The following is a 57,671-nucleotide window of genomic DNA, read 5'->3' on the forward strand; positions in this document are numbered from 1 at the left end:
TTTGGTAACCCTGACGGTTTAATTTATACAGATAGAGGACCTTTTAGATCAGATACAAGTGCGTTCTCAAATGAAGCAGCATCACTTTTAAGTGCACAAGACCCTTCATTAAGTGTATATGCTGTATGGTTTTAAATCTTAATTGTATTTATAATAAACTATTGATTCCCCAGCAATAGCCTTACTAACTCAACTTTCTAAAACCCAGAACTTAAAGTTCTGGGTTTTTTCATTTTCGAAAACCTCAGTATTCAACAGAGACTACCCAATATCTTATTAACATTTACTTAAGAATAACTTCGTTTTTTCAATGTATTTTAGAAAATAAAAATAATGGGTAAGTCTATTTTCATAATTCTTCTAGTCTTTATTACTCCAAATGTATTTTCGCAAAGCAGTACAGAAGTGTTTATACTCGATATTTCAAAAAAGGGAAACAATTTTGAATTAAAAAATCAAAGAAATATTTCTAACAATGAGGGATATGATAATCAACCATCTTTTTTAAATAACGATATCCTATTATTTTCATCAACCAGAAATAAACAAACCGACATAAAAACCTATAATGATAAAACTTCTGAGATAAATTGGATTACAAATACCAAAGAGGGGAGTGAATATTCTCCTATCAAAATACCCAATCAGAATGCAATTTCTTCTATACGCCTAGACACAAACGGAACTCAATTACTTTACCGTTATGATTATAAAACAGGAATACCTAAAATTCTTTTAAAAGATTTAAAAGTTGGCTATCACTGTTGGTACAACGAACATACACTTGCATCTGCTGTTTTAGAAGACAATGGATTGTCTTTAGTAATCTCAGACCTAAAAAATGCTACTAATAAAACGCTTCAAAAGAATATAGGAAGAGCCCTTCATAAGATACCTGACACTAAATTGTTAAGTTATATTAGTAAGGAAAATAAGCAATGGAAAATTAAATCTATAGATCCTATTACTGGCAAGACTTCTACAATAATAAATACAATAGCACAGTCTGAAGATATATGTTGGCTACCAGATGGCACTATCTTAATGGCAAAAGGAAATACTATTTTTAAATATAATTCTAAAACAGATAAAAACTGGAGTATTTTACATGCTTTTTTAGATAAAGAAATTAATACCATCACTCGGATTAGTACTAACCAAAAAGGAGATCGTATAGCGATTGTATCTGATATTTCACCAGAACATATCGTTCAAAAACAGTTAGACGCCTATAATGCCAGAGATATCGATGCTTTTCTAGCTACGTACTCCAATACTATAAAAGTATTTTCCTATCCCAATGAATTAAATTATGAAGGAAAGGAAGCTATGAAAAAATCATATGCTAGTTTTTTTGATTCTACTCCTGATCTTCATTGCGAAATTAAGAACCGAATTGTTATAGGTAATAAAGTAATCGATGAAGAGTTTTTAACCATCAACGGAAAAAATTATGCTGCTGCTGCCATATATGAAGTTAAAAATGGTAAAATCGTAAAAGTTACTTTTATTCAATAACGACATTTTATTTATTATGAAGATACAACTTGTACTTATAGTACTATTAACTTTTGTAATTACTACACCCAATAGAGCTCAATCTATTATAATCGAAAACATTAATATTATTGATGTCGAATCAGGAAAAATAAAAAAGAATCAATACATAGCTATTGAAAACCAAAAAATTTCTATAATTTCTACAAAAAAAATAACTCCATTTGAAAACACTAAGGTGATTAACGGTATAAATAAATTTATCATTCCTGGAATGATAGATTCTCATATACATTTTTTTCAAACAGGAAATATTTATACCAGACCAGATGCAATTGATTTAACGAGTATTGTTCCTTATAAAAAAGAAATTCAATTTGCAAAAGACATCTTAACCGATAATTTCAGAAGATATCTTAGATTGGGTATTACAACAATCATGGATCTTGGAGGGCCCTTTTATAATTTTAAGATACGAGATAGCATTGCTAAACATAATTTATCTCCAAATGTATATGTTACTGGGCCTTTGTTTTCTTCATACCAACCTAAAGCTTTTTCTAAATTAAAAGATACCCCAATTGAAAATATAAAATCAATTTCTGAGGCAACTGCTCTTTTCAACAAAATGCTGGTCTCAAAACCGGATTTTATAAAAATATGGTATATCGCAAGTAAAAATAATCCCGCCGAAAACTACTACCCAATTGTTGAACATGTAGCCGAATTAACACACAAAAATAATCTTAAGTTAGCTGTTCATGCAACACAACTCAAAACCGCCAAACTTGCAATAAAAGCAGGAGCAGATATACTGGTTCATAGTGTTTCGGATACTTTAATTGATCCAGAATTTATAAACCTTCTGAAAAAAAATGAAGTTACCTATATCCCCACATTAATTGTTTCAAAAAATTATGGTAAAGGTTTTTTAACTAAACTAGATAACCATTATCAAGATTTGACTTATGCCAACCCTATGGTTTATCGGTCTTTTACAGATTTAAAACAGTTTTCAAATAAAGAAATCCCTGAAAGAATTGCGACTTTAAGAGAAAATCAAGATGCATATATTAATCGTATTAATGCAAGTGAAAGTATAATGCTCAAAAATCTAAAAACAATTACTAGTTCTGGAGTTAATATCGCTACTGGTACGGATGCAGGAAATATTGGTACCGTACATGCTTCGTCTTATATTCAAGAAATAGAAGCTATGCAAAGATCGGGCATTAGTAACCTTGATATTCTTAAAGCATCTACAATAAATGCAGCAAGAGGATTTGGACTATCAGAAAAACTAGGGACTATACAAAAAGGAAAGATAGCAGATTTGGTTATCCTTAAAAACAATCCCTTAGAAAATATTAAAAATATTAATTCGGTTGATATGGTCATAAAGAATGGAGAGGTTCTGGAAATTGATGAATTAATTAAAGAAACACCAGAGCAGCTTATTCAAAGACAAGTTAATGCTTATAATGCCAGAGATCTTGATGCATTCATAAACACCTATTCTGATGATATCAAAATCTATAATTTTCCAGAGCAGCTAATCATGGATGGAAAAGAACAAGTGAAAGAACGATTTGCCAAAATGTTCCAAAATACACCTAATCTATATTGTGAAATAAAAAATCGGATGGTATTAGGAAACAAAGTAATAGATCAAGAACATGTTAGGTTTGGTAATAAGTATTCTGATGTTATGGCCATCTATGAAATTAAAAATGGAGTAATCTCGAAAGTTACTTTTGTAAGATAAGTTTATTCGACTGTAAAATACTCTTTAATAGAAATAGGTTGATTATCATTTGTAAATCCCTCGATAGAAATTTCATATTGCCCGGCAACATCTGATGTGAAAAAATTTATATCATATTTAGGATTATTTAGTACCACATTTGGTTGCCATAGCAATTGATTTCTGTAATCCGGGATACGAGAATACTCTTCTTGACTATCATAACGCTGATTAAAGTATTTTTTTTCGGTTTTTAAATCGGCTAACTGTATTGGTGCTAGGTTTACTTTTTCTTTAGAGGTTTTTAAAAAAGTTTCATCTATACTTTTTATAATAACTACCCCATCAAAAACTTTCGCTCCTACATAATATTTATCTCTAATAAAACTAATACTCTTTACATTACGCGCATCATACTCTATAACTTTATCTTGTTCTTGAATAAATATACCATCGACTATTAACAATGGAGGCATTTGTTTTGCACCTATTTCAGGATAATTCCCTCGGACTCCAAACACTCGATTACCATTTGCATCTTTCTTAATCCAAACACCTTCTACAACTTCAATTATGGTTTCTTTTACTGTGCTAAACCTTGTATAATCGTCCAAATTATACGTAATGATGTTTTCGCCATAAAAAGAATTCATATTAAATGCTTCTTGTATTGTATCAGGTTTTACTCCATAGAAACTGTTTTCTATTTGATTATGCACACTACGTTTTTCTATTTGATTTTTATACGAAGTAGTGATTTTAAATTGATAAAAATCATTGGTAAAATTCTTTATTTCCGGAAATTCATCAAGTTTGATAACATATTTTCCTTTGTTTTCTCCTAATACTTGAATACGTACTTCATTTTTATTATTTCGGTCATGTAAATTAAATACAAATCTTCCTTTTTCATCTGTTGTCACTATTTTTAAGTCACTTACTTCTCCGGCAATAGATACACCAACATTTTGCAATGCAATTGGTAAAGATGAATCTGAAGTCAAGATTCTTCCGTACATGAGCTCTCCTCGCATTTCTGGTAAGAAAACTAAGGTACCTGGCGAGATATTCTTTTTTTCTAAAGAACCGTCTATACTCGCTTTAGAAAAACCAATTGTATTTTGCGGTATTGATTTTATAAAAGTATCTTTTCTTCTAATTGAAATAGAAACATTAGCTTTATTATTCTGAAACGCATTACACTCTAGCGTAAGTTTTACAGGAGCTCTTCTAGTATAAGTAGTACGATCTAGAGTTACCCCTAATTTTAATTCATTTATCTTTTTAGTGCTCGAAAAATTAGTATTTACTAATGATTGTTCTGAAGAAACTAATAGAGAATCGTTTTCTACCAATACCTTACTTTGATTACCTTGATAAGGATTAAGAATACTTATATCTTCATTAAAATACCCAGAATTTTCATTTAACATCCATTGCGTATATCCCACTAGTTTATAATTACCAGATGGAATAGCTACAGGTACAAAAAAATCCCCTTGTCCTCTACCTTTTACTAATTTGATTTTATGCTGAAAAACAGATTCGTTATTTTCATTAATCAAACTTACATAAGCTACTGTACTTATAGTACTTAGTTGATTATTTTGGGTATTAAAACAGTATAAGCTGTAATAAAGGTATTCTCCCGCAAAAATCAAGGAACTGTTATAATGTATAAATACTTTCTCTTGAGGAATCAGTTTATAGCCTTCGATCTCTTTGTCCGTCTTTAGTGCTGTTTTACGTTGCGCATGCAAACTTGAAACTAAAATAAAGATGATATATAAAAGTGATTTTATCTTCACAAGAATATTTTTAATATTAAACATTAGTAAATTTTTATAGAGATCTAATACTTACTCTATCCAAAAATCTGGTGCCACTCCTCTACCAAAAACACTACAATCCCCACATGATCTTGGCACAAAAACAAAATCTCCTGACATAGGTGGATCTTCTTTAAAAAATTTAAAGCCACCTGATCGTATAAAATCAGTTGCTATCCTTCTTCTAAATGCCTCTGCCGTTTCAAAATCTTCTTGTTCTGGAGCTACAAAAGCACAATTAAGTGTAAATCTTGGTAAATCTCCAATTACCTCATCGCGATTAAAAAATATACGTTTTTCAGAAACTGACGAAACATCAAAAAAGCCTAAGACTTTTTCGTCTGGGTTTTCATTGGAAACTATATTACTACTTATAAAACCAGGTTGAATTTGAGAAAATATACTTTCTGAATCTGAAAAACTATCAAGTGTCTCATAAAACCCATTGGCATCTCTGGATTGCACATACTGTCTAATAAATATACTATATCTGTCTGCTACACGTATATCATCTGATTTTATAAAATGCACTAAAAAACCATCTAATCTATCTTCACTTAAAGCAGTTGTATTTGTAGTAATTATAGTATTTGATTTACCACCGTTATAACACTGACGTTCACTACTAGGTCTATCTACCCTGCTAAATATAGTTTCTCCTGCTTCAACAGTAGATACCAAATCTTGTCCAACCCAAAAAGGTGCAGAAATCCTATAAGTTTCTTCAAATTCATATCTATAATATTTCGAGTTACCGCTTGGATCAAAAGCATCGATTAAAATACCTACACCTCCTACTCCATCACTATTAAACATTTTTACAGGTCGAACATCATCAATTGCCGTCTCCTGAGGTAAAAACAGTTCCTCTGTTGTGTATGATTTACCTTCTAAGGTTTCAATAGATAATCGATATCCCTTATTGGGTAATGCTTTAAATTCTTGAGCAGAACGATATACTCCCGGAGATGGTTCTTCAAAGATGTATTCTACTGTAGAATCTTCTATTATTTTTATAGTAGCGCCTTGTTCAGCCTGCGCTTTATCTTCTTCGAACTTAAAGGTTCTTGATAATAGTATTTGCTGAAATTTCATTTCATTAGTAATTGTAGTATTAATTACTAATATACTCTCAAAATCCTGACTTTCTACCTCAAATGTTTCTACACAACGAGATGAAATCATGCCTATGAAAACTAAAGCTAATACTTTGGTTAACTTCCTATATCTTTCTATTTTTTTAATACATCTCATCATCTAAAATTTAAAGTTATAGGTAATTGAAGGCACTGGAACAGAAAAAACTGAGCTCTTTAATCCTTTAACCTTTCCGTTTTCGGTAACAAAAAACACTGATAGCGGATTATTTCTACCAAGTACATTGTATATTGATATGGTCCAGAAACTATGTGCCAATTTCTTGAGTTTATGAGTTCCTTCAATATTAAATCCAATATCTAATCTATAGTAATCTGGTATTCTAAATTTATTACGATCGCTAAATACTGCAAAATCAGATCCATTAAATGTAAACGTCCCTACCGGAAAAGTAACAGGCCTCCCAGTTTGATAAACAAAATTAGTTGCCAGGCTAAAACGTTTTGTAAATTTATAATTCATGACTACACTTAGATCATGTGGTTTATCAAAATTTGAAGGAAAAAAATCTCCGTTATTGACGCGCTCTTCTCTAAAAGGACTATCCAATTGTACAAAAGAGCGGGAATACGTATATCCTAACCATCCATAAAGTTTTCCCTTTTGCTTTTTAAGCAAAAATTCAACACCATACGCTTTTCCCTTTCCTTGTAACACCTCTATTTCTATATCTTCATTAAGTAAAATTTCGGCCCCTGTTTTGAAATCAAGTGTATTCTTAGATCGTTTATAAAACCCTTCTAAACTCAACTCATACATTCCATTTTTTAAGTTGTTATATATTCCTAAAGCGTACTGTTGTGAACGTTGTGGTTTTATATTTAGATCAGAAAGTTTCCAGGTATCGATAGGGGAAACTGTTGTATTATTAGATAATGTATGAATAAATTGATATGTATTATTATAAGAAGCTTTAATAGAAAGATTATCTCCTATTAAATATCTCCCAGACATTCTAAACTCAGGACCCCCATAAGTTTCGATTACTTCGTTTTTATCAAAAGATAAGGTTTCTCGTATAGTTTCTTCATTTCTTGGTACTCCATCTTGAAACACATTTTGTGTTGCTTCGCCTAAGGCATTGTATACAGAATAGCGAATTCCTGTATCGAAGGTTAAATTTGAAGTTACATCAATCTCTGCAGATAAAAATGCTGCAGATTCTAAGCCTCGTTCTTTATCGAGGGTTAGTGGAGTAACAATGGATTCATCGCCAGTCGGGGTAATATTACCCGGGTTTACCGTGTATAGCTTACTTGAGACTCCGTAATTAAATTTTAAACCGTCATTGTATAAATACTTAAACTTAAGTCGTAATGCTGTTTCATCGATACTATAGCCTAACTCAAAATCTCTATTGGTATCACCATCAAAATCAATATTAAATTTATATTGACTATTTGATACCGCTAATTTTGCCGTATTCTTATCATTAAACCTGTGATCTATTCGAAGTGAGAATGCTCTATTATTATAAATATATAAAGAATCTGATGTAATACTAAAATCATCTCTACTTAGATACGCCATAGCCTCGAGTTTTATATTTTCTGTAATTTGATGATTATATTTAGCTATAACATCATAAAAAGAAGCCTCACTATTTTTAAGAGATTCTTCATCCAGAGAATTTAATACCCAATTGGCATATGCACCCCTACCTCCTATCATTATTGCCGATTTTCCTTTAACAATAGGCGCTTCTAACAAAATATTACCTGTTATGGGGCCTATCGAGCCTTCTCCCTTAAATTTATCCACGCTTGCATCCTTGGTGGTTAAATCAAAGACAGAAGATAATCTACCTCCATATTCTGCAGGTATATTATTTTTATAAATACTAACATCTCCCAATGCAAAAGGATTGAGTGCAGAAAAAATACCAAAAAAATGTTGTGGATTATATACCACCGCATCATCTAATAAAATTAAATTTTGATCCGATTTCCCTCCTCTAACATTATATCCCGATGAGGCTTCTCCTGTTGTCGTAATTCCTGGTAAGGTGGTAGCCACTTTAAGCACATCACGTTCTCCTAGCGCTAATGGAATATTTTTTGATTCTTCAACATCAATTTTAGTTTTAGTAATCACTTCTTCAACAGCATTTCTAGCAGATGTTCGCAAGATTACTTCATCTAAATTTTCGATCTTTTCATTTAGTGATACATTATATTGACCATCATTATAAAGAATAATTTTCTTTTTAAACTTTTCCATCGCAATAGCATCAACTTCGAAAAGGTTAACCCCAATAGGTAATTCAATTTGATAAAAACCAGCAACGTCAGTAATTACCCCTGTATCATTTCCATTTACTATAATATTTCCGTTTGATATAGGTTTACCTGTTTGTACATTTTTAATGTATCCTGACAAAACAAATTTTTGACTGGTAGCATTGTTACTTGCCTTTCCTATCTTAATGGTTTCTACAGTAGTATTTTTGGTAAACTGTTTAGCATCTACAAATACCGAAGATTTGTTATTTTTATTTTGTGAATTGACTTCTAAAATGCTATCCTTGGATCGTCCAAAAAAACCATCAGGTACCGCATCGTAAATACTATTATTTCTTGTTAGTATAACCCTATTTTCTTCAATAAAATGAAAATTTATTACTGTCTCTTTTAAAAGGTCTTCTAAAACAGTAGTAATGGGTATATCTTTAAAATCAACCGAAATAGAGTCATATTCTTGAATCCAGGAATCAATAAAATAGAAACGGTAATCCGTTTGCTCCTCTATATGACTTAAAATCGTGCTTAAATCTGAATTCTCTACTGAAAGTGTAAGTAACACATCTTTTTGTTGTGCCCATACATGTTGTACACAAATTAAAAAAAGTAGCCCCAAATATTTTTTCATAAGTTTACAACTGGTTTTTTGATTCTATTGGTTGAATAATTTTTTCAAATAACCTTTGCATGAATCTATCGGGTTGGGATTTTCTTAACCTCTTATTCTTTACATAAAATTGTTTGATTTCTTTTTTTGCAATAGGATATATATTGAACAAATCATACTTAGATGAAATAACTTCGGATTTGCCTTTTGACAACAATATGTACTTATTTACACTTACAAATTCATAGTATAGTTTATTTCCACCTACATTTTCAATTCTTTCTTTTTTCTTCTTTCGATGACTCTTAATAAGTGAAAATGATGGGTTTTCTAACAAAACTTCAAAAAATTTACTCTGAGGTACATCTTTATAAATGTCTTTATCTATTCTAATGAATCTAGAACCATCAATTGTAAATTCTTGTATATTATGATGAACCAACTGTAAAACCGAAACCATAGCTCCCGGTTTTAATGTTATTAGAAGGTGATCAGAATTTAGATTGTATTTCATCCCTACATCATAATAGGTCTGTCCGCTGTAAGTTACTGATCCCTTGTATACTTTATCTAAATGAAAAAATGGATGTTTGTTTTCATATATTTTATTTATGTATGAATCTATATATTGCCGACCATTATATAATCCTGTATGTTCTTGACCAATAACAGTATCAAACCAATTATAATACGCGCTTTCTTCTTTTAATTGAGCAAAAAAGATAAAAGGTAGCATAAAAAAAACACTAAAACTTTTTATATTATTTATACCATACATAGTAGCCCCTTTTAACATCAATCACTGCTTTAATAAGCGTAATTTTAACATTTATTAAGTAAATTTAGTAGAAAAATTCGATAATAAAAGTATTATCTATTATTTAATATAAGTAGCTCAAAATTTGCTATAACGTTTTCGTGTTGATAAGTTTACTGCTTGATTTTCAAAAATCTTCAAATTTTAAGTCACAAACCTTCTTATAAATTTGTTAACACTTCTTTTTCTTTAACACTTTTATTTAAATTGGCGATAAAAATTATTAAAATGAAAATATTTCTTACCGCTACGTTACTTTTATTATCAAATCTCTTATTAGCGCAAACCGATCAAAAAATTTATGATATTATCGATTCCATCTCTGCAGAACGTCTGGAAAATGATGTAAAAACTTTAGCTGGTTTTGGTACTCGTCATACATTAAGTGATACCGTTTCGCAAACAAGGGGTATTGGAGCCGCTCGTCGTTGGATTAAATCAGAATTCGAAAATATTTCAAAAGACTGTAAAAATTGTCTTGAAGTCTTTTATCAAAAAGATCTCGTTAAAAAAGGGGCCAATCAGCGTATTGTAAAAGATGTTTGGGTAGTCAATGTTGTCGCTATTCAAAGAGGTACAAAATACCCTAATCGTTTTATTATCATGAGTGGCGACATAGACTCTAGAGTAACCGATCCTACAGATTATACTTCAGATTCACCAGGAGCTAATGACAATGCAAGTGGTATGGCTGGTACCATAGAAGCTGCTCGTGTACTTTCTCAATATTCCTTTGAAAGCAGTATCATTTATGTTGGATTGTCTGGTGAAGAACAAGGTCTTTTTGGAGGACAAGGTTTAGCCAAATACGCAACAGATAAAGGTTGGGAGATTATGGGAGTTATGAATAACGATATGATTGGAAATATAAAAGGTGTTGATGGTATAATTGATAATAGAACTTTTAGAATATTTTCTGAACCTGTTCCTCCTACTGAAACAGAACAACAAAGAAGAGCAAGACGTTTTTACGGTGGTGAAGTTGATGGTATTTCGCGTCAGTTAGCAAGATATATTCACAAAACCGTTAAAACATATATGCCAGAGATGAACCCTAAAATGATTTATAGGCTTGATCGTTTTGGACGTGGAGGGCATCATAGACCATTTAATGATGCAGGTTTTGCAGGGATTAGAATTATGGAAGCTCATGAAAATTATACGCAACAACATCAAGATATCAGAGAGGAAAATGGAATTAAATATGGAGATGTTGTCGAACATGTAAATTTTGAATATACCGCCAAATTAACAGCTGTAAATGCTATAAATCTAGCGAGTATCGCATCAGCTCCTCCTGCTCCTCAAGAATTAGAAATTGGAGGGATTGTAGAAGCCGCTGCAAAATTTAAATGGAAAAAAGCTACTGGGACAAATGTAAAAGGATACAAAATCTACTGGAGAGATACTACATCTCCTACCTGGGATCATAGCAGATTTGTAGGAGATATAGATAATTTTGTTCTTGATGGTATTGTAGTAGATAATTTTTTCTTTGGAATTGCTACTGTTGGAAAAAACGGATTTGAAAGCCCTGTGGTTTTTCCTTCAAAAATCTTTAGATAAACTTTACCAGTATATAACCAAATTAATACTACGTTATGAACTTTCTTAAAATAATTGTATTAGCATTTCTAATTGTACTCACCTCATGCAAACAAAAGTCAGGAGGTAACGGTAATTCAAAAGAAATTGCTGAAAAATCAATCATAAAAGAAAGTGAGATCATCATGTATAAAGACTTCGAATCCAAATACGTAATTCCTCGTAATGTCGAAGTCTTTTTACCTGAAGGTTATGATAAAAATTCATCAAAAAAATACAAAGTTTTGTATATGCATGATGGGCAGAATGTTTTTAATCCTAAAACATCCTATACTGGTATTGATTGGGGTGTAGATGAAGCTATTGATAGTCTTGTAAAACTAGGAGTAATTAAAAATACAATTGTTGTTGCTCCTTGGAATACAGTAAAAAAACGTTTTTCTGAGTACATGCCAAAAGCACCTGCTGCGATAAGTGAAACTCCAGAAGCAAAAACTTCATTAAAAGAAAATACTGGATTCGACGCTTTGTATTCTGATGACTATTTAAAATTTCTGGTAGAGGAACTTAAACCATTTATAGATAAAACATATAATGTATCTTTAAAAACCGAAGACACTTCTATCATGGGATCATCTATGGGTGGATTAATTTCATTATATGCCATTTGTAAGTATCCTAAAATATTTGGTGCTGCTGGTTGCGTATCTACGCATTGGCCAGTTCCCGTATTAGGAGATGCATATATCCAAACATTGCCCAAAACATTACCGGATCCAAATACCCATAAAATATACTTTGATTTTGGTACCGAGCAACTAGATGCACAATATGAACCTTATCAAAAACAAGTGGATTCGATTATGATCACTAAAGGATATACCAAAGATTTAAATTGGGTAACCTTAAAATTTGATGGCGCAGGGCATAATGAGAAAAGTTGGAATAACAGGGCTCATATTCCTCTAGAGTTTTTATTAAAGTAGTGATTTGTAGGTTACCATTTAACTATTTGTTCTCTTCACCAAAGAAAGCATCAAACCACTAAAAATAAGTAATATGCCTATAATTTTGTTCTGAGCATGTACTTTATCTCTGTCTTCGAGATATGATTTTAATTTTGAAGCAAATTTAACATACATTAATAAGCAGATACCATCTATCATTAAATATGTAACACCTAGAAGTAATACTTGTGGTAAAAATGCTAAATGTTGATCTATAAACAAGGGGAAAAGTGCAGCAAAAAAAACAATAGCCTTTGGATTTGAAGCTGACATAAAAAAACCTTCACTATACAATTTTAAAAAGCTTTTTTTTGTATTATTACTTCTGAAATCTCCTGTTTTGGGATTACTTAGAATTTTAGTCACTCCCATATATATTAAATAGGCAACACCTATCCATTTGATGATTCCAAAAATTTCTCCAGAAGTAATTACTATAGATGCTAGGCCTAATGATGACAATAATATCTGTATTGCATTAGCCGATAAATCTCCTAAAATTGTTCCTACAGTCTTTTTTGCTCCGTGATTCATACTATTTGCAGATGCTAATAAAACACTAGGTCCTGGAGTTACACCTATTATCAAAACTGTTCCTATAAAAGAAATCCATAATGTTGTATTCATATCCAATGATTTTAAGGAATTAACTCTTATTTAGTTAATTAGACTAAAGTTACCAAAACTTCTTTCGTTTAAACAATGATACGTATTAGATTATCGTTAATCCTCTAAAATTTTCGAAATATAATTTATTACCCATAAAAAACCCTAAATCAACTAGTTGATTTAGGGTTCTACTCTTCAAAACAAATCTAATAAATAGAGGGCTATTCTATTTATTTAATCAACATAATACCAAGTAGTTCCTCTTAATTCTACTTGTCTCCAGCGGTTTTGGCTAGCATTCCAATACCACCAAACATCACTATATCTGTATACCTGTACCCCATAAATAGTATAATAGTTTCCATTTTCATAAATTTCTCCTCCACCATTTCCTGGATACATTTGATTAATACCGGATTTATCTGCTGTAGACAAACCATTTCGTTGTGTAGTATACGTACTTCCGTCTTTTCTTGTAATAGTGGGTCTTCCATTTTTAGAAAAAGCATAAGATCCATACATCATAATTGAACCTAAATCTAAATTACTAGTCAATTCTTCTCCATCTCTACCACGTTGTGCATAAGTTTGAAAATTATGTGATTTTCCGGATTCTATATTATTAAAATTAATAGTAATAAAACGATTTCTATCTGCTCTACTTTGCTCATGCCATAATCCTACAGCATGACCTATTTCATGAATAGTACTTCCAGTCGAGCATCCACTTGCGAGTGTTATGTTTTGTCGACCGCCAACCATACCAACGCTTGATGAACACCCCGAACCACTTCTAAATCGTATGTAATTTGTTTGATTTGTTCTACGAACAAAACGTAATGCAGTATTAGCTTCCCAATGGGCTATTGCATCTGTTATTCTATATTGTTTGGTTAAACCACTTTCTATAGTGTAGTATACAGTATTGTTTGGCCATCTTCCTCCTGTTCTACCAACACTTTTATTTTGCGGAGCAATTTCTCCTTCTTCAAAGACTACTTTCTCTGAAACATCAGATAACATATCTTTTTCGAAAACAATATCTCCTTCATAAATAAACTCTCCGTTTATTTTTCAATAGGAATTTTCATTCCTGCATAATATTTATCCAAAACTTCACCTTTTTTATTTGGATATGCTTTTTCTGCATCTACATATTTATTTTGATTATCTGTAACCGCTGTTGGTTCATCAAATTGTTCTGTCGTACAAGAAGCTATTAAAAGTCCAATAGCATAGATTCCTGTAATTTTAATTCTTGTCATTTTAGTTGAGTTTGTGTTAGTAAAATTTATTTATTTTTTAATTATTCTTCCTGTAAATACTTTCCCATTAACTTTCATTTCATAAAAATATAGCCCCGATTCTAAGATGCTTAAATCATACCTATGCACATTAAAGTCATGAGCATTATTTACTTTGATACGGTCTATTACCTCAGTTCCTAAACTATTATAGATTTTTAAAGTGTACCCTATTTCTTTTTTTGAAGTAAATTGAATATTCAGGTAATTGTCTACGGGATTTGGAAATAATACCGCCTTTACTCCATTAGAATTTATATCCAATGCTTGCATGTCTCCTTCTTTTCCTGAAAGCCCATCCAAATATATTCTTACTGGGTTTGAAAAAGCAAATCCACCAAATTCATCCCAATTAATCGACCAACTCATTACTCCTCTAAGACCGGGATAGGTTTGAGATAATTGATATTGTCCACCAAAAGAATTTCCTTTAACCAAATAATCGAAAGCATCTATTACTCCGTTAGCACCCGTAAATCCACCTCCTGCATTTACCGTAGCTGGTACACCTATTAAAATTTGATCAGGTCGTAACGCAGGAAAAAATTTACTTGAATCTCTAGTTATAGGAAAACCTTTAAGAAGCATATCTACAAGAGCTACATAAAAATCAGAATTTCCCATACTATAAAAACGATCATCTAAGCCCGTAATTGATCCAGAATTATAGTATTGCACTTGTAAAAATGTCAATTTATCTCGTAATGCATGAATTAATGGTAAGTAAGCTCCGGCTCTTCGGTCAGCTCCTTGAGAAATACCACCATAAAATGAATACCCTAGTTGAACAAAGAATGTTTCTGGAGCCATTGTTAACATAAAATCATTACCAAAATGATTACAAACACTTTTTACTGCATTTATTGTATTCACTAATACCGGAGTAGTAGGATTTTTAAAATCGTCATCACCAAGATCAAGAGAAAGTGATTGCCCTTCAAAATCAATATCCATACCATCAAAATCATATTCTTCTATAATAGCAATCATAGAATTCACAAATTTATCCCTTGCCGAAACAGTATTCAATCGAACTTGTCCTTCGGCTCCTCCGATAGAAATAATTACTTTTTTACCTATTCCTTTAAGGTATTGAATATCTGACTTAAAATCATTTTCGGTATAGTTTATAGTACTAAATTCTGGTGCGAGTTCAAAACTAAGTTCTCCATCTGTAGAAGATACTCTTGGCTCTGCAAAAGAAACATTAATCACATCCCAGTTAGACGAAACATCTCGAAGACGTATTAACCCTGAACCGTTTTGAAAATTATGCCAATATCCATTTAGTATTTTTTGAGGAAGTGGACCTCCTCCACCTCCAGAAGTGGTTACTCGAATATTCACTGCTGATGAAGTAGTTGACAAATCTTGATTATCTGTAGCTTTTGCTGTAAGGGCATAATTCCCTACTTGCAACGTATTCCATGTGTAACTATATGGTTCAGTAGTATCTTCTCCTATTTTACTGCCATTACTGAAAAATTCTACTTTAGTAATAGTACCATCTCTATCTGTGGCATTCACATTAATAATCGCATTACTTCCTTCTACAAACGATTGTCCATCATTAGGAGATACTATCGATACCAAAGGCTCTCCATTTCCTCCATCAGGATCACACTCTCCCAATAAAACCCATGCATCTTCCCAATTGGTACCTGTTCCAGGAGCATATGCTGAGGCTATACCATTGCACCAACCCGAAAATGGCCAAGGCTTACATTCATAAATACTTCCTGCATTTTGTACTGTACTTCCTTCTGTATAATCATCACCTTCACTGTATTGCGGAGTATTACAATCTGTACCTCCTCCTGTATCTGATTGAACGGTAATTGTTATTATTCCTGAAGTATTGTTTGCATTATCATTATCAATAGCCTTTGCCGTTATGCTATGATTTCCTTGAACAGCTATCCAGTTTATTGTATAGGGCGCAGTAAGATCTTCACCTATATTATTTCCATTTACGTAAAACTCAACTTTACGAATCTCACCATCTTGATCAGAGGTACTCGCAGTAATACTTATAGAATCTCCTGTAATAAAAGTTTCTCCAGAGATAGGTGTTATTATCGATACCACTGGAGGTATGTTGCTATCTCCACCTCCATCACATGGACCTAATCTTTTCCATTCATCATCTCTACCAGAATAAGTTTCTGGATTTTTGTTTCTGTTCCACCATTTGGCTTCATATACTATACCATTAAAAACGGCTTGGTTTCCCCCAACATATGTCGCACTGGCACTCCATGTGGGAGCATCACAAACAACATAAGGTTTAACATCGATTACCTTTATTAGGTTACTTGCTAATGAATTGTAACTATTTCCCAATAGTATAAAAACGAGCAATACTAAGCTGTATTTAAATGGCAACCATCTAGAATACGGTTTATGTTTTCTTTTCATTTGATTTATTTTTTAATCATTTTAAATGTTTGTTGTTGTCTTCCTATTTGTATTTTACAGAAATACATGCCCGATGGCAACTTGGTTACATCCTTTGTTATGGTATTTGATCCTTTGCTAAAAGGGCTTTCTAATAGTTCTGTAACTTGATTTCCGTTAATGTCAATAATGCTGATTCTAATTTTAGCATCTTGATCTATTTTAAAGCTAAAATGTATCTCGTTATTAAACGGATTAGGAAACAGATCTATGATCGTTTTAAGTCCATCATAATTTGATACTTTTCCTGAAACTTCATCTGATTCTGGTTCTAATCCGGTAAATGGTGTCATTTGAGCGCAGCCGCATTCAGAACAATCATCTGTAGTATCAAGATCATTATTAACTCCTAAAATATCAGAGAAGCGATTATAATGTCCTATCCTATGCAGTACTTTGTTAATTTCTGTTCCTTTACCACATTCTACTCCACCATTAATAATATTTATGGTCATACCAAAACCTGGTGTTCGATTACGTTCTAAATCATAATTAGAAGGTGACCAATTACCAACCATCACATCATGTGCAGATGGTTTTGGGTATTGCGGTGTCATCCAAAACCAAATAGCGGTTTGAAATGCTAATGCTCCGTCTTGTACAATTTGTTCTGGATTGGCAAGGAGTACATTTTTATCCCCAAATAAGAATTCACTTACTTGGCCATAATTGTAGTTATAACTTAACTGAATTGGACCACGACCATGATATGATTTACCCGGTGCAGGGGGATATATTAGATTATTCTCATCACGATACCCTATATTATTGGTTCCCTCATATCCCTGTTCTTCTCTAAAGTACAGTCCCCAAGAATATCGACCACCTGGTGCTGTATCCCATCCTCCGGTTGTTTCTTGAGCGATATTGGCAAGAAAAGCAGCTAACTCACGTTTTCTAACAGTATCGTTGCCTTCTTTTGCAAAAACTCCATAATCTATTACTTGTGTTATAATTGGCTTTGATTGATTCCAACTTGCATCAAAATCTGGATCTGTACGGATTATTGAAGATTGATTTGTTGTTTTATCTTTACGCGTAAGTCGATACAAATTTGTACCCTTTCTTCTTTCAAAAGTTACCTCGATAGTAGCCATTCTTGCTATGGCCTCGTTAAATGCATCGTAGGTATAGAAATCTTTTGCAGGGTCTAGTTCATATGTATTGAGATCTGTACCATATCTATATGGAAAAAACTCATCATATTGTACTTTTGAAAGTACTGTATTATCTCCTGATGAACTCTTTTTTATTGTGATCTCAAACGAAAAATTGGTAGCATTACCTTTATTATCCGTAGCTTGTGCTGTATAAACATATGTTTTGTATTCTGAAAAAGACCAATCTGTTTCATATATATCTTCTCCTTTTTGAGATAAAGGTATTTCCTCTCCCAGAATATTTACGTAAACCGGTGTTTGAATACCGTCTGTATCAATAATACGAGCTCGAAGTGGAACAGTAACAGGTAACGCATCTGTATATATAATGTTTGATGTTAATACAGCCACTTGAGGTGGTAAATTTCCTTCTTGACAAGGTTCTAATTCTTCCCATGCATTTGGCCAAGCCCAATCACTAGATCCTCCAGGAGTATAAGCTCCTCCTAAAGAACACCATCCACCAACTTTACAGCGATACTTATTTCCAAGGTTTTGCACCTCATCACCTGTTTGATATGTTTTTCCGTCTATATACTGTGCCGTACTACAACCATCACTTCCTGTTTGGGATTTTACAGAAATTAAAATTTCTTTGGATTGTGTACTTCCTCCTTCATTGTCTGTAGCAATAGCTTTTAATATGTGATCCCCATCGACAGGAGAAAAACTAAATTCAAATGGACTACTAGAAATCTGACCTATCTCAACCTCATCCATCAAAAAAGTAATATTTACTATACTACCGTCTAAATCCCTAGCATCAATTTTAATACGTACTGTTTCTCCAGATTCAAAAGTATTTCCATTAGTTGGAGAAATAATTGCTATTGTTGGCAATTGGTTTCCTTCACCATCAGAGCATGTTCCTAAATCCTCCCATGCACTTGGCCATGCCCAGGTGTCCGGACCTCCTGGTGTATATACTCCTCCTAAAGAGCACCAGCCACCGACTTTACATTTATATTTTTTACCTAGATTTTGTACCTCATCTCCTGTTGCATAACTATTTCCATTTTGGTACATTACTACGTCACAGTTTGTGGTTACTTTATTACTTTTTTCTCTTAAAGGAGCGATTGTATTGCAATCACCTATTTTTTTCCAAGCACTTGGCCATGCCCAATCATCAGGTCCACCGGGGGTATAAGGACCTCCTAAACTACACCACCCACCAACTAAACATCTAAATTTTCCTCCTAAATTTTGTACTTCATCTCCTGTTTGGTATGTTGCACCGTTACGATATTGTTCAAGGTTACAGTTTCCTGAAATTGCGCCTACGGTAATGTTAATTGTAGAGGAAGTTGTCGAAGAGTTAGCATTGTCCTTTACTACGGCCACAACAGAATGATTACCTGATGTTGCAGTCCAATTTACTTGATATGGATATGAGTTATCTTCAGAAATTTGATTTCCATCTATAAAAAATAATACCTTATCAATTGTTCCATCACTATCATTAGCATTAACTGAAATAGGAACTTCTTGACCAGCTGCATATGATTCTCCTTGTTGTGGAGATACAATACTTATGGATGGGGGCTGATTTGATGATGTTCCAGAATTTTTAAATACCAAATGATTGATGTTAAAATCATCGCTATCCATTACAATACGCAAAATCCTAATCCCCTTATTCAGGGATAAAGTAGTGGTAACTGTCTCCCAGTTTTGCCAACCTCCTGTATTGGGAACTGAGATCTGGTTACTTATATTTTGGCCATCTACCTCTATATGAAACTTTTTACCCGATGAAATTGCCGCAACTCTTGATTCTAAAAGGTATGTTTTTGTTTCAACTATATTCACTGTATACTCAAGCCACTCCCCTGTTTTTGTCCAACCAACATTGTATCCTCCTTCTGTACAAACTTCAATATCTACGGCATCATTGCGATACTCGCCACCTTCATTGTTAATAGAAAGATCATTAAAAGCTATATTTTGCCCTCCAATATCATAATTTTCTACTTCTATTTTACCAGGAATAGGCCATGGTGTCCCGCCAAAAGCGGTTTGCGTATCACCTGTTGGATCTCCACCAGGGAAATCATCTGCAGGAAATTTAATTTTATTTCTTATCCAGCTTCCTGCAGGTTTTAATTGATTTATAGTCCAAGGACCTCCCGAGCATGTTCCTGTTTTCCAAGCTGCTCCAGACCTTGTATCATCAGAATAATTCCAACTCGTCCAACTGATTTTTTTCCTTTGCATCAAATCAATAAACTGCTGTGTCATCGGAAAATCATTAGGGCCATCACCTGTAAATTCCTGACTACCAAATTCAGTAACAAATACAGGTAATCTATTAGAGGCTTCATCTAACCTGTTTAAATATGCTTCTCTATGGCTATTAGCATAAAAATGGAATGTATACATTACATTTTGAAACTGTAATGGATTATCAATTACATCCTGTAAATTTCCTTCACCAGATACTCCAAAAGTTGCCCAACCATGGGTCCCCACAAGTACAACAGCGTCATCATCTATTTCTCTAATAACAGGGATAATCTGGTCAGCATATGTTTTAATTCGATTCCATGTTACACCTGAACCATTAGGTTCATTACAAACATCATAAATAATATTGTTCTTATTTTTGTGTTGATTAGCAATATCTTTAAAAAACCGTTTAGCATTTTCTAAGTTACTATTTGGATCACCGGGATTTAATTGATGCCAATCAACCAAGGCGTACATCCCTCGTTCTGTTGCTTCATTTATCAAACGACTAACTTGATTCGTAAAACCAACAGGATCAGTTTCATACCCACCTTCTTGAACATATAAAGATATTCTTAGAATATCAGCGTCCCAATCATAGGCCAATGCATCTAATGAAGTTTCAGTTAGACAATTTCCCCAACCATACCATTGTATACCATGGGTACTCATTCCTCTAAGCTGGATCGGTTTATTATATTGATTACATAATTGGGTACCACAAACTTTGAGTTGTCCGTTTTGCGTAACGGGAGTATTTTGAGCTATTCCTATAGCGCTAATATGTATCCAAATTATACATTGAAACAAAGTAAAATACTTTGATATTATACTTCTCATATCCATAAATTAAGTTTTAAGAAATAGGTAAGCTTGTAACCCATCCGGAATACAAGCAATTTTATACAAAAAATCACCCAACGACTTTTATAAATCGTTGAGTGATTAAAAAATTTAAATATTAATGTTTTAGAAGTTTGCCTGTAGTTTTACCACTAGGCGTATTAATAGTATAGAAGTAAAGTCCATCTTCTAATCTACTTACATCAAAAGTACTTAGGTTTTCTCCTTTTTGTATTTTAGTATTTCTAAAGTCCAAAACTTGAATACCTGTAGCATTAAATATTTGTAGATCAAATGTCCCTTTTTGTACGTTACAATTAACATTGATATTAATTACATCTCCACTTACTGGATTTGGAGTTAATATTACATCACTATTTTGGTCTTTTTGTACAAGGGCAGATTTACCAGCTAGCCCATCTAAATAAGCTCTATGTGGATTAGAAAATCCAAAACCTCCTACAACATCCCAATTAATCGACCATGTCATCAACCCTCTAAAGTTAGCATATCCTGATGGGTTTCTTAAGGTATATCTACCTCCAAAAGACTGTCCTTTAATTAAATAATCTAATGCTTTATGTACTTCTGCAGGTGCAGTATACCCTCCTGCAGGTGCAGCTGCAGCTGTTGACGGTAATCCTATGGCCACTTGATCAGCACGTAATGCAGGGAATTGAATTCCATTTACTGGAAACCCTTGTAATAGCATTTCAGCCATGGCTACATGAAAATCAGCAGTTCCTTGAGCATATATCTGATCATCAAGTGCTCGCATAGTACCTGTATTGTAATGCTGCACATGAATATAATCCATATCGTTTCTTAAAGCATAAATTACCGGTAAATAAGCTCCAAACGAACCTCCATACGCAGAATACCCACCTTGTACGAAAGCTGTTTCTGGAGCCATAGATAATATAAAATCAGATCCAAATTGAGATAAGATCGATCTAAATGCAGTAATAAGATTTACAACTTTTGGTCCAACTGGATTTCTAAAATCCGTATCTCCTGCACTTAAAGCTATAGAACTACCTTCAAAATCTATATCCATTCCATCGAAACCATATTCATTGATAATACCAATCATAGAATTACTAAAAATTCGAGCGTCTTCGGCACTATCAACATCTACAGCTCCAGTAGCACCTCCCATAGAAATCAATACTTTTTTTCCTCTACTTTGCAGTAAAGCAACATCATTCTTAAACTCCTGCACACTGCTATAAATCGCAGGATCTGGAGTGAATGTCATATTAGCACCTCCAGGAACTGTAGGTATCGCAAAAGATATATTGACTACATCCCATTTATCTGAAATTTCACTTAGTTTTGGGATAGAGGAACCATTATTAAAATTATGCCAATATCCTACTAAAATTCTTTTAGGTAGATTTCCACCTCCTGGAGGTGGTGTCGATCCAACTGATATTGTTGTCGGCGTAGCATCACCTGTAGCATTTAAGTTATCTGTTGCTGTTGCAGTAATGGTATGGTTACCTTGTGTTGCTGTCCAATTTGTCGTATATGGTGCCGAGTTATCCTCGCTAATTACGATGCCATCTACAGAAAATACTACTTTTTCGATTGTACCATCAGAGTCACTTGCCGTTGCAGTAATATTTACTGTTGCTCCAACATCAAAACTAGTGCCGCTTGCTGGACTTGTTATGGTTACTATAGGTGCACTATTACCTCCACCGCCTGTACAATCACCAACAAATGTCCAAGCATCTTGCCAATATGTTCCTGTTCCAGGTGCATATGCCCATGCAGCTCCATTACACCATCCGCTATTTGGGTAATCTCTACATTGATATACTTTTCCATCATTTTGAACCTTGCTTCCTGCAACATAATTACCTCCACTCTCTACATATTGAGCTTCATCACAATCTCCCCCACCTGTACTTGTATTTCTAGTTACTCTAATAGCATTAGACAAATCGTATGTTCCTACTAAATTAGAAGCGTTATTTCCAACAGTAGCTCCCTGCAAACCATCTTCATAACTTAAATGCCATATCAAACATACGCCAGCTCCTGCCTCATCAAAATTAACAGCTTCTGGAGATCCCGGAAGTCCAAGAATTTTGCCTTCTTCATCTGTAATTACCCATTGCGAGTTTGTACCTTTATTTCCGTTTAATGTAATTCCTGATACATTATCGGCAATACCATCTCCTACGGTAAATGTAAATGGTCCTCCTGTAATTACTCCTCCATCAACCTCATCATTTCCTGAACATGGATCTCCTACGACTTGATGAATCGCAGTAAGTAAAGAAGTTGATTGATCATTAGTATCATGAGATAGCTCCCAAATCATAATTCCTCCTGCTCGTTCTTTAGCTATTTCAGTTTTCTTTTTAATTGTTGGAATTCCATTATAATTTGTTCCTTGATAAGAATCTGCATTTGGGCTAGCGCCTGAAGCTAATAATTGGCTATAACTTTTTACTTGAGGTCGGCTATAAAAAGGAACACCTAATATTGCTTTTTCTTTAGGTAATCCTCTACCTAACCAATAATCTAAACCTCCTGTTGCTTGATCCATAGATCCATGCGTGGGACCATCATATGCCATAATATTTAGAAAATCTACATCATCAAAAACACCATTAAGTACGCCATCTGCATTCCATCCAGAAACCACTACAGCTGCTGTTAACAATTTACCTCTGCTGTGCATAGCCTGTCCCAACTCCTGCATTAATAGTTCGAAATGTTGTGGTTCACTACCCTCTCTTGGATATTCCCAATCCATATCAACTCCATCAAGATTATATTGATTTACAAAACTTACAAGATTATTTACAAATGCCGTTCTTGTAGATGCATTAGCAGCCAAAGTCTTGAAAGGTCCATCGTTTCCATCCATCCAACCACCAACAGCGATTAATACTTTTGTATTTTGCGCATGTCCTTTAGAGACAATCTGTTGTAATTTAGCTATATTATCTAGTGCACGTAAACTTCCGTCTGCATTTGGTAATATAAAAGAGTAATTAATATGCGTAAGTTTATCATATTGAATATCATTTGCGCTTCCTTGCCAGCTTGCAGCATATCCAACTACTTTAAAATCACTACTACTTGTACAACCATCACCTCCATCGGTTGTGACACTCACATTTACAGCGGTAGAAGTTGTTGATTTATTATCGTTATCTGTTGCTTTAGCAGTTAATGAATAATTTCCAGTTGCTACATTACTTAATGTATAACTAAATGGACTAGATACATCTTCGCCTAATTTAGTTGTGCCATTATAAAATTCTACTTTAGTAACAGTACCATCACTATCAGATGCATTGGCATTTATTGTAATATTATTACCTGCTATAAAACTTGCTCCCGAAGTAGGAGATGTAATTACAACTTGTGGTGCTGATCCATCACCATCTCCACAAGGACCAATTAGTTTCCAAACATTTTCATTATTTGTAACAGGGTCATTGTTTTGAGTCCACCATTTTGCTTCGTATTCATTTCCTTTGTAAGATACTTTGTCTCCGCCAGTATATACTTGTCCTGCTACATACGCTGGTGCTGTACAAGAGCCTCCATCACCATCGGTAATAGTAATAGCAACAGATGCAGAACCAACTGCATTCTTATTATCTGTAGCTTTAATCGTAAGTGTATAACTTCCTGCAGCAACCGAATTCCAACTATAACTATAAGGAGCAGTGGTATCTTCTCCTAACTTAGTTGTACCATTATAAAATTCTACTTTAGTAACAGTACCATCACTATCAGACGCATTGGCCTCAATATTTATCGAAGCTCCTGCTGTAAAAGTATCTCCTTCTTGTGGTGAGGTTACAACTACAGAAGGTGACTCATTACCTCCAATTCCATTCACTTTTATTGAGACTGATGTCGTTGCAGTTCCTCCTTTATTATCAGTAGCTTTTGCCGAAATAGTATAATCTCCTGCTACTACGTTATCCCATGTATATGCATATGGTGCAGTTGTATCTTGCCCTAATAATGTACCACCGTTATAGAATTCTACCTTGGTAACAGTCCCATCTGTATCTGTTGCATTTGCCGAAATTGTAACAGAAGAACCAGCACTAAATACCTCCCCTGATTGAGGCGATGTTAAAGTAACAGAAGGATTCTGGTTGTTAGGTGGGTTACCACCTTCTGCAAATACTTCGTTTATCTTATTAATCAGAGGAGATTTTACATTTGACCATCTTTTTAATTTGGTACCAAATGATTGGGGGGAACCGCTAAATTCTAAATCCCCAAATACTGTCCATACAATAGTACCGGCAAGGTTATTATCATTTATGAATTGAGCTTTAATAGCTATAGATTCTTCATCATCATAACTTAAAAAGAAATTACCTTTAACCATATAAGGTACTTTGGCTTGATCATCCCATTTTTTTGTCCATCCACTTCCTGCACCTGTTTTTTGCTTGATAAAAAAGTAATTCGGAGTTCCGTCATATACTTCTTGAGGCCAATGCGTATAATCTGCTGCGGTACTAACAGGACCATCAGGTTGTATGGTAACGTTTCTTTTTACAGTTGGAGCGTTAAGAGCTGCAGTACCATCTGTTACTACACCCCTTCCATAAAATGGAGCACCAAAATTAATTTTACTAGCAGGAACTCCCATAGCGGTCATTTTAGTTAATAATGTCTGCCAATTAAAGTCTGGGGCTTCTGCTCCATCATATGGATACACTGGTGCATTATGTCCCGCTATATTAGACCAACCTCCATTAAAATCATAGGTCATCATATTAAAATAATCCATTGAGCTTGCTAACTTAGACCAGTTAAATCCTTCGAGTTTCTTATAATCGGCAGCCATTGCTGCTGTGATTAATTTTCCTGGACCTATTGCATTTCTAATTTCCTGAACTAAGTTTTCAAAATTTGCATAATCAGCATTTGTCCCAGTAAAGTTCATTCCCGCAAATGGTCCCGGATATTCCCAATCGAGATCAATCCCATCAAAGCCCATATTGATAAGTTTTTTACAATCCTCAATAAAACGAGCTTTTTTAACGGGATCCGCTGCCATTTCAGGGAAATGCTTACACATACTCCAGCCACCAATAGATGCCATTACTTTTACTCCATTTTCATGAGCTAATTCTAATAGTCCTTTTGCTCCACTACCAACTTTGGGTAAGGGTAAGGGTAAAACTCCTGATAGTCCCCATTCGGGATGAGTCCAAGAAGTACCACCTACAGTAACCTGATAACCCATAGCTTCAGCTCTTTCTTTAACAGCTGGGCTTATGTAATTAACAGTTTCAATTTCACCAAATAAAATATGAAAATCCCAACTACTGTAAGGATCGCCATATAATAAATCTGCTGGTTCTTGTGTTACACCGGTTTGGTATATTTGTTTATTTCGTAGGTCTCCGCTATGTAAAGATCCATCATTTGCTACTCCAAAAAAAGAATAATTTAGAATAGTATATTTCGAGTAATCTATATTTAATTGTGTTAATGCTCCCTGAGCTGGTACTCCAGCGGTGGGTTGTTTCCAAGCATCCCAATTCGTAATATAACCAATTACCTGTTTATTATGGTTTGCGGTAGTTGCAGAGCCACCTGTATTGACTTGTGCATTTAGCATACTTGTGCCATATACAAATAGTAATAAAATGAATGCTATTGGAATTTTTTTCCAACACCACTCTTTTAGAGTAAATTCTGGGTCTTTCATAATTGTTTGTGTTACGTTAGATAAAAATGATTTTGTGTTTTTTAGAAAAATATTATTTGTTAATACTTTCTAGGTCGAAAAATAGAAAGAAGTCCATTTCTCAAAAAACTAATTAGCTGAATGACTTAATTTTGTAGCTGTTTAGAAGTGAAAAGTCAACGAAAGGATTTCTAAAACATCATTGCATTTAATGCTTAAAATTGTGTCGTTTAGCTAAAAAAAACATCACTTTTGTAGAAATAAAGTATTTTCATTATCGAATTAGCATTATCGCACAAAACATAAACTCATCAACATAAAAAAAGAAATCATACAACATAGTCTTTTTTGGCTAATTTATTTCACACTAAACACTTTAAGGTGGGGTAGTTATTTTGATGATTACCTATACTCCTTTGAATCTAACTTAGTAGAGTTTGTGGTTCACATTATTTTAGTGTATTTCAATCTTTATTTTTTACTTCCTAAACTAATACCAAACAAATATTTAGAATATCTTTTTATACTTCTTGTTGCTGTCTTGACTATGACATTGGTGAGAATCATTTTTACCTATGAATTTGTAACCACAAATGTTTTTCCTGAATCTGAAAAACAAGGCAATTCGATTTTTGATTTTAATTATATACTAGCTGCTTTTATTGGTGAGATATATGTTATTGGCTTTACGACAGCAATTAAAATCACTATCGATTATGTAAAAAATCTTAAAAGAACCGAAGCATTAGAAAAACAAGGGCTCAAAAACGAGTTATCTTTATTAAAATCTCAACTACAACCTCATTTTTTCTTTAACACTTTAAACAATTTATACTCTTTAACTTTAGAAAAATCCGACCAGGCTCCAGAAACTGTAGTAAAGCTGTCAGAATTTATGAGTTATGTAATTTATCAAGGAAATAAGAAAAGTGTTCCTATTATAGACGAGATAAAATATATCCAGAATTACATTGATTTAGAACATTTAAGATTTGGTGATCGCGTTCAGGTAGACTTTTCGTTAACTGGCACTATCGAAGGTCGTAAAATACCTCCGTTATTACTTCTACAATTTATAGAAAATGCTTTTAAACACGGTACCGATTATGAATTAGGAAGTGTAATTTTATATATTGAAATTAATATTGAAGATAATTGGCTTTACTTTAAGACAAAAAATAACAAAATAGATCCTGAAATTAAGAACACAAAAACTAACGGAATAGGGTTAAAAAACACCAAACGCAGGCTTGGATTATTGTACAAAAACAAATATAAATTAACCCTTAATAAAGACAAAAATTACTTTGAGGTAAACTTAAAAATACCTCTTGAATAATACTTTTTTTTGTATTATCCTTTTAAAACCCACCCCAATCTTATGAAAATAAAATGCCTAATAATCGATGATGAACCACTCGCCATACGTGTAATTGAAAATCATTTAAAAAATTTCAGTGATTTTGAAGTAATCCATACATGTAATAATCCTATCGAAGGTTTTAATTTACTAGTACAAGAGTCTGTTGATTTAGTTTTTTTAGATATTAATATGCCACGAGTAAATGGTTTGGATTTTATAAGAAACCTAAGCGTTTCCCCCCTTATTATTATTACGACGGCATATAGAGAATATGCGGTAGAAAGTTTTGAACTTGATGTTATTGATTATTTAGTAAAGCCTATATCTTTAGAAAGATTCATGATATCTTTGAAAAAAGTCTCAAGACAGATGCATCTTCAAAAAGAAGCTAAAAAAAACAGTACTAAATCAACAATAATGCCCTTAGAGGATAATGATCATTTTTTTGTAAAAGTCAACAAAAAACTTATCAAAATTTTCTTCAACGATATTTTATATATCGAAAGTTTAAAAGACTATGTTTCTATTAAAACTATTTCCAAAGATTACATTACACATTATAATCTGGCCGCTATAACTAGATTAATTCCCGAAGACAAGTTTATTAGAATACATAGATCTTTTACTATTTCTCTGAATAAAGTAGACGCTATAGAAGGTAATTGTATTCATATAAATGGTAATATCGTACCTATTGGTCGAAATTATGTTAAAGAGGTAAAAGATAAAATTCTAAAAGGATCAATAACATAATCACATTAATACACTCTTTTTATTTATGTGCCACTTTACTATAGTTTTTAAGATGAATCATCAATCTCTCAAAAGACACTATGACCACTAGCTCTACATCTGCAACCGGTTTTTTTGCTCTTTCTATATATTCCTTTAGGGTCTCTTCTTGATTTGTCGAAAGGTTATTATTTTTAAGAGACATTGACAAAATGTTAGATATTTGAGATAAGTTTTCTGAAATTGGTTTTATTTCATTAATTATAGGGTTATCAAAGCCTTCTAAACTACTAGACAATAAATTCCATTTATGTAAGTACTGATTTAATCGAATTCTTATCTTCTTATTCTCTGGTTGATTGATAAGCTCATCGACTAAGTTTTCAAATTCTTTAGCATCTTTAGCATCAGTTGTACAAGCATCTGCGAATAACGTAAATGGAGAATATGTCTGATACTCTGTACCTCCTTTATTACGACTATATAACTTTAAAGGCTCACATACTTTAGTAAGTTCGGAAATAGCAGTAATATCTTCTGTTTTTGTAATGTTGCGTAAAATGACTTCTCTATTTCTTAAATGCATCGTTCCGAGTTTTTCTAACTCTAAACTAACATTATGCAATCTCATCTTCATGTTTTCAACATCTGAAACTTCTTTTGGAGACCAAAACCGTTCTGCTATTGCTGCTGTTCTAGGCCAAATACGAGAATCAATTGTTAATGGTGTTACTAGTTCACTCCACATTGTCGCTTCTCCTCCTAAAATCATATCCTCTTGTTCTTTTGTGAGTACGTTATCATAAGGCACAGGATCTACCTCATAATGTTCCTCTACTGGTAACATTAAATCAATATAATATCCATTAGAAAGTATTGTTTTGTACCCCATTTCTGTTGCTTTTATAAGAGATTCACCTGCGGGGAGTCCTTCATTTACACCTTTCCAAGAATGGATAATAGCAGATTTATCGATTTCTGGACTCATAATTTCTTCCCAGCCAATCATTTTCTTTCCATATTTTTTTAAAATTTCTTGGAGTCTAATATTAAAATGCGTTTGCAATTCATGATTAGAACTGAATCCTTTCTTATTCATAAATTCTTTAATATCATCATTTTCACTCCAATGCTTCCCTTCATTTTCATCTCCACCGATATGTACGTACTCATCTGGAAACAACTGTGTCATTTCTTCAAATAAATCAGACAATACTTCATATGTTTTTTCATTAGTTGGATCAAGAGTTGGATCAAAAATACCTGCATTTCTTTCTATTGTGTACGATTCATTTTTACTGGCAATTTCTGGATATGCGGTCAATATAGCGGTAGCATGTCCTGGAACATCAAACTCAGGTATCACCCGTATACCTCTATCTCCGGCATACGATATTACTTCTTTTATTTGTTGTTGCGTATAATACTGCCCATCCGATCCCAATTCATGTAGTTTTGGGTGTGTCTTAGATTCTACCCTAAATCCTTGATCATCTGTCAAATGCCAGTGAAAAACATTAAGTTTAACCGCAGACATTGCATCTAAATTACGCTTTAACACGTCTAATGGTTGGAAATGCCTTGCTACATCAATCATTAAACCTCTCCAAGGAAATCTAGGAGCATCAATAATCTTTATTGATGGAATATAAAAATGATTAGTTTCAAAATTTAGTAATTGATATAGCGTTTCTAATCCTCTTAATACCCCAATGTCGGTAACCGCATGAAGTTTTATACTTTGATTTGTAACTTCTAAATTGTAGGATTCATCTTCAAATAGTTTTAATTCTCCAATGCGATCGTAAGAGATGTGTAATGATGGTTTATTTTCTGTTATAGTCAAAGGAAAACCATGATTTAAAAAAACTCCAGTTTCGTTGCTTAATCTTCTAATAAATCGAGTTGTCGCATTGTATATACGTTTATTACTTGTGTCTTGAATAGCAACAGTAAAATTTTCCTGAATAATAAAGCTTCCAACACCTATTTTTGTGTCTTTAGGTATTGGCATAACTTTATTTAATTCTCTATTATCAAACTGACCAAAAGCTAGTTGCATAGTAAAAATGGTGACAAGTAAAATTAAAAAATGTTTTCTCATTAATATGTGTTAAAAGTGATATCTCTTAAATGCTTCTATTGCAGCATAATCTGCTAATCCTAATTGATGATATTTTTTTGCGGTTTGTTGATTGCGTTCTTCTGCTCTAACCCAAAATTCTCGAGAGTCATCTCCTTGAAACATTACACCATCTTTTTGTGACTGATGAAAGAAGATTGCTTTTCTTTTTTTAAGTACCTCATCAGGACTTAAGGGTACTGCCATTTCGATGTCATGAATATCCCATTCATGCCAAGCTCCTCTGTACAACCAAACCCAACAATCTTTCATAAATTCTTCTTCTTTTAACCTTTCTAAAGCTTTAAAAAGAATATCTAAACATACTTTATGAGTACCATGAGGATCTGCTAAATCACCCGCGGCATATATTTGGTGGGGCTTAATTTTCTTAATCAATTTAACTAAAATTGTTATATCTTCTTCTGTATATGGATTTTTTTTAGCAGTTCCTGTTTCATAAAAAGGTAAATCCAGAAATTGTACATAGGCATCTGGTAGTCCTAAAAAACGAGTAGCTCCAAGAGATTCTCCCCGTCGAATTAATCCTTTCAGATTTCGAACTTCGATAGTATCAATTGCATCTTTTTGTTTTTCTTTTAGGCTTCTTAAAATATCAACAGCCTTCTGTCCCTCTGGTTGAATAGTTTGTATAACTTCAGCATATTTTATAGTCTCTTCATCAGATACAGCAATATTACCAGAAGTTTGATACGCTATATGAACTGTATGTCCTTGCTCTACCAAACGATGAAAAGTTCCTCCCATTGAAATTACATCATCATCTGGATGTGGACTTAAAATTAGTACTCTTTTTTTATGAGGAACATTACGCTCTGGCCTATTAGTGTCATCGGCATTAGGCTTTCCTCCTGGCCATCCAGTAATTGTATGTTGTAATGTATTAAACATTTTTATATTAAGGTCATAAGAAGCTCCTTCTTCTGCCAAAAGACTGGACATACCATTATCATTATAGTCTTTCTCTGTTAATTTTAAAATAGGTTTTTGTACTTGATGACTTAACCAAACTATTGCTTTACTTTTTAATTTTTCATTCCAACGACAAGGTCCTACTAACCAAGGTGTTTTTATACGTGTCAACTCTTCTGAAGCTTCTTTATCCAGAATAAAAGTTGTATTTGTATGATTTTGAAGATATGTAGCGGGAATAGTAGCGGATATAGAACCCTCTATAGTCTCTTTTACTATTTCGGCTTTTTTATGTCCCCAAGCCATAATAACAATACGAGATGCCTTTTTTATTGTTCCAATCCCCATAGTTATAGCTCTTTTAGGAACATTATCTATTCCTAAAAAAGAAGACGCAGCATCCGACCGTGTTAAATGATCTAATGTAATACTTCTTGTTACAGAATTGTAGTGAGATCCTGGTTCATTAAAGCCAATATGCCCAGTTCTACCTATTCCTAACAACTGAAAATCTAATCCCCCAAACGAATTAATCTTTAATTCGTAATCAATACAATATTGATGTAAATCTTCCTGTTTAACGGTACCATCTGGTATATGTATATTTTCTGGTAAAATGTCAATATGATCAAATAAATGCTGATGCATAAAATAATGATAACTCTGCATATCATTTTTATCCATTGGATAATATTCATCCAAATTAAATGTAACTACGTTAACAAAACTTAAGTCTTCTTCGTTATGAAGTCTAACTAATTCTTCATATACCTTAATAGGAGAAGAACCCGTAGCCAATCCTAAAACACAATATTCTTCCTTTTTTTGTTTTTCTTTGATAAGTTTGGCTATTTCATGAGCTACGATTAAAGAAGCATAATCTGAACTTTTGAATACTACGTTATGAATTTTTTCAAATCTTGTTTCTTCAAATTTCCCAGCCTCGCGGTAACTTATATCTTTATAGTAAGGCATAGTGTGATCATTGCTTTTGGCACTCTCCTGTCTAGTTTCTGAATTCATTTTATGGTAATAAATTAGTTGTTTAATGGCTTATCTAAAGATGAAGTTATAATCTTAATTGTATTTATTGAAAGTTTTTCGACAGATGACATAAAAGCAATCATAAGCGACTTAAAAAAACCTATTATTTTATCCAAAACAAAAACCCAATAATAGTAGCTACTACATTGGGTTTTTAACTAATTTCAAAATTTAATTGTGATCAGTAATACATTCTAGTTCTTTATTAAAAATTCCCTCCTGGCACATCCCACCATAGTCTGGTTCCTGCATTATCTGCCCCCCCAAGCTTACTAATGGCATTAGAAACTCCATCTGGATTTGTCTGCAGTTCACTATCTACAAAGGGGATTCTGCGTATCTGAAGATCTGTATCTACTACTCCTCCGCTTTGATTACTTACAACTGGAAACAATTTAGGATATCCCGTACGTCTGTATTCGCTCCAAGCTTCCTGACCTTCTGGAAACATTGCTATCCATTTTTGTGTAATAATACGTTCTAATTTTTCTTCATTAGATGCACTATTATCCCATGCAATAGTAATAGTACTCAAAGCATTTGTACTATTTGAGGTAGTGACCGGATCTACGTAATCTTTAGGAGTCAATATATTATTACCTATGTAACTTGCAGCACCTGAAATACTATATTGATCAAAAGACGTTACTATACCTTGTTCATAATTAGCTTGTACATCGCCTGCACCTGACCAACCCCTTAAAGCAGCTTCTGCCTTCAAGAAAAAAACCTCTGCCGCAGTCATAAGCTGTACCCTTGGCGATAATACTGTTTCTGAAAGTAATGAAAAGGTAACATAGTCTGCTTTTTGTGCAAGTTCATCTGCATATCCAGGTAATAATGGCAAACCATTTCGTATTCCTTTAAATTCTCCTTCATTTACCTCTGAAGTAATAAAATAACTATTAATTCTAGGGTCTTCATAACCTACTAGTATTGATTCCATTGACGCATTCATCCTAATATCTCCCCAAGAATTGTTAATCGTTTTTATAGGATGATCAAGTGTTCCGTTTATGAAAAAGCTTTCTGAATTTGCTTCAATTACTCCAATAGGATGATTTAATGATTTTTCTCCTTCTGCCTTTGCCTTTGCTGGATTAATTTTTGAAATGCGTATGGCTAAACGTAACCTTAGAGAGTTTGCATATTTTATCCAACTTTCATAATTTCCTCCATATGCCAAGTCAAAAGCAGTAAACCTTGGACTATCTATGTTTTCTGACAAAATCATTATTGCCTGTTCTAAATCTATAAAAAAAGCATTGTACGCTTCTTCCTGAGAATCATACTCACTTGTTGTAGCGGAGGCTCCAAACTTAGTATATACTATTGGTCCAAAAACATCAGAAACGCGATGCATCGCACTTACTTTTAATAATTGAGAAACTGCAAATAGCTCGGGAAATTCTTCTTTTGTTTCGTTTTCTATTGTTCTCGCGTTGTTCATTACATTAGAGTACGGTACACTCCAAATAAAATTATTCCAACCACTAACCAAATTATAAGTCGAATTATTAGCTCCAGCCACAAAGGGTCTAGGATTAGTCATATATCCAGAAAAAATATCGGCATTTAAATTTTGTTGCAGTTGATATGACCAAACTGGTGTATATTGATAAATGTTTTCAAACATGGGCTTATATAAAGACCCTACATTTTGAAAATCTACTTCTAATTGTTCTTGAGTTATATTTCTGGGGTTGCCATCTATTTCTTCTAAATTATCTGAACATGCCCAGAATACCAAAGAAAAGGCAACAAGACTTGATAAAAATATATTATTTCTATTTTTCATTTTTCTTTTTTTTAAAACATTAAATTCATATTCAATCCCCAGCTTCTTGTCGAAGGAAGCCCGAGTACATCAACTCCTTGCAATGCATTTCCAGTACTTAATGAAACATTGGGGTCATGAGGTGCATCTTTATAAAAGAAGAATAAATTATTTCCAATTAATGAAGCTTTTATATTTCTAAAAAAAGATGATTCTGATAATTTAAAATTATACCCTATAGCCAACTCTGCAAGACGAATATTGGTTGCACTATAAACATATTCTCCTGTAAATCCGTTTCTACCACCAGCTAATCCATAATATTCTTGAGCTGTTAAAGTAGATGGATCACCTGCCAGGTTTACTACTTCGATAGTTGCATTAGTGGTTTCTCTTTGAGAGTTATTACTTAATCCTTCGATAATAGCTTCTGTCATACTTATCGTTTCTCCTCCAAATTTCCCATCAATTAAAAAGTCAAGACTTACTTTTTTATAGGTTATTGAATTATTCCATCCTAATGTAAAATCCGGATTTGCATTACCAACTTTTTCAAGTCCTGCAATAGTATTATCAGGGTTTTCATCATTAAGAACTATAGCCCCGCTATCAACTATTGGTCGACCATTAGCATCTCTTTTAACGACTTGTGCATAAATATCTCCGTAAGATCCTCCTTCTACTAAATATGACGCAAAAGTATTCACACCAGGAGCAGAAATAACTTGATTATCAATTTGCACATCATCAGAAGGATTACTAATTTCTTTTACCTCATTTCCATTCGTAGCAAAATTTATGTTAGAAACCCATTTAAAATTTTCTGTTTGTAATGGTACAATGTAAATCGCTCCTTCAAAACCTTCATTAATGATATCTCCAGAATTAACTCCGACCGTAACAGATCCCGTTCCTGTAGAAACCGGAACTTGAAAATACTGATCTACAGTACTTGTATGATAGTACCCTAGGTCAAACCCTAATCGATTATCAAAAAATTTCCATTCTGTACCAATTTCGTATGATTTTTGTTGTTCTGGGCGCACTTCTCCCAAAGGTCTCACAGGATCCAATGGGCTTATCCCTCCTCCAAAAAGAATTTGGCGTTCTGGAAATACTGTATTTGCAGGTACATCATTCCCTACTTCAGCATAAGATCCTCTAATCTTTGCAAAGGATATCTTATCACCCATTTCAAAAATTTCGCTTAATACTCCTGTGACTCCCACAGATGGATAGAAATAAGAGTTGCTTCCCGAAGGCAATGATGATGACCAATCATTTCGTGCTGTTAGATCAACAAAAACCTTTTCATTAAATCCAAAAGTGGTACTGGCAAACACAGAGTTTACTTTCTTATCTAACGAGGTTTGAAATATCGATACTTGTGGGTTAGCATTAAAGTTTTGAATTGAAAAAACATTTGCAAATTGCAATCCTCCATTTGTACCTGAATCGGCATTTAAAATTTCAATAGTTGTTCTAGTTGTACTCCCTCCGACATTAGCAGATATTGTAAACTCGCCAAATTGTTTATTAATAGTAGCTATGACATCCCCATAAAGTTGTCTTATATCTTGTTCATTAAAAATATATCTTCCATTTGCAGGTGCTAATGTAGCATCTGTTGTAGCAAAAACTTGTTTGTCATAATCTAACAAAGTTTGATCATATGTTCCTCTAGTCTGTAATGATATCCAATCCTTGATCTTGAATTTTAAACTCATTGATGCTAATAATTTTCTATTCCTATCTTCACTCGCATTTCTATTTAATATCCAATACGGGTTTTGTTCTATATCTGAAGTAGCTCTGAACCATCGTTGACTTTGTATATTCCTGTTTGGATCAAATGTTTCAAAATTTTCATAATCAATCAAACGTTCTCCCGCGGCATCAAAGTTATAGGCACCCACTAACGGATTAAAGTATAACCCCGATACAGGTCTATTCGTAATCGTTTGAGTTGTCGCTAGAACGCTCGCGTTAGCCGTAACTACGCCATCAAAAAATTTAGCCGTTTCTCTTACGTTAATTGTATGTTGTTTTAAATCATTTGTTGGTAATATCCCTGATGCAAAGGTATTTGAGTAAGAAAAATAAGTTTGTGCATTTTCACTACCTCCTGATGCTGATAATGATGTAATCGAAGTAACGCCTGAATTAAAAAAGTCGTCAATATTATTCTCTGCCTCATCATTCAGCTCTACAAAGTATGCTGCACTATCTACCGATAAATTAGATGAAAAATCTACTTTAAAGCTTCCTGATCTTCCTTTTTTGGTAGTTATTAAGATAACTCCATTTAAACCTGCACTACCGTATAGAGCAGAAGCAGATGCTCCTTTTAAAACCGTTAATGATTCTATATCATCTGGATTTACTAAAGATAACACATCTCCCCCATCTTTATTTCCGCCATTAATATCTCCAAAGGTATCATTAGGTTGACCTCCCGTGGGATTAGACAACGGTACACCATCTACAACATAAAGCGGTTGATTATTTCCTAAAGAAGAATTACCACGTAAAGTAACTTTAACAGACCCTCCTGCACCAGAAGAACTTCGGTTAACAACAACTCCTGATATTTTACCTGAAAGGCTGTTCACAGGGTTTGTTTGTTTTACTTTACTAAGTTCTTCGGCATTTATATCCTGAGCTGCGTAGGTTAGCGATTTTCTACTTTTTTGAATCCCTAATGCTGTGACGACGACATCTTCGAGTTGCTCCAGATCCTCTTCCATGGCAACATCGATTTCATTAGCATTATCAATAGTCCTAAATGTAGTTTTAAGTCCTAGATAGCTAAACTCTAAAATTTGTCCTAAAGAAGCCTCGATCGTATATTTACCATCAAAATCTGTTAATACTCCTTTTGTTGTTCCCTGTACAATAACATTAACTCCAGGCAGAGGTGTCGAATTTGCTCCTTTCGAAGTTACTGTTCCTGAAATTGTTCTTTCTTGTGCTTTTACTTGATCTATAATTAATAGACAAAAAAAAGCAGAAAAAATCAAAATAGTTTTTTTCATGAAATTAAGATTGATTTGTTTATTTATTCTTTCCTAAAGGTAGATAGCAATAAAATTGAAAAAGAAATTAAATATCCCAACAACATAAAAGAAACAACAAACAACACTTTTTTAGAGACAAGTGTTTTACAGAAAAAAGGATTTTAAAATAATTAGTCAACTATTTTGTTTTTCATCAAAAAAACGCATAATTTTTTCACGATTTTAAACATTTATTAACAAAGTCGTAATAAAACGTAAATGTTTTTTCAGAAAACTAATATTGTTTAGAATTCATCCTATACAATACTAAAACCCCCAATTTTATGACTATAAAATGTATAATCATAGATGATGAACCATTAGCCATTAAGGTAATTGAATCTCATTTGGCTGAATTTAAAAATATAGAACTTGTTAATTCGTTTGGGAATCCGTTGGATGCTATACAAACAATTGAAAGTGGTGATATTGATGCATTGTTTATAGATATTAATATGCCAGGTATGAATGGTTTAGATTTTATTAAGAACAGTAAGCACAATTATCAAGTAATTATTACAACTGCCTATAGAGAATATGCTGTAGAGAGTTTTGAACTAGATGTCTTAGATTATTTAGTTAAGCCAATACCATTTAACAGATTTCTAAAAACGATCAATAAACTAAGTCAAATTTTAAATAAAAGTCAATTAAGAAATAACGATTATACAGGGAATAAAGAGCCTTTTATTTTTGTTAAAGTAGACAAAAAGCTTGTCAAAGTGCTATTAAAAGATATTCTATGTATTGAAAGTTTAAAAGATTATATAAAAATAATTACAGTTTCTGGTAATTACCTTGTTCATAAATCCCTTACGGGTATTACTGAAGAATTACCAAATTCTAACTTTATTCGTGTGCATAGGTCTTATACAATAGCTATTGATAAAATAAAATCTGTAGAGGGAAATCTCATAGAACTAGCAGGTAAAAAAATCCCAATAGGACGTAATTATGTAAAACACGTTAAAGAAACAATTTTTAATAACAGTAAAGATTTACACACATAAATATCATCTTCATGATCACATTATCAACATTAGATCTTATTCTAATATTTTCTTTTTTTACGATAACATTAGTTATTGGTATCGTAGTTTCAAAAAAGTCAGGAAAGAATACTAACGAGTTTTTTCTTTCTGGAAGAAATATGCCTTGGTGGCTTTTAGGGCTATCAATGGTAGCCACTACTTTTTCTACAGACACTCCAAATTTAGTTACAGATATTATAAGAAAAGGAGGCGTATCTGGAAACTGGGCTTGGTGGGCATTTTTGATTACGGGGTTATTAACCGTCTTTGTTTACGCCAAACTCTGGAGAAAATCAAACGTGAATACGGATATTGAGTTTTATGCTTTGAGGTACGGTGGTAAACCTGCTCATTTCTTAAGAGGTTTTCGAGCAATTTATCTCGGTGTGATTTTTAATGTTCTAGCCATGTCTGGAGTAACACTCGCAGCGATTAAAATTGGACAAGTAATGCTTGGGCTTACTGCTTTAGAAACAGTAGGAATAGCCTCATTGGTAACCGTTATTTTTAGTGCTATTGGCGGATTTAAAGGAGTAGTATATACAGATTTTATTCTTTTTTTTACAGCAATGATTGGTGCTATCGGTGCAGCATATTATATTGTAAACCTACCAGAAGTAGATGGGATTACTAATCTTATTTCTCATCCGCAAGTATCCGACAAAATATCTTTGTTACCTGATTTTGACAATACAGAATTGTTAGTTTTATTATTAATCATTCCATTGGCCGTACAATGGTGGAGTGCTTGGTATCCCGGTGCAGAACCTGGAGGGGGTGGATATATTGCACAGCGTATGCTTGCTGCAAAAGATGAAAATCATGCAATCGGTGCGACTTTCTTTTTTAACATTATGCATTATGCATTGCGACCTTGGCCTTGGATTTTAGTGGCTCTTGCATCCTTAGTATTATACCCTAAAGATGATGCAAATACTATGGAAGCAGCTAAACATAACTATATTAAGATGCTGACCATATCCGATACAAGAGAACTCACAGAAGGGGAACAAAAACAAATGGACGCCTACTACTTTGCTTCTGAAGGACTTACTGCAATTCGCGAAGCTTTTCCTGAAGAAGTTGTACAAAAAGATAAAATAGGTCATGACCTTGCATATTCTGCTATGTTGACTCGGTTACCTTCTGGATTACTAGGCATCGTATTAGCCTCGTTAATAGCGGCATTTATGTCAACAATATCTACCCATCTAAATTGGGGATCATCCTATATTGTAAATGATTTTTATAGACAACAAGTAAACAAAAACGCATCAGAAAAAGAATTGGTATTAGTAGGTAGAGTATCAACTGCTCTACTTATGGTATTAAGCGCTCTACTAGCATTACTATTAACAAACGCAAAACAAATCTTTGATTATATACTCATGTTTGGTGCAGGTACTGGATTAATTTTTATTCTTCGTTGGTTTTGGTGGAGAATCAATGCATGGAGTGAAATCTCAGCCATGTTTGCTTCGGGGATAATATCGATTATTTTTAATTTAAAATCTGTAAATCTTGTTTTGTTTAATGAAGAAATGCTTCCTACATGGTCAAAATACCCAATAATTGTTGGTATCACAACGGCAATTTGGATTGGCGTTACCTATTTAACGAAGCCAGAAGATAATAAAGTATTATTTGATTTTTATAAAAAGATACAACCCGGAGGTCCCGGTTGGAAAACAACATTGCAAACCGCAGAAAAAGAAGGAATAACCATAAAAACAGACTTTACAACATGGAGTGTCCCTTCTGGAATTCTTGCTATGTTAGTTGCGTGTGTTCTTATTTATGGGGTGCTTTTTGCAACGGGGTACTGGATTTATGGTAACTATACCCTCGCTATTATTTTAACAATTGTTGTGATTGTTGCAACCTATATTTTAAGTAAGTTGTGGATGAAAATAAAATCTACAATTTTATAGTAGCTAAGTTGCAATATTAAAACAATGAATAACTTTTTTTTAGCATTCCTATTTTTTTTAGGAAGCATGTTTTTATCCGCTCAAGAATCTAATTTTACGAGAAAAGATACTTTACGAGGATCAATTACCCCAGAACGGGAATGGTGGGATCTTACGTATTATCATCTGGATATTAAAATTGATCCTGATCAGAAAACAATTTCTGGAAAAAATACTATTTATTACAGAGTGCTAAAAGGTAGTACTGTTATGCAAATTGATTTACAACCACCTCTTAAAATTGAAAAAGTAATACAACAAGGAAAAGAATTACAAGTAAAATCAGAAGAAAATGCACACTTTATAACCCTTACTCATAAACAAAAGGAAAATGATCTTAATTCTCTTACCGTTTTTTATAGCGGAAAACCAAGAGAAGCTATCAATGCACCCTGGGATGGTGGCATTTCTTGGACCAAAGATACAAACAACAAACATTTTGTTGCTTCTTCATGTCAAGGTTTAGGTGCTAGCGTTTGGTGGCCAAATAAAGATCATATGTATGACGAGGTTGATAGCCTTTTGATTAGTGTTAATGTACCTGATGATTTAATGAATGTATCTAATGGAAGGTTGCGCAAAGTCGAAGAACATGATGATAAAACGAAAACTTTTCACTGGTTTGTTAATAACCCTATCAATAATTATGGGGTAAATATTAATATAGGTGATTATACCCATTTTGGTGAAAAATACAAGGGAGAAAAAGGCGAATTAGACATGGATTATTATGTTTTAAAAGATAATCTTGACAAAGCAAAGAAACAATTTAAGGATGCTCCTAAAATGATGAAAGCTTTTGAGCATTGGTTTGGCCCCTACCCTTTTTATGAGGACAGTTTTAAGTTAGTAGAGGTACCTTACTTAGGGATGGAACATCAGAGTTCTGTTACTTATGGAAATAAGTATATGAATGGATATTTAGGCAATGACCTTTCTGGTTCAGGTTGGGGTTTAAAATTTGATTTTATTATTATTCATGAAGCTGGTCATGAATGGTTTGCAAATAATATCACGTATAAAGATGCCGCAGATATGTGGGTACATGAAGGGTTTACGGCATATTCAGAGAGTTTATTTCTTGATTATCACTACGGAAAAAAAGCTTCTTCAGAATATGTAATTGGTACACGTAAAAGAATTCAAAATGACCGACCTATCATAGGTCCTTATAATGTAAATAAAGAAGGATCCGGCGACATGTATTTAAAAGGTAGTAATATCCTGCATACATTGCGACAACTCATCGAAGATGATGAGAAATGGCGTAGTGTTTTAAGAGGTCTTAATAGTGAATTTTACCATCAAACGGTTACCACAAAACAAATTGAAGAATACATTAGTAAAACTACAAAAATTGATCTTACTCAGTTTTTTGATCAATACCTTAGAACAACAAAAATTCCTACTCTAGAATATTCATTCAAAGATGAAAAGTTAAAATTTCGATACACGAATATCATAGAAAAATATGATACTCCCGTACGTATTTTTATTGATAACAAACCAAAATGGATTCAACCAAATGCAGATTGGCAAACTGTTAATTTAAAAGGTGATACAATTAGTGTTGATCCTAACTTTTATATAAATGTGAAATCCATGTAATGCAAATTAAAAAAGTAGTCCTACCTGAAACGTCGATGTTAATTAATAATCCTAACGATTATAGGGATAGTTACTGTGGACAAATTGATCTACAGGATAAAACAATTACTATTGATCAAGTAGGAAATGCTTTTTTTGTTTCTTCACCAAAATGGATTGGTTTGTTACTTTCGTTTCGAAATAAAATAGTATCCCTCTTTGGTTTAAAAACAGGACACGCAATAAGCAAAGAAAAAAAATTAATTATAGAAAAAGGAGAACAGATAGGTTTGTTTAAAATATTTGATAAAACTGAAAATGAAATAATCTTAGGAGAAGATGATAAACATCTTGATTTTAGAGTCTCTCTTTTTCTGGATTCACATACACAACATAAAAAAAAGTTAATCATTTCTACGATTGTTGTATTTAATAATTGGTTCGGCAAAGTATATTTTTTACCCGTTAAACCATTTCATAAGGTAATTGTTAGAAATATGCTTAAAAATACGATACAAGAACTTAAGTATTAGATTTAATATCCACAAAACGCATGAAAATATATTTTCCACAATGGCAAGGTTCTGGTAATGGTAAAAATATTGAACCAGGAGCCAAAGCCATATTAAATTATATAAATGATTCTGAATTTATAAATATTCCCCTATCTGAAATTCCCGCCGGAAAAAACGGTGAGAAAAAGCATCATATCAATAACTATGAGGCGATAACAGAGCAATTAAATCGTCTAAAAAACAACATCGAAAATAATCAACCAGATTTCATTAAAACTATCGGTGGGGATTGCGGTCTAGAGATTGTACCCGTTTCATACCTCAATCAAAAATATCCGAACTTGGGTGTCATTTGGTTTGACGCCCATGCAGATATTAATAAACCCTGCGACTCTCCAAGTTGTAATTTTCATGGTATGCCATTGCGTACTTTATTAGGTGAAGGTGAAGCAAAAATGAATCCTCTTTTATTTTCGACAATACAGGCATCACAGATTCACTATGTAGGTCTTCGTGATATTGATAAAACCGAACAAGAAAGAATTGATAAAGGAAACATTTATGCTCCTATCAAAACAGATAGTAATGATTTAGTACAAACACTAAAGTCAAAAAATATTACGAATGTTTATCTTCATTTTGATTTTGATTGTTTAGAACCTCAAGATTATAGTAAAACGTACTATCAGGTACCAAACGGGGTTACCATTAAAGAGGCAGAGCGTTGTATAAAAGCATTGCAGGACAACTTCACTGTAGTGGGAAGTAGTGTTCTAGAATCAATTACTGTTATCCCTTCAGAATTAAAACCTATTGAGAAGATAATTGATGAATTAATGAAAAAATAAAATGAATTCCATATATAAATTTTTATGCTTTCTACTTATAGCAGGACTTATTTTAAGTTGTGACACATCCAACAAAACAAATTCTCAAAAGAACAAAAATGAAGTATTGGTTTTAGGAACTATTCATAGTGGGCATCGTACCGACAGCATTTATAATATCTCTTATTTAAAAAGACTAATCAAACAAATAAAACCAGATTATATTCTTGCAGAAATCCCACCTGATCGTTTTGAAGAAGCTGCTTTGGGTTTCATAAAAAATGATAGCATTTCAGAACCAAGAGTAATGCGTTTTCCAGAATATACAGATGTTGTTTTTCCACTCACCAAAGAAATGGAATTTGAAATTATTCCTACAGCTGGTTGGACCAAACCTATGGCAGATGAGCGAAGTCAAAAACTAAGGGCTATACGTAAAGATAGTACTCGTGCAAAAGACTGGAAAAATTACTTAGCCGCAAACAAACAATCTGATGACGTATATAAAGCGACAGGTAAAGTAAATGATCCGTATTTTATACACACAAATACATATGATAGCATACAAGATATAAGCCTACAAGTGTACAATAGATTATTTAATGTAGAATTAGGTCTTGGAGGCTGGGACAACATTAATATCGCTCATTATTGGAATATTGAAAAAGCACTAGAAAAACATCGATATCAAGGAAAAAGAATGTTAATCATATACGGTGCAGGTCATAAAGGTTGGTTTTTAAGAGAATTGCGTAAACGAGATGATATCAATTTACTAGAAATGAAACCTTTTTTAGAAGCTATTCGATAAAGCAAGATAACATATATATCAGTAATTAAAATAGTATAGAACTAAAGAGAATCACAAACAAATGAAAGCACTTGTTTACGAATCATTTCAAGGCCCATTAAGCATCCAAAATGTTACAGATCCAACACCAAAAGAAAATGGTGTTGTTATCCAAGTAAAAGCTACAGGGCTTTGTAGAAGCGACTGGCATGGGTGGATGGGACATGATCAAGATATAGAATTACCACATATACCTGGACATGAGTTAGCTGGTGTAATTGTTGAGCTTGGTAAAAATGTATCTAATTTCAAAATAGGAGATCGTGTTACGGTACCTTTTGTTTGTGGTTGCGGGACATGTGCTCCTTGTATCTCTGGAAACCATCAAGTATGCGATCATCAATCTCAACCAGGATTTACACATTGGGGGTCATTTGCAGAGTATGTAAGTATTGATTACGCCAATACAAATCTTGTAAAACTTCCTAATGAAATTAATGATATTACGGCCGCTACACTTGGATGTCGTTTTATTACCTCTTTTAGAGCTGTTGTAGCACAAGGCAAGGTTACTGCGGGCCATTATATAGCTATACATGGTTGTGGCGGTATTGGTTTATCTGCTGTTATGATTGCCAATGCATTAGGAGCTCAGGTAATAGCAATTGACATTAATGATGATAATTTAAAATTAGCTTCTGAATTAGGGGCAACCAATACGATTAATGCGGCCACTACTAAAAACATAATAGAGCATATAAAATCAATATCTAATGGTGGCGTTCATGTATCTATAGATGCTCTAGGAAGTGCAACGACATGTTTTAATTCTATTGCTAATTTAAGAAAACAAGGGAAACATATTCAAGTAGGTTTAATGACTGGAGATCATCAACACCCAAAAATACCTATGGATCAAGTTTTGGCAAATGAGTTAGAAATTATAGGAAGTCATGGGATGCAGGCTTATAAATATCCAGAAATGTTAACTATGATCAAAAACGGTACTTTACAACCTGAAAGATTGATTCAGAAAACTATTTCGTTAGAAGATGCTATTACTGCTTTACCTAACATGAACACCTTTGATAATAAAGGTATGCAAGTAATTAATTCATTTTAAAATATCATGGCCTAATACTATAAAAATGATACCATATATTATCACATTTATTGCTGCAATTATTCTTGGCATGTCCAAATCTGGACTTAAAGGTATGGGAATCGTTATTGTTACATTAATGGCCCTAGTTCATGGTGCCAAAGCATCCACGGGTATACTTTTACCTCTTTTGATTTTTGCAGATATTCTTGCTGTAACTTACTATAATAGGCATACTCGATGGAAATATCTTTTGCAATTCTTACCATGGATGATTGCTGGAGTATTAGTTGCAGTATTTGTTGGTAAAAATTTACCAGAAGAATTATTTAAAAAAGGAATGGCTATTATTATCATTATTAGCGTCATAATAATGTTTTTCTGGGAACGTTACGATAAAAGTAATATACCAAAGAAGTTATGGTTTATTGGTACTACTGGTTTTGCCGCTGGTTTTACCACGATGATAGGTAATCTCGCAGGAGCATTTACCAATATCTTTTTTATGGCAACTCGGATTCCTAAAAATGAATTTATTGGTACAGCGGCTTGGTTATTCTTCATTATCAACCTGTTTAAATTACCTTTTCATATATTTAGTTGGGAGACAATACATAAAGAATCTCTTACAACAGATTTATACCTTATTCCTGGGGTTATCATAGGTTTTATTATAGGAATTAAAGTTGTAAAAAGATTTAAGGATCACCAATATCGAAAGTTTATTTTGATTATGACCGCTATTGGCGGAATTGTAATCTTATTTAAATAATATCATTCAAATCTAGAATCGAAAATATGAAAGTAAAAGTTGGGTTAGTACAAGATAGTCCTGTCTTTTTTGATAAAAATAAAACTATCAAAAAAATAGAAGATCTCACTATAAAATATGCAAAACAAGGTTGTGAATTTCTTGTTTTTCCTGAATCCTTCATACCAGGATATCCACGTGGATTCTCTTTTGGAGCTAAAGTAGGTAGCAGAACAGACGAAGGAAGAATTTTATATTCTGAATATTATAAAAATAGTATTGATCTAGAAAGTGACGATTTAAAAAGACTAGAAAAACTTTCTAAAGCCCAGAATATATATTTAGTTATTGGTGCTACCGAAAAACAAGAAACTAACGGAAGTTTATATTGTTCTATGCTATATATATCCCCAACAGACGGTTTATTAGGTGTACACAGAAAAATTAAACCTACGGGAACAGAAAGAATTATTTGGGCAGAAGCTGCGGGAGAATCTCTTGTTACTTTTAAAACCAAGATTGGAAAATTAGGAGGGCTGATTTGCTGGGAAAATTATATGCCTCTGGCAAGAATGTCAATGTATAAAAAAGGGGTTGAAATTTATATCGCACCAACTGCAGATTCTAGATCCGAATGGACCGCAACTATGAAGCACATAGCCTTAGAAGGAAGGTGTTTTGTATTGGGCTGTAATCAATATTATACCAAATCCATGTATCCTCAAAAATATCAAGACCTTGTTAAAGATGATCCTGAAGAGATATGCCCGGGAGGCAGTATAATTGTTTCTCCTTTAGGAAAAGTTATCGAAGGGCCTCTTTTTGGAAAAGCCGGAGTTTTAATTGCAGAATTAGACTTAGATGAAATCAGTCATAGTAAACTTGATTTTGATGTTATTGGACATTATGCACGAAATGATATTTTTCAATTCGAAGCAAAAGAGCAACCTAACATAAAAGAAGAAAGTAAATAACATAATGAATACAGTTCCTGAATTAAAAACTGAAAGATTAACTCTAAGACCATTAGTAGATAGTGATAGAGAAGCTATTCGTTTCCTTAGGTCCAATGAAGAAGTTAATCAATATATAAAAAGACAACGAACAAATACCGACGAAGATGTTACTAATTTTATAACCAGAATTAATAATCAGACTAAAAAAGGCGAAATATTATTTTGGTGTATCACAAAAAGAGATACAACGCTTACCATAGGTACTATTTGTTTATGGAAATTCTCAAAAGATTTTAAAACAGCAGAAGTAGGGTATGATTTACATCCTAAATCACATGGTCAGGGCATTATGAGTGAAGCATTATATTGTGTTCTTGACTACGGGTTTGAAACGTTACATTTAGATACTATAGAAGCATACACACATAAAGATAATATCCCTTCTAAAAAACTACTTAAAAACAATAACTTTAGGTATCATAAAGATAAAAAAGATGAAGGTAATCTAAACAATAGTATTTTTAGCATTCATAAAGATAACTTCAAAAAATAATATCTCTAATGGAAAAAATTATGAATAGCAAGCTCATTATTCTGATAGTTATTATTTCAATAGTTTTTATAGCTTGTACTACAAAAAACGATCAAAAAAACGATAATTCTAAAAACGAACAGCTACTTTGGCTAAGTATCGACAAATTTAATAATGCCTTTAAAGAAGGTAATATTGAACAGTTAGCCTCAATGATTACGAATAATTATACGCATACTAATACTACGTCAAAAGCTATAGACAAGAATACATGGCTGACGTACCTAAGCAAAAGGAAAAAGGAAATTGATTCTGGAAACCTTATTGTTAACACATATGAAATGACAGAAAAAAAAGTAACATTTTATAATAACACTGCGATAGTAACCGCAAAAGTTAGTACTTCTACCACTAGACTCGGCAAATTAACAGAAAATGAATTTCGAGTAACCAATATTTGGATTCTTGAAAAAACGAATTGGAAAAGAGCCGGATTCCATGATGGAAAAATCAAGTAATTTTTTAAAGCCCACTATTCATCCTAAAAAATCAACAATTCAGTAAGTTTACCCTTAGAAATTCAAATCTAATCTCAATCTTTGGGATCATAAAACTAACTGATGGAACAAACAATTAAAATTTTCATTTACATACATGCTTTTTTTGGAGGGCTTGGATTATTAACTGGAATAGTAAGTATAATCGCTAAAAAAGGAACTAAACTTCATAAAAAAACTGGAAAACTATTCTCTATAGGCATGATCACAAGTTCATTAATTTCATTGCCAATTTCTTTGATGCCCAATCATGAAAATATCTTCTTATTCTTAATTGGTCTTTTTACTATTTATTTAGTTGTGGCAGGCAAAAGAGCACTTTTGTTTAAATCTAAGCATAAAAAACAAACAGATTGGATAGATAAAGTAATTTCTGGAAGCATGTTATTATTTTCTGTAGTAATGATAGCTGTTGGTAGTTATGGTGTTATAAATGTGATAGAAAACAGTGTTTTATTTTTATTCTTTGGCGCTTTTGGGCTATTTACAACGGTAAAAGATTTTAGGTTTTACAGCACGTATTCAGTAACAAAAAACGCCTGGCTAACCTCTCATATAAGTAAAATGATAGGTGCTTTTATAGCTTCTGTAACTGCCTTTATTGTTGCTGGCTTAGGTATCGGAAATTTATTCGCTTGGATTACGCCTACGATTCTAGGAATCATTTATATGATATATTGGAAAAGAAAAACAAAAGTAAAACCCTTGTTAAACAGGCAGGTGTAAATTTTAAAACATCTCATCTATAATTCCTTGATTTTTTATAAATAAAGATGCTATATTTATTCTACAAATAGTAATCAATAGTATAAACCAGAATATCTATGGAGCTTGTTTCTGAATTAAAATTGTCAGAAAAAAAATCTCTTCAATTGTTTAAAGGAGATTTAACTAATATTTCAGATGACCACAAGGTTGATTTCCTTGTACTTTCAGCTTTTCCTGATAATTACTCTCCTACCACAACTTCTCTTATTGGTGGACTGCATCGCAAAGGGTTATCTATAGAAAAATTATCCAAAAATAAAGAATTAGATCTAAGAGCTTTTTCTCATTGTTGGATCTCTAAAGAAATTGATTACCCAAATACTAAAAGGATTTTGTGTTTTGAACCTATCCCCCATACGAATCCGTATTCGCAAATCGCAGAAATTTTTCAAAGCTTAACATTCATTTCAAAAAGCCATTCAATAAAAACAATTGCTATGCCTTTATTAATGACTGGAGACCAAAACTATTCTGAAGAACTTGTTGTAAAAGAACTGGTTAACACAAGCCTGTTATGGTTAGAAAAAACACCTTTTGAAACCATCAAAATTGTAGAGATAGACGAGTCTAAAGTAAACTCTCTAAAATTACTTTTTTCACAAAAAAAGAAAATTAACACTGGTCAACTTCCAAAAGCACCAGCTCCTCCTTATGATTTTTTTGTAAGTTATAGTCGAAAAAACACCAAAGAAGTAGAAATCATTAAGAATGTTCTGGGAGAAAAATTTAATCTCTTTATAGATACCGAAGATATTGATATTGGAACGAATTGGTTAGATAAATTAAATACTTCTATGGCAAACTCTAAACGATTTATAGTATGTTTATCTGACGCCTTTGTACAATCCAAGTTTTGTAAGTATGAATATTCCTTTTGTAATTTAAAATTTATAACCGAAGGTAGTGATACTGTATTGCCAATCTATTTATACTCTGCAGATTTACCTTTTGAGATGAGTATTCTAAACTTTTTTAATGCCAGAGAAGGCGATACTGAAAAAATAAATGAATTTTGCCAAATGATTTTATCTAAATACAATTAAATTCTTTTTACTAATGTAGTATTTAAAGAATCTATATAGAAATCAATACTTTTATTCATCACTATTTAATATTTTTTATTAGTTTAGTGCTCAAATACATAAAACCATTTTCCCCTTCCTGTTTTATGTATCCCAAATAATTATTAATACATAAAATTCTATGAATTTCTTTTTGCAAGCAAAGAGCTTATCCGAGCAGGATACAGTGATCGTCATAATGATAATTGTTGCTATTGCTTTCTATTTTATACCATCGATCATTGCACTTATACGATGGAAAAAAAATTTAGTTGCTATAATAGCATTAAACTTTTTTCTAGGGTGGAGTCTTATTGGTTGGGTAGTTTCTTTAGTTTGGAGTCTATCCAGTGATAGTAAACCACAACCCATTGTAGTAAAATCACAAACACCTATCACTAAAGAAGATGGAATTGACAAGTTAACCAAACTAAAGAAACTTCTAGATGATGGAGCTATTACGCAAGATGAATATGACCACCAAAAAAGTAAGATTTTAAAAAAACGATAAATTCAACGTTTATAATTACCAACAAAATAGTTACCTCTTAAAACCTATAACCGTATTAAAACAATAGAAAGTAACTTCAGTAATAACCGCCATGAAACTCCGAACCTTTTTTTTAACTTTTATACTTGCTCATTTTATATATAATACAAGCGCTCAGGTTAAAGTATCTCCAATTGCATCAATAGAACAGCATACTATAAATTCAAAAATTCTAAAGCAAAACGTAGGGATTAACATCTATTTACCAGAAACTTATGACAATGATTGTCCGTTGCATACCTATCCGTTAATTGTATTACTAGAGGATGAATTTTTCTATCAAATAACTGGTGTAGTAAAACATCTTAGCTCTGTAAGTAGCATGCCCGAAGCAATTGTAGTAAGTTTTCCAAATGACTTTGAAAAATTTTATGCCCCAAAAGTGTATACAAATAATAGTGAATTTTGGCCAAAAAGTTGGAAACAAATGCCCTTTGATGGAAACCCTGATGTATTTAGTAAGTTTTTAAAAGACGAGCTGTTTTCATATCTCTCTAAGCAATATAGAACTGCTGATTATAGAATGATCGTGGGAACCTCTGCTACTTCAACTTTTCCTTTACATACTTTTAGTAAAATGCCAGATTTGTTTCAAGCTCATGTTGCTATTGCCTCAGGAGATATTCTAGGGATGGGATATAAACCTGAAGAAACATTTATAGATGCCATTATAGATCGATTAAATACTAACAAAAATCGCAGAGCACATTTATACGTTACATCTGCCGATGAAGATGTTACATATGATGCTAAAATTGCTACCAACATAAAAACATTACAAAACAAAACATCATCATATACTTCAGACAAAATCAAAATAAAGGCAGAAGTTATTGCTAATGAAAGTCATTATGGAGTAGTCTTATCTGGTTTTATTAAGGCCATGGAAGTATTTTTTCCAAAAAATAAATGGAATAAAGAGTTTAGCGATTTTGAAAAACAAAACGGCAATACGATAAGTAATATTGATACATATTACAAAAGGCTATCCTCAGAATATGGGTATCCAATTTTACCAAAAGCAGAACGTTGGAATAGTGGAAGCAGTTTACAGGCAAGTGCCAATAGACTTTTAAGACAAAAACGATATGATGAATCTATAGAAGTATACAAACGCTTGGTGACCTATCGTCCAAAATCTGCACAAGCATTAAGTACTCTTGCCTCTGCGTTAATTGCAAACAACAAATTTAAAGAAGCACTAAAAGTACAAGAAAAGGCTATAAAGCTAGCTAAAGAATATGATCGTGAACATTTAAAGTACTATGAAGACCACAAAAAAGAAATTACTTTAAAAATGGAAGCGGTTCAAAACTAATCTTTTATAAAATAGTACTGTTTATTTTTAGTGTAGTATCAAAGTAACTAGTCTTATACATAATTAGCTGTATTTAAAGGAAAAAGCATAATATCGTTTACTCTTTTTGATTTTTTTTAGAACAGGTGTAACAATACTAAAATTTGTGCATCAAAGGGAAAATCAAAATACAAAAACGATGAAAACATTTAGGACAACTTTAGTAGTATTATTTATTGTATGTTTCGGGTTTAGTCAAAATTCGGCAATAAAATCAGAAGTTATAGGAAAAGGGAATACAATTCTTTTCTTACCAGGTTTTACCACTCCCGGATCAATCTGGAAAGAAACAGTAAATCATTTAGCTTCAAAAAACGAAGCACATTTAATTTCATATGCCGGTTTTAATGGTAATCCACCAATAAAAATGCCTTGGTATACTACTATCAAACAAGAGTTAGTAAACTATATTAAAGATAGAAAGCTAAATCACGTTACAATTATCGGGCATAGTATGGGAGGTAATCTTGCAACAGATTTAGCTGCAATACTTCCTCAAAACATACATAAAATAATTATTGTTGATGCAATCCCTTGTATGCGTGAACTCATGATGCCAGGAGTACCAGAAAGCAATATTCAATATGAAAGTCCTTATAATCAACAATTATTGGTCATGAAAGATGCTGCATTTAAACAAACGGCAACTATGATGGCGCAGAATATGACCAATCAAAAGGACAAATATGATACTCTTGTTAATTGGATGTCAGAGGCCGACAGAGAAACTTATGTATATGGATATACTGATTTACTAAAACTAGATTTAAGAACAATACTAGATAGGATTACTGCAAAAACTCTAATTTTAGGAGCATCGTACCCAAATAAAGCCATTGCACAATCAAATTATGAAAAACAATATAAAAAATTGTCAAACAAAACGATAGTAATGGCAGATGACAGTAAACACTTTATCATGTTTGATAAACCCGAATGGTTTTATGCAAAAGTTAATGCCTTTTTAGCAGATGAGTAAGAAGAACCAACAGTTTTTTGATACTATATATAGACAGTGTTATCCTATGGTATTACAAATGTGTTTGGGTTTTATGAAGGGTGATACAGATATCGCTAACGATTTATCTCAAGAAGTCTTTATAAATATCTGGAAAGCCATCGATAAATTCAAAGGTAAATCATCTTCTAAAACATGGGTATATCGCATAACCGTAAACACATGTCTTCAATATATCAGAAAAGAAAAAAAGAAAAGTAATATACCCTTAGAAAAAATAGAAGGAATACTAGCTGACGAACATTCGGGTTCTAAGACAGAACAAGACCAAAGTTTATACCGAGCAATAGGTAAGCTAGAAAAAATAGACCGATTAATTATCATGATGGTATTAGAAGGTCAAGACTATGACAACATATCAAATGTTTTAGGTATTCAACCTACTAATGTTAGAGTAAAAATTCACAGAATTAAGAAAAGACTTAAAAAAATATTGGACAATGAACAATGAATTCTATGACTTACAACGTAAGTGGCAAAAAAATAAAGAACAAATACGAAACGAACCAATGGCAATGGACACTATGTTAGCTGCCGTTACAAAGAAAAAGGCTTCAACTATACGATTTCAGTATGGAAATATAGTCGTATTACTAATTACTTTAGTTGTTATAAGTTTATTTTTCTATTATATCGCTCCAGTACAACAAATACTAAGTAGAATTGGTGTTGGATTAATGATTGGCGGTCTTTTTTTAAGAATAATTATAGAATTTATCAGTATTATAAAATCCAAAAAAGTAGACATAGTCAACAATGTATTATCAACAACACAAGAAACAATAAACTATTATAATTTTAGGAAAAGGATACATGGACCTTTAACCGTAATTATTATTCTTTTATATACTATTGGGTTTTATATGATAACACCAGAATTTAGTCTTTATTTTAGTACTTGGCAGATGATTCTTATCAATACTTCTTATATTATTGCAGCGGCTATTTTTATTCCGATCATTAGAAAAAGTGTAAAACAAGAAGTCAAAACACTTCATGAGATTATTGAATTAAAAGAAAAAATAATAGCGGAAAGTGTCTTGTGAATATGATTAAGAGTAATTAAATCAAGAAAGATCATAATTTAGATCATATTTATTATGAGTAGGTAAAACAAAAAAACAATCTATTCATTAGCCATTGTCCTGCTATTAATGGTTACCTAAAAGGTACTTTTGACCTTTGTATTGATATTAAATTTTCATAAGTTTAACCTGAAGGAAATGACGGCTTACTATTAATTTTATTAATGCATTTTTTTCTTGAAACACGTTATGGATAAAACAAAAACAAAGAGTTTATTAATCATATTTTTAACAATAATTACTTTTTATTCTTGTAAAAATAAAGAGGATGATAATTGGACAAATTTATTAGATAAAGAACTTACAAACTGGGATAATTATCTAAGTTTTAGACATCAATTAGGCTATGATGGAAAAGCTCCTAAAGATGAAAACGGAAATGATATAGCTCCAATTGGTTTAAATCAAGACCAGTACAATGTTTTTAGTGTTATTGAAGAACAAAATGATCCTGTTTTAAAAATTAGTGGTGAAATTTATGGATGTGTGGTTACTAAAAAAGAATATTCAAATTATCACTTAAGGTTACAAGTTAAATGGGGTGAAAAAAAATGGAATCCCAGAAAAAGCTTATTAAAGGATTCAGGTATATTATATCATTCAATAGGGCCCATGGGAGCAGAATATTGGAGATCTTGGATGCTCTCTCAAGAATTTCAAATTATGGAAGGTCATATGGGTGATTATTGGAGTCAATCAACTTCGGCTATTGATATACGTGCTTTCATACCAGAGTATATCATGAACCCTGTTGCGGATAAAAGTCAACCTTTTCTGCCCATTGGTAAAGGTGAAAAAATATCAGGTTTCTGTCTTCGCAGCGCAAATTATGAAAATGAACCTGGTCAATGGAATACGTTAGAGTTAATATGTTTTGATGACAAAAGTATACATATTGTAAACGGCCATGTAGTTATGATTCTTAAAAATTCAAGATACTTAGATAACGGTAAACCAATTCCTATGAATAAAGGAAAAATTCAGATACAAAGTGAAGCTGCAGAAGTATTTTATAAAAACATAGAAATCAAAACGCTAAAAACCCTTCCAAACAAATATTCTCAATACTTTTTGTAACGCTATAAGATTAAAACAATGATTCTATTAAGAGAATGTATATCAGATCAGGTTGATATTGACAAAAGCAGTTTAGACGCTATTATATCTTCTTTTGAAGTAAAAAAAATAAAAAAAGGAGAGTTTTTTCTTGAATCGGGAAAAATATGCAGAAAAATGGCATTTATAGCTTCGGGTTATTTACGAATGTATGATATAGCAGATGGAAAAGAAATCACTTTATGGATAGGAAGCAGTGGTAAATTTATTACATCCTTATCAAGTTTTGTCTTCGAATCCAGTAATTATTGGAACATTCAAGCATTAACAGATTGTACACTTTATGTTATCAATCGTAAAAAACACTTTGATTTAGGTAAACAAACTCCAAAATGGATTGAATTTGACAATCAATTATTAGCACATTCATTTGCGTTGTTAGAACGAAGTATGTTTGCTCAATTACATACTACAGCGAAACAACGGTTTGAATCTTTGCTCGAAGAGGAACCTGCCCTTTTTAATCATGTCCCGTTACAACACATAGCTTCAATGCTTGGTATTACTCCAGAATCCCTAAGTAGATTAAGAAAAAAAGTAGCGGATTAAGTTTCTTTAATTTTTTTCTGTAACACCATCGCTACTTGGTTCGGAAAACAAAATATTACTATATTTTGGGCTATTGGCATTACCCTCTTACGTTTTTCTTACTTTGTTTTCACTCAAATAAAACAGTTAAAAATAAATGCTATCATCTTTATTATAATTCAAGATTTATTATGGGTTATAGCCATTATAATTATTCTAATATTTGGTTTTTTTGATATATCGCCATTAGGTATTCTAATTATTGGTATTGTAGCATTTATCGTTTTATTTTTTGCAATAGGGCAATCTGTTGGTGTAGCTCAAGCTGGATTCATCAAAAAGAGAAAAAAGAATTAATAAAATAAAAATTAAATCCAATTAAAGAGCGGAAATGATTAAAACAAAGACAATCTAAATTATGATGTATAATTTAGATTGTCTTTGTTTTATCTTTTATTTGTTTAATACTTCAATTGCTTTATCTATACCACCATCTTTATTGTTTAAAAAATCATCATTAGATAAAAACGGTACTTGATTTGCAGTAGAAGGTCCTACTCCAATAGCCTCATAAACTTCTCCTTGAGCATCACTATAAATTTCATTTGATAATCCAATTTGTGCTCCATTAGGTAATACATGTTCTAATACGTCAGAAAATACACCGTTGGTATTCTCCCCTACTATGGTAACATTGGGCAAATCTTTTAAATACAATGTAAATATTTCGGCAGCGCTTGCAGTAAGAGGACTAGTCAATAAAACAATATCATCTGTAAACTGAAATGCTCCCTTGGGGCCTAAAGAAACATTTAAATCCTCAGTAAAACCATCTCCTAATCTAGCTTTTTTCGAAAATACCACGCGCTGTTGATCGGTAAAACGTGAGGCAATATCTGATGAAACTTTATCAAAACCTCCTTCATTAAATCTAATATCTAAAATCAGTTTAGTTACTCCGGACATTTTAATATCATTCATCATTTTGTCTAAAACCATGTTTAATGTGGTAAGTTCATTATTTATAGTAGTACCATATCCAGCCATTCCAAAAATATTAACATAAGCTATTTCATCATTTATAATCTGCCATATGATAGTTTCGGTATCATCAGATTCGTATGAACCACCAAGATAATTTTGGATAATAATCCTACCCTTTTGAATCATAATATTATCAAAATCGTCTTCACTCTCTATTATCAAATCTCCACTTAAATTCGCGTTGAGTCTCTCTAACAAAATAGAAGTTCCAGAATTTATATCGATATCTTTCTCATCATCACTTATTCCCACATGACCATCTTCTAATTTAAGAACCAACTCTTCTAAAATAGTGTAAAGGTTATCTTCGGTAACTTGATCTCTTAAATTTTCATATGCTGACCAATCTACATTGCGCAACTCAAAAAATGCATAATAATCATTAAAAATGTTCCAAAAAAAATCGAAATTAATCTTTGGATCTTTTGTTTTTGAGAGTTGTTCAGGAAGACAGCGTTTATCAAGGTTTACTAATCGTGTTAATTTAAAATTTGACAAAGACTGATCTGTTATTCCAACAAGTTCATTATCATTTACAACACTTAAGGTAATTCCAGAATCTTCTATTTTAAAACCACTATTTAAAACTACACAACCCGCATTAGACACAGAATAAACAACATCTTTATCATCTGTTATTTCTACTATGTATCCTTTATCTGCAATTAACCAAAATCCGTTCATTGGATCTTCTGGAGGTGATTGATCATCATCAGAATGACAGGAAAAAAAAACACTACATAAAAAAAATATAAAAACTGATT

At 32.6% G+C, this 57,671-nt stretch carries 42 protein-coding genes (2 of these 42 only partly in view); 27 read left to right on the forward strand and 15 right to left on the reverse strand.

Going from position 1 to position 57,671, the window contains the following annotated elements:
• The 3 genes from D1816_RS07560 to D1816_RS07570 all read left to right on the forward strand — a co-directional run.
• Positions 1-135, forward strand: the final stretch of a protein-coding gene (locus D1816_RS07560) for a DUF4302 domain-containing protein (RefSeq protein ID WP_118501979.1). The gene continues 1,245 nt to the left of window position 1, outside the view; only the last 135 of its 1,380 coding nucleotides appear in the window; its start codon lies beyond the left edge, outside the window; it ends in the stop codon at positions 133-135.
• A 198-nt stretch (positions 136-333) separates the two neighbouring features.
• On the forward strand, positions 334-1,518 hold the full coding sequence (locus tag D1816_RS25975) for a nuclear transport factor 2 family protein (RefSeq protein ID WP_199729970.1): 1,185 nt from the start codon (positions 334-336) through the stop codon (positions 1,516-1,518).
• A gap of 16 nt (positions 1,519-1,534) precedes the next feature.
• Positions 1,535-3,262, forward strand: coding sequence for an amidohydrolase family protein (locus tag D1816_RS07570; RefSeq protein ID WP_118501982.1), 1,728 nt, complete (start codon positions 1,535-1,537; stop codon positions 3,260-3,262).
• 2 nt (positions 3,263-3,264) lie between these two features.
• Here D1816_RS07570 and D1816_RS07575 read toward each other — a convergent pair whose 3' ends face one another.
• From D1816_RS07575 to D1816_RS07590, 4 genes are read right to left on the reverse strand one after another with little or no spacing between them, the layout of a single operon-like run.
• Positions 3,265-5,049 (reverse strand): hypothetical protein, encoded by a 1,785-nt coding sequence (locus tag D1816_RS07575; RefSeq protein ID WP_147405108.1) that lies wholly within the window; start codon positions 5,047-5,049, stop codon positions 3,265-3,267.
• A gap of 51 nt (positions 5,050-5,100) precedes the next feature.
• Entirely contained in the window at positions 5,101-6,324 is a 1,224-nt protein-coding gene (locus D1816_RS07580) for a DUF4249 domain-containing protein (RefSeq protein ID WP_157766190.1), read from the reverse strand.
• Positions 6,325-6,327: 3 nt separating this feature from the next.
• On the reverse strand, positions 6,328-9,096 hold the full coding sequence (locus tag D1816_RS07585; RefSeq protein ID WP_118501986.1) for a carboxypeptidase-like regulatory domain-containing protein: 2,769 nt from the start codon (positions 9,094-9,096) through the stop codon (positions 6,328-6,330).
• 4 nt (positions 9,097-9,100) lie between these two features.
• Positions 9,101-9,853, reverse strand: a complete 753-nt coding sequence (locus D1816_RS07590) for a hypothetical protein (protein ID WP_162900337.1) — start codon at positions 9,851-9,853, stop codon at positions 9,101-9,103.
• 267 nt (positions 9,854-10,120) lie between these two features.
• Between D1816_RS07590 and D1816_RS07595 the strand changes: the two genes are divergently transcribed.
• Both D1816_RS07595 and D1816_RS07600 read left to right on the forward strand, forming a co-directional pair.
• Positions 10,121-11,458, forward strand: coding sequence for a M28 family peptidase (locus D1816_RS07595; protein WP_118506229.1), 1,338 nt, complete (start codon positions 10,121-10,123; stop codon positions 11,456-11,458).
• 35 nt (positions 11,459-11,493) lie between these two features.
• Positions 11,494-12,423 (forward strand): alpha/beta hydrolase, encoded by a 930-nt coding sequence (locus D1816_RS07600; protein ID WP_066318178.1) that lies wholly within the window; start codon positions 11,494-11,496, stop codon positions 12,421-12,423.
• 18 nt (positions 12,424-12,441) lie between these two features.
• Here the strand turns inward: D1816_RS07600 and D1816_RS07605 are convergent, their stop codons facing one another.
• The 6 genes from D1816_RS07605 to D1816_RS26240 form a co-directional block, all read right to left on the reverse strand.
• Entirely contained in the window at positions 12,442-13,071 is a 630-nt protein-coding gene (locus D1816_RS07605) for a LysE family translocator (RefSeq protein WP_066318181.1), read from the reverse strand.
• Between the two features lie 216 nt (positions 13,072-13,287).
• Positions 13,288-14,076 carry a M12 family metallopeptidase gene (locus tag D1816_RS07610; protein WP_240338684.1) on the reverse strand — a complete coding sequence of 263 codons (789 nt, stop codon included), beginning with the start codon at positions 14,074-14,076 and terminating at the stop codon, positions 13,288-13,290.
• A gap of 44 nt (positions 14,077-14,120) precedes the next feature.
• A complete protein-coding gene (locus tag D1816_RS26050) occupies positions 14,121-14,318 on the reverse strand; it encodes a hypothetical protein (RefSeq protein ID WP_240338685.1) in 198 nt (65 codons plus the stop codon).
• Between the two features lie 30 nt (positions 14,319-14,348).
• On the reverse strand, positions 14,349-16,775 hold the full coding sequence (locus tag D1816_RS07615) for an Ig-like domain-containing protein (RefSeq protein ID WP_118501990.1): 2,427 nt from the start codon (positions 16,773-16,775) through the stop codon (positions 14,349-14,351).
• A 5-nt stretch (positions 16,776-16,780) separates the two neighbouring features.
• Positions 16,781-21,043, reverse strand: a complete 4,263-nt coding sequence (locus D1816_RS07620) for a glycoside hydrolase family 19 protein (protein WP_199729936.1) — start codon at positions 21,041-21,043, stop codon at positions 16,781-16,783.
• 121 nt (positions 21,044-21,164) lie between these two features.
• Positions 21,165-26,756, reverse strand: coding sequence for a glycosyl hydrolase family 18 protein (locus tag D1816_RS26240; protein ID WP_118501994.1), 5,592 nt, complete (start codon positions 26,754-26,756; stop codon positions 21,165-21,167).
• Between the two features lie 535 nt (positions 26,757-27,291).
• Between D1816_RS26240 and D1816_RS07630 the strand changes: the two genes are divergently transcribed.
• Entirely contained in the window at positions 27,292-28,074 is a 783-nt protein-coding gene (locus D1816_RS07630) for a sensor histidine kinase (RefSeq protein ID WP_158597717.1), read from the forward strand.
• A 42-nt stretch (positions 28,075-28,116) separates the two neighbouring features.
• Complete coding sequence (locus tag D1816_RS07635; protein WP_118501998.1) at positions 28,117-28,851, forward strand: LytTR family DNA-binding domain-containing protein; 735 nt, start codon at positions 28,117-28,119, stop codon at positions 28,849-28,851.
• A 19-nt stretch (positions 28,852-28,870) separates the two neighbouring features.
• Here D1816_RS07635 and D1816_RS07640 read toward each other — a convergent pair whose 3' ends face one another.
• The 4 genes from D1816_RS07640 to D1816_RS07655 all read right to left on the reverse strand — a co-directional run bounded on the left by D1816_RS07640 (position 28,871) and on the right by D1816_RS07655 (position 37,741).
• On the reverse strand, positions 28,871-30,934 hold the full coding sequence (locus D1816_RS07640) for a beta-N-acetylhexosaminidase (protein WP_118502000.1): 2,064 nt from the start codon (positions 30,932-30,934) through the stop codon (positions 28,871-28,873).
• A 9-nt stretch (positions 30,935-30,943) separates the two neighbouring features.
• Positions 30,944-32,860: a glucosamine-6-phosphate deaminase gene (gene nagB / locus D1816_RS07645; protein ID WP_066318964.1), complete on the reverse strand. Its 1,917-nt coding sequence runs from the start codon at positions 32,858-32,860 to the stop codon at positions 30,944-30,946.
• A gap of 274 nt (positions 32,861-33,134) precedes the next feature.
• Positions 33,135-34,727, reverse strand: a complete 1,593-nt coding sequence (locus D1816_RS07650; protein ID WP_118502002.1) for a RagB/SusD family nutrient uptake outer membrane protein — start codon at positions 34,725-34,727, stop codon at positions 33,135-33,137.
• Positions 34,728-34,738: 11 nt separating this feature from the next.
• The gene (locus D1816_RS07655) at positions 34,739-37,741 is read right to left on the reverse strand and encodes a TonB-dependent receptor plug domain-containing protein (RefSeq protein ID WP_118502004.1); all 3,003 of its coding nucleotides are present in this window, start codon (positions 37,739-37,741) and stop codon (positions 34,739-34,741) included.
• Between the two features lie 305 nt (positions 37,742-38,046).
• On the opposite strand from D1816_RS07655, the gene D1816_RS07660 reads away from it, so the two are divergent.
• From D1816_RS07660 to D1816_RS07755, 20 genes are all read left to right on the forward strand, one after another.
• Positions 38,047-38,772 (forward strand): LytTR family DNA-binding domain-containing protein, encoded by a 726-nt coding sequence (locus D1816_RS07660; RefSeq protein WP_118502006.1) that lies wholly within the window; start codon positions 38,047-38,049, stop codon positions 38,770-38,772.
• A gap of 11 nt (positions 38,773-38,783) precedes the next feature.
• Positions 38,784-40,724 (forward strand): sodium:solute symporter family protein, encoded by a 1,941-nt coding sequence (locus D1816_RS26065; RefSeq protein ID WP_233565235.1) that lies wholly within the window; start codon positions 38,784-38,786, stop codon positions 40,722-40,724.
• 24 nt (positions 40,725-40,748) lie between these two features.
• The gene (locus tag D1816_RS07670; RefSeq protein WP_118502008.1) at positions 40,749-42,371 is read left to right on the forward strand and encodes a M1 family metallopeptidase; all 1,623 of its coding nucleotides are present in this window, start codon (positions 40,749-40,751) and stop codon (positions 42,369-42,371) included.
• Positions 42,371-42,883, forward strand: coding sequence for a DUF2867 domain-containing protein (locus tag D1816_RS07675; RefSeq protein ID WP_118502010.1), 513 nt, complete (start codon positions 42,371-42,373; stop codon positions 42,881-42,883). The genes D1816_RS07670 and D1816_RS07675 overlap by 1 nt, the downstream gene beginning before the upstream one ends.
• Before the next feature lie 20 nt (positions 42,884-42,903).
• Positions 42,904-43,713 (forward strand): arginase family protein, encoded by an 810-nt coding sequence (locus D1816_RS07680; protein ID WP_118502012.1) that lies wholly within the window; start codon positions 42,904-42,906, stop codon positions 43,711-43,713.
• 1 nt (position 43,714) lies between these two features.
• Positions 43,715-44,503, forward strand: a complete 789-nt coding sequence (locus tag D1816_RS07685; RefSeq protein ID WP_118502015.1) for a hypothetical protein — start codon at positions 43,715-43,717, stop codon at positions 44,501-44,503.
• A 61-nt stretch (positions 44,504-44,564) separates the two neighbouring features.
• Positions 44,565-45,605, forward strand: coding sequence for a zinc-dependent alcohol dehydrogenase family protein (locus D1816_RS07690; protein WP_118502017.1), 1,041 nt, complete (start codon positions 44,565-44,567; stop codon positions 45,603-45,605).
• Positions 45,606-45,630: 25 nt separating this feature from the next.
• Positions 45,631-46,356 carry a sulfite exporter TauE/SafE family protein gene (locus D1816_RS07695; protein WP_118502019.1) on the forward strand — a complete coding sequence of 242 codons (726 nt, stop codon included), beginning with the start codon at positions 45,631-45,633 and terminating at the stop codon, positions 46,354-46,356.
• Positions 46,357-46,382: 26 nt separating this feature from the next.
• Positions 46,383-47,309 carry a carbon-nitrogen hydrolase family protein gene (locus D1816_RS07700; protein ID WP_118502021.1) on the forward strand — a complete coding sequence of 309 codons (927 nt, stop codon included), beginning with the start codon at positions 46,383-46,385 and terminating at the stop codon, positions 47,307-47,309.
• Between the two features lie 4 nt (positions 47,310-47,313).
• Positions 47,314-47,844 (forward strand): GNAT family N-acetyltransferase, encoded by a 531-nt coding sequence (locus D1816_RS07705; RefSeq protein ID WP_118502023.1) that lies wholly within the window; start codon positions 47,314-47,316, stop codon positions 47,842-47,844.
• Between the two features lie 20 nt (positions 47,845-47,864).
• Positions 47,865-48,341, forward strand: coding sequence for a nuclear transport factor 2 family protein (locus D1816_RS07710; protein WP_158597716.1), 477 nt, complete (start codon positions 47,865-47,867; stop codon positions 48,339-48,341).
• A 102-nt stretch (positions 48,342-48,443) separates the two neighbouring features.
• On the forward strand, positions 48,444-49,106 hold the full coding sequence (locus D1816_RS07715; RefSeq protein WP_066318236.1) for a hypothetical protein: 663 nt from the start codon (positions 48,444-48,446) through the stop codon (positions 49,104-49,106).
• Positions 49,107-49,204: 98 nt separating this feature from the next.
• On the forward strand, positions 49,205-50,191 hold the full coding sequence (locus D1816_RS07720; RefSeq protein WP_066318238.1) for a toll/interleukin-1 receptor domain-containing protein: 987 nt from the start codon (positions 49,205-49,207) through the stop codon (positions 50,189-50,191).
• Positions 50,192-50,351: 160 nt separating this feature from the next.
• Positions 50,352-50,720: a superinfection immunity protein gene (locus D1816_RS07725; protein WP_082832558.1), complete on the forward strand. Its 369-nt coding sequence runs from the start codon at positions 50,352-50,354 to the stop codon at positions 50,718-50,720.
• Positions 50,721-50,811: 91 nt separating this feature from the next.
• Positions 50,812-52,077 carry an alpha/beta hydrolase-fold protein gene (locus D1816_RS07730; protein ID WP_118502027.1) on the forward strand — a complete coding sequence of 422 codons (1,266 nt, stop codon included), beginning with the start codon at positions 50,812-50,814 and terminating at the stop codon, positions 52,075-52,077.
• A gap of 178 nt (positions 52,078-52,255) precedes the next feature.
• A complete protein-coding gene (locus D1816_RS07735; RefSeq protein WP_118502029.1) occupies positions 52,256-53,095 on the forward strand; it encodes an alpha/beta fold hydrolase in 840 nt (279 codons plus the stop codon).
• Positions 53,088-53,585, forward strand: a complete 498-nt coding sequence (locus D1816_RS07740) for an RNA polymerase sigma factor (protein WP_066318249.1) — start codon at positions 53,088-53,090, stop codon at positions 53,583-53,585. The genes D1816_RS07735 and D1816_RS07740 overlap by 8 nt, the downstream gene beginning before the upstream one ends.
• Positions 53,575-54,180, forward strand: a complete 606-nt coding sequence (locus D1816_RS07745; RefSeq protein WP_118502031.1) for a hypothetical protein — start codon at positions 53,575-53,577, stop codon at positions 54,178-54,180. The genes D1816_RS07740 and D1816_RS07745 overlap by 11 nt, the downstream gene beginning before the upstream one ends.
• A gap of 228 nt (positions 54,181-54,408) precedes the next feature.
• Positions 54,409-55,296 carry a DUF1080 domain-containing protein gene (locus D1816_RS07750; RefSeq protein ID WP_118502033.1) on the forward strand — a complete coding sequence of 296 codons (888 nt, stop codon included), beginning with the start codon at positions 54,409-54,411 and terminating at the stop codon, positions 55,294-55,296.
• Between the two features lie 18 nt (positions 55,297-55,314).
• The gene (locus D1816_RS07755; RefSeq protein ID WP_066318261.1) at positions 55,315-55,884 is read left to right on the forward strand and encodes a Crp/Fnr family transcriptional regulator; all 570 of its coding nucleotides are present in this window, start codon (positions 55,315-55,317) and stop codon (positions 55,882-55,884) included.
• Positions 55,885-56,316: 432 nt separating this feature from the next.
• Here D1816_RS07755 and D1816_RS07760 read toward each other — a convergent pair whose 3' ends face one another.
• On the reverse strand, positions 56,317-57,671 hold the 3' portion of the coding sequence (locus D1816_RS07760; protein WP_118502035.1) for a S41 family peptidase. 37 nt of this gene lie beyond the right edge of the window; the window shows 1,355 of its 1,392 coding nt (coding positions 38-1,392); its start codon lies beyond the right edge, outside the window; it ends in the stop codon at positions 56,317-56,319.

It is taken from the genome of Aquimarina sp. AD10, assembly GCF_003443715.1.
Lineage (GTDB): Bacteria > Bacteroidota > Bacteroidia > Flavobacteriales > Flavobacteriaceae > Aquimarina > Aquimarina aggregata.

Bases quoted from the DNA above. Each gene is read 5' to 3' on its own strand.
- D1816_RS07570 (WP_118501982.1), top strand. From the start codon at position 1,535: ATGAAGATACAACTTGTACTTATAGTACTATTAACTTTTGTAATTACT.
- D1816_RS26240 (WP_118501994.1), bottom strand. From the start codon at position 26,756: ATGAAAGACCCAGAATTTACTCTAAAAGAGTGGTGTTGGAAAAAAATT.
- D1816_RS07615 (WP_118501990.1), bottom strand. From the start codon at position 16,775: ATGAAAAGAAAACATAAACCGTATTCTAGATGGTTGCCATTTAAATAC.
- D1816_RS07735 (WP_118502029.1), top strand. From the start codon at position 52,256: ATGAAAACATTTAGGACAACTTTAGTAGTATTATTTATTGTATGTTTC.
- D1816_RS07595 (WP_118506229.1), top strand. From the start codon at position 10,121: ATGAAAATATTTCTTACCGCTACGTTACTTTTATTATCAAATCTCTTA.
- D1816_RS07660 (WP_118502006.1), top strand. From the start codon at position 38,047: ATGACTATAAAATGTATAATCATAGATGATGAACCATTAGCCATTAAG.
- D1816_RS07635 (WP_118501998.1), top strand. From the start codon at position 28,117: ATGAAAATAAAATGCCTAATAATCGATGATGAACCACTCGCCATACGT.
- D1816_RS07650 (WP_118502002.1), bottom strand. From the start codon at position 34,727: ATGAAAAATAGAAATAATATATTTTTATCAAGTCTTGTTGCCTTTTCT.
- D1816_RS07680 (WP_118502012.1), top strand. From the start codon at position 42,904: ATGAAAATATATTTTCCACAATGGCAAGGTTCTGGTAATGGTAAAAAT.
- D1816_RS07755 (WP_066318261.1), top strand. From the start codon at position 55,315: ATGATTCTATTAAGAGAATGTATATCAGATCAGGTTGATATTGACAAA.
- D1816_RS07610 (WP_240338684.1), bottom strand. From the start codon at position 14,076: ATGTTATCTGATGTTTCAGAGAAAGTAGTCTTTGAAGAAGGAGAAATT.
- D1816_RS07745 (WP_118502031.1), top strand. From the start codon at position 53,575: ATGAACAATGAATTCTATGACTTACAACGTAAGTGGCAAAAAAATAAA.
- D1816_RS07585 (WP_118501986.1), bottom strand. From the start codon at position 9,096: ATGAAAAAATATTTGGGGCTACTTTTTTTAATTTGTGTACAACATGTA.
- D1816_RS07700 (WP_118502021.1), top strand. From the start codon at position 46,383: ATGAAAGTAAAAGTTGGGTTAGTACAAGATAGTCCTGTCTTTTTTGAT.
- D1816_RS07580 (WP_157766190.1), bottom strand. From the start codon at position 6,324: ATGAGATGTATTAAAAAAATAGAAAGATATAGGAAGTTAACCAAAGTA.
- D1816_RS07675 (WP_118502010.1), top strand. From the start codon at position 42,371: ATGCAAATTAAAAAAGTAGTCCTACCTGAAACGTCGATGTTAATTAAT.
- D1816_RS07605 (WP_066318181.1), bottom strand. From the start codon at position 13,071: ATGAATACAACATTATGGATTTCTTTTATAGGAACAGTTTTGATAATA.
- D1816_RS07685 (WP_118502015.1), top strand. From the start codon at position 43,715: ATGAATTCCATATATAAATTTTTATGCTTTCTACTTATAGCAGGACTT.
- D1816_RS07710 (WP_158597716.1), top strand. From the start codon at position 47,865: ATGAATAGCAAGCTCATTATTCTGATAGTTATTATTTCAATAGTTTTT.
- D1816_RS25975 (WP_199729970.1), top strand. From the start codon at position 334: ATGGGTAAGTCTATTTTCATAATTCTTCTAGTCTTTATTACTCCAAAT.
- D1816_RS07720 (WP_066318238.1), top strand. From the start codon at position 49,205: ATGGAGCTTGTTTCTGAATTAAAATTGTCAGAAAAAAAATCTCTTCAA.
- D1816_RS07750 (WP_118502033.1), top strand. From the start codon at position 54,409: ATGGATAAAACAAAAACAAAGAGTTTATTAATCATATTTTTAACAATA.
- D1816_RS26050 (WP_240338685.1), bottom strand. From the start codon at position 14,318: ATGACAAGAATTAAAATTACAGGAATCTATGCTATTGGACTTTTAATA.
- D1816_RS07620 (WP_199729936.1), bottom strand. From the start codon at position 21,043: ATGAGAAGTATAATATCAAAGTATTTTACTTTGTTTCAATGTATAATT.
- D1816_RS07695 (WP_118502019.1), top strand. From the start codon at position 45,631: ATGATACCATATATTATCACATTTATTGCTGCAATTATTCTTGGCATG.
- D1816_RS26065 (WP_233565235.1), top strand. From the start codon at position 38,784: ATGATCACATTATCAACATTAGATCTTATTCTAATATTTTCTTTTTTT.
- nagB (WP_066318964.1), bottom strand. From the start codon at position 32,860: ATGCCTTACTATAAAGATATAAGTTACCGCGAGGCTGGGAAATTTGAA.
- D1816_RS07640 (WP_118502000.1), bottom strand. From the start codon at position 30,934: ATGAGAAAACATTTTTTAATTTTACTTGTCACCATTTTTACTATGCAA.
- D1816_RS07730 (WP_118502027.1), top strand. From the start codon at position 50,812: ATGAAACTCCGAACCTTTTTTTTAACTTTTATACTTGCTCATTTTATA.
- D1816_RS07740 (WP_066318249.1), top strand. From the start codon at position 53,088: ATGAGTAAGAAGAACCAACAGTTTTTTGATACTATATATAGACAGTGT.
- D1816_RS07715 (WP_066318236.1), top strand. From the start codon at position 48,444: ATGGAACAAACAATTAAAATTTTCATTTACATACATGCTTTTTTTGGA.
- D1816_RS07690 (WP_118502017.1), top strand. From the start codon at position 44,565: ATGAAAGCACTTGTTTACGAATCATTTCAAGGCCCATTAAGCATCCAA.
- D1816_RS07600 (WP_066318178.1), top strand. From the start codon at position 11,494: ATGAACTTTCTTAAAATAATTGTATTAGCATTTCTAATTGTACTCACC.
- D1816_RS07590 (WP_162900337.1), bottom strand. From the start codon at position 9,853: ATGTATGGTATAAATAATATAAAAAGTTTTAGTGTTTTTTTTATGCTA.
- D1816_RS07705 (WP_118502023.1), top strand. From the start codon at position 47,314: ATGAATACAGTTCCTGAATTAAAAACTGAAAGATTAACTCTAAGACCA.
- D1816_RS07670 (WP_118502008.1), top strand. From the start codon at position 40,749: ATGAATAACTTTTTTTTAGCATTCCTATTTTTTTTAGGAAGCATGTTT.
- D1816_RS07655 (WP_118502004.1), bottom strand. From the start codon at position 37,741: ATGAAAAAAACTATTTTGATTTTTTCTGCTTTTTTTTGTCTATTAATT.
- D1816_RS07725 (WP_082832558.1), top strand. From the start codon at position 50,352: ATGAATTTCTTTTTGCAAGCAAAGAGCTTATCCGAGCAGGATACAGTG.